The organism is Paenibacillus rhizolycopersici (assembly GCF_014947195.2).
Classification (GTDB): Bacteria; Bacillota; Bacilli; order Paenibacillales; family Paenibacillaceae; genus Fontibacillus; species Fontibacillus rhizolycopersici.
In genome coordinates this window covers 1-47085 of the sequence record NZ_JADCNN020000029.1, presented here as the reverse complement: position 1 = coordinate 47085, position 47085 = coordinate 1, and the positions used below count along the sequence as shown (strand labels likewise).

Below are 47085 nucleotides of genomic sequence, written 5' to 3'. Positions count from 1 at the left end.
AGGGAAAGAGCACTACCGTTCATTCGGTAGTGCTCTTTTTGAATATATAGAAGAGTTAAGGCGTCCATTTAGGGGCATGGCGGTGACGCGTACCTTGCTCAAAGCTATAAGCGTATTTGATTAGCGTGCCTTCGTCAAAGGCGCGGCCCAGAAATTCGATCCCAACGGGTAAGCCTTCCGCGGTAAAGCCAGCCGGGACCGTGATGGCCGGGAAGCCGGAAAACGGACTCAAGCGATTGTTGTTTCCAGATGATTGACTCTCGCCGATTAACGCCGGTGGTTGGGTGCTTGTCGGGTAGACGATGGCATCGAGATTGTAGTCCGCCATGACCTTCAGGAGGGATTCTCGGGTCAAGCTGGTGCGCTTTAACACGATATCCTTGTACTCTTGGGTATCCAGGGATTCACGGGCCTCACGGGCTTTCATGGAGGACTCCTGGGTTTTATCATACTCTCCCGAGGCGATGATTTCAGCCAGGCTGTGGTAAGGGGCGTCGTCCCCTAATTCTTTTAGGTAGTCGTTCAACTGAAATTTGAACTCGTAGCCGCTTAAGCTCGGGTACTTATTGATCTCTGCTAAATGGGGAATCTTGATATTAACGACCGTTGCACCAAGGGAACTTAGCTCATTTACGGCATTAGTTACTACGTTGGAGACGGCTTTTTCTTGATCGTTGCCTTCCAAGAACAGTTCTGTGGCTACACCGATACGAGCGCCTTTTAATCCATTCGCATCTAGGAAACGAGTATAGCTTTCCGGGATACGGCCAACGCTGTAGGCGGTAGCAACATCGTCAGGATCATAACCGGCCGTAGCGTCGAGCAGAATTGCTGCATCTTCAACCGTTCGGGCGATCGGACCGCCAACGTCCTGGGTCAGGGCCAGAGGAATGATACCATCCCGACTGGATAAGCCGATCGTTGGGCGAATACCTACGAGACTGTTGAAGCTAGACGGTATGCGGATGGAGCCCCCGGTATCCGTGCCCAGTCCGGCGACAGCTAAGTTAGCAGCAATAGCCGCTCCAGTACCACCGCTAGATCCACCGGGATAACGGTCCAGGGCATAGGGATTCTTGGTTTGGCCGCCTAACGAGCTGGAGGTCGTAATCCCAAAGGCGAACTCGTGCAGGTTGGTTTTGCCTAGGATGATCGCCCCCGCTTCTTTGAGCTTGGCAATTTGATCGGCATCCTGATCGGGTATAGAGTCTTTCAGACATTGGCAACCGGCAGTGGTAGGCATATCTGAGGTATCAAAGTTGTCTTTCACTAAGATCGGAATTCCGTGTAAAGGCCCTCGTGGACCTTTGGCCGCCCGTTCTTGATCCAACGCTTCCGCGATCCTGAGTGCCTCGGGGTTGATCGTTAAGACCGCCTGCAGGGAGATCCCTTGATCGTCGTATTTGGCAATGCGGTCAAGATACATCTGAACCAGTTGTTTTGAAGTAAGTTTGCCTTGTTCCATCGCCCGTTGAATCTCGGATATCGTGGCTTCAGGGAGCACAAAGGGTTTCAAATAACCGAGGACTCGGTCATGAAGGCGATTAAGATCATTTGCCGTGAGCGGCTCCGCGGGCAGAAATGAGGTGTCGGAATACCCCTTCATGAGCCCGGCCTTAACGACCGCCCCAACTGCCCCGGCGTAAGCTGCCTGGTCCGGAACGTCGCGGAAGGATTCAGCAGACTTCTCTAACCCCAGCCATTCTTGAAGCAAGACAGCGACCTGACTACGGAGCACGCGATTACCGGAGATCTCCGGCATTGTAAAGGAGCCTCCCGCTTCGGAAGCGGCTTGTTTCATCGACTGACGAAATTGTTCGCCGGTGACCAGCGATGGTTTAGCTACTGTAGCTGACAATGGGTCTGAAGCAGCTTGGGCTTGCGGGATCTGTCCGATCCATAATCCGGAGATGAGTACAGAAGCTAGCAAATACCTGCTTCCTTTTTTCCAACGTAGTCGATATCGGTTCATGTGCAATCCCCTCTCCCTTATGAAATGTTTGAAGTTTATGTGACCTATCATAATTTCATGTTAGATATGGTGACAAAGGTCGGGTTTCCTTAATAAAACGCATACATGCTAAGTTATTGAGGAGAATTGAGGTATTTCTCTGGATTGCTTTCATTAATAAAATTTCATATTTGATCTCCATGATGTTAAATAAAGTAACTTAAAACTGACATATATTTTTTAGTTTTCTGAATGAATACTGAGTTATTTTCAGTTTCTACCAAATGGAATGTAACCAAATTGTTACCGACATGGATACGACACCCGTTATAATAAAACTGGTATGTTAGCATCTAGGGCATTTAGCCTATCCGGAATCTATATCAGAATGACAACAAGGAAGTTTTTTCAGTATATAGGCAGGGTAAGGAGGAATGGATCATGCGGCGAAGAGGGATAAGAATATCCTTATGCTTCATGTGGGGAGTCTTGATGATGATCGTAGTCATCGCTGGCTGTGCATCTTCCGAGCCTTCGTGGACGGATTTTGTGGGATCAACGGTTGAGAAGAATTTTCCCGTCCCCAAAGAGGCCAATCAAACGGAAACGGCTCTTAATAACTCTAAGATGGACTATGTGCATTATAAGCTAACTGGACTCAAAGAGAGTAACGAAATTCCCGAAGCCTATCAGAAGGTAATCGCGGAATGGGGATGGAAAGAGAAAAAAGAAGAGAGCACCGGCACAACCCGAGTGTACGAGAAAGGGAAGCAAATTGTGCAGTTAACGCTTCACGACGACTCTTTTACGGTTCTGGTCCCCAAAAAGGAAGAGAAAACGGTCATTCAAGGTTTAGAAAGCAGTCCTTAAATTTCAGGATTCGGATAAGAAGGCAACGCCCGTTACCGGACAAGCCGGTACAAAACGCGATAACAAGCAAAAAAGCCTGAACTCTGCGATTGTTGCAGGGGGCAGGCCTTTTTGCTTGTGTCTATGCCTATCGTTAGCTTATTGCATGTAATAGGCAATTTCTAAACCGGTGATTTTGATCATTCCGTCTTTGCGTTGTCCTCTCAGGGTGGCCAGTACAATAAAACGCGGGATCATTAGCCAAAGGTGCCAGAAAAATAAAGAGAGAACAAAAGAAACTGGCGACCAAGGAATAAGAATGCCTATAATGCAACAACCAATCCAGGCTGAATGAAGATGGACCCGTCGATACACAGGGTAAGCGATGTATTGATCAGGCATATAACCGATCCATGGCATCTGACGGGAAAATTTCCAACGCTTGCGGTAGGAGTGACTAACGATCATTAACACGGAGCGGGAAATCACGTATTGAATCCACAATATGACTGGTATGGCCAGTAGGAAGAAAAAGAGGCTGGTCCAGGATATAAAAACCGTCTCGGCGGCCAGCCATATGACGGGGAGTATCACTAAGCTGTGGATGAGCGACTTTGGCAAAACCTTCTTTTTGAGCAGCGTATAATGATAAAACGTCGCATGGGTTTCGGTTTCGGCGGAATTCAAGCGTTCGATCCTCCTTCACATCGGTTCCCGCAAGAAGCGGGCAAGCTCTTCTTAATATATCGGACAAAACAAAGAATAATTAAGACGCCGCGTACAAACACCGGGTACTGGCCTGCGGCATAAGATAAAGTAGGAAACGGACTATGAAAAGGTTTAAAATAGTAGAATCTGTGTCATACTGATAGTAAAAACAGACAAGGTGGGATCGGGCATGGATGAGCTGGGCGTCAGAACTTGCATTATTTGCGGGGAGCCAAAAACCGAAGGCATTCATATCGTATCGGAATTTATCTGCGACGCTTGCGAATCAGAGATGGTGCACACCGACGTGCAGGAGGAGAAATACCATTTCTTCATTCATCAAATGAAGCAGATCTGGGTGCAAAAAAATGCATAACAACGCCGGATAAAAGGACCTGTTCATTTTGGGGAGCGGGTCCTTTTATATTGCTCTACCGGGTAGAATAGCGGTAAAATGAAGCAAAGGTTGCCATATCGATGGAAGAGCAATTCAAAAGATCAACCTTAAGTCGGAAGGATTAAGCAAAGTAATGGAAGAGGAATTAAACCAAGTAGCCCCATTGTATGAGGCTTTAAGGCGATATCGGGAGAAAAAGGACGCTTCGTTTCATGTGCCGGGTCATAAAAACGGACAAGCATTACGTGGCGACGAGCGTGCGATCCTTGATCTGGCGCGCGTGATGGAAATCGACGTTACGGAAATCACCGGGACGGATGATCTCCATCATCCGGAGGGTGTCATCCGTGAGGCGCAAGGGTTGGCCGCCGCCCAGTTTGGGGCGGAGGAGACGTTTTTTCTGGTTGGCGGCAGCACGGCCGGGAACCTGGCGTTGATCCTGAGCGTGTGCACCGCGCCAGGAGATATGCTGCTCGTGCAGCGAAACGTGCACAAATCCGTGATTCACGGATTGATGATGGCAGGCGCGCACGCGGTGTTTTTGGCGCCGCAGCAGGATGCCGGCAGCGGGCTGGCGACCATTCCGAGCGAAGCTGCGGTGCGAGAAGCCCTGCGCCGGTATCCCGGGGCAAAGGGGCTGCTACTCACGCACCCGAGCTACTACGGGATGGGCGCGCCGCTGCGGCCGCTGGCCGAGCTGTGCCATGCGCACGGCGTGCCGCTTCTCGTCGACGAGGCGCATGGCGCCCACTTCGGCCAGCACCCGGCGTTGCCGGAGAGTGCGCTGGCCGCAGGGGCCGATGGCGTCGTGCAGTCGACGCACAAGATGCTGACCGCGCTCACGATGGGCGCGATGCTGCACGTGCAGGGCGGGCTGCTCGACCGCGCGCTGCTGCGCCAGCGGCTGGCGATGCTGCAGAGCTCCAGCCCGTCCTACCCCATCATGGCTTCGCTCGACTTGAGCCGAAGCCTGCTGGGGACGCAGGGCCCGGCCTTCTTCGAGGGCGGGCTCGCCGCGGCCGCGCACCTGCGGCGCGGCCTGGCCAAGCTGCCGCGCTTCGGCGTTGTTGCACCGCCGGGCGCCAGCGGAAGGGCTGCTGCATATACTATCCAAGATCCTTTGAAACTTGTCATATTCGATGCATCTGCAGCCCTCACCGGGTATAAATTGCAGGAGCGGCTTGAAGCCGAGGGATGCGTACCGGAGATGAGCGATGACCGCCATGTAGTTCTGGCGCTTGGCCCTGGCTCAACGATGGAGGATGCCGATCGTTTGCTACAAGCGCTGGTACGCATCGCCGCCGATGCTGAACAAATGGGAAATGCGGCGGCGGACCTCAGTCCTGACCCGGTACTGGCCGATGAACTTTCCACGTGGAACATTACGGCTGACGAGGCCGATCTGTCGGAAGTGTCCGAGCCCGTGCCGTTTGGCCTTACACCGCTGCGTCCGACAGAGATTGAGGCGATCTCCACTCAGGAAAGTATCGGCCGGCAAGCGGCGGAAATGATCATTCCGTATCCTCCGGGCATTCCGCTGCTTTATCCCGGAGAAATCATCACCGAGGCGGTTGGGCAGCAGTTGATGAAGCTACGGGATTCCGGAGCCAAATGCCAGGGGCCGGCCGACCCGCAGCTGCGGACGATTCAAGTCAAGAAAAGGGAAAGCCAAGCATATACTTGTACATGATTTTTTGAGAAGAAAGCAGGGAACGAACTAGATGAACCATCAAGCCAAAGGATTATTTATTACGCTCGAAGGGGGGGATGGCTCCGGCAAAACGACGGTGATGCGGGAATTGGAACAGGCGTTAGAGGAGCATGGCGTGGCGTTTATTTCTACCCGGGAACCCGGAGGCATTGAGATCGCAGAAAAGATCCGCGAGGTGATTCTTAATCCGCAGCATACGGCGATGGATGCGCGGACAGAGGCGCTGTTATACGCAGCTTCCCGGCGGCAGCATTTGGCTGAGAAGGTGGAGCCCTCCTTGGAGCGGGGAATTACCGTTCTGTGCGACCGGTTTCTGGATAGCAGTCTGGCTTATCAGGGCTACGCACGTGGGCTTGGCATTGATGAGGTGTTGGAGATTAATCTTTTTGCCACCAAGGGGCGGTTTCCGGATCTCACCTTTTATCTCGATATCGAGCCGGAAGAGGGTTTGGCCCGTATCGCTGCTGGAGCGGGGCGCGAAGTGAATCGCTTGGATATGGAAAGTCTGCAATTTCACCAGAAGGTCCGGGAAGGATATCGGATTATCGGCGGGATGTATCCGGAGCGTATCAAGACGATCGATGCTTCGCGCAGCAAGGAAGAAGTCGCTGCGGAGATCCGAGGGTATCTTTCCGCGGCAATAAAGGAATTCATGGCCTAGCCGTCAAATAGGTTAGTATGGTACATTTTTTATAAAACAAGGAGGTACTGCATATGAAACTGATTGTTGCGATTATCCAAGATAAAGACAGCAACCGGCTATCCAGCGCGCTCGTGAAGGAAAACTATCGGGCCACCAAGCTGGCGAGTACCGGAGGGTTTCTTCGGGCGGGGAACACGACGTTTATGATCGGTGTTGACGACCATCAGGTGGATTCCGTTTTGAACGTCATTCGTACCAGCTGTAAAGTGCGGGAGCAGCTCGTTACCCCGGTTACGCCGATGAGCGGTACAACCGATTCGTATTTGCCGTTGCCCGTGGAAGTGCAGGTGGGTGGGGCGACGGTGTTTGTACTCCCAGTAGACCGTTTCGAACACTTCTAAATAGATGTTATCAAAAAAGTGATCTTCCCAACACGAAGAGAATCAATGAAGCTAACTCGACGTCGAATCTTGAATTCAGCCGGGCTTTCCGTTGCTCACGTAGGTTTGCCTACGCTGCGCTACTCAATCCCTGCTTCATCCAACCTTCTTGGTGCTGGAAACCTAACTTTTTTGATCTGTACTGAACTAGGTTATTAAAAAGCCAGCTTTTGATCACGAGGTGTCTCGAGAAGAGTATTCGACATCGAATCTTGAACTCAACCGGGACTTACGTTGCTCACGTAGGTTCGCCTACGCTGCGCTACTCAGTCCCTAGTTTCGTCCAACCTTCTCGGTGCTGAAAAGCCGACTTTTTAATCTTCATCTGAAGATGTTATCAAAAAAGTGATCTTCCCAACACGAAGAGAATCAATGAAGCTAACTCGATGTCGAATCTTGAATTCAGCCGGGCTTAAGCATATGCTTTCGAAGCATGTTTCCTACGGAAACATTTGAGTTGCTCACGTAGGTTTGCCTACGCTGCGCTACTCAATCCCTGTACTGAACTAGGTTTTAAATATTCAACTATCTAATCAACCATAGGCGGTGAACGCTTTGAAAATTGATCCGGGATACCGGCCGCTCAAAAGCGGTTTGGGAGTTAGCGACAGCCCTGCCAAGCCGGTGCAATCCAAAAGCTTCTCCGATGTGATGCAGCAGCATGGCCAGCAAGCAACTCAAGAGGAACTGAACCGGAGATTTAAAGAAATTCAAATGCAAGGGGACCGGCTCGCCCGGTCCATGACCGTTCGGGAGCTGAAGGCTTACCGAATGATGGTCAAGCGGTTTCTGGAAGATACGGTACGGCGGGGCGTTACCATCAAAGATGCGAAAGGATGGGACCGCCGGGGCCGAGGTAAACGCTACAAGCTGCTGGATGAAGTGGATGCCGCGCTGCTCGCGATGGCAGATGAACTGCTGGAGACGGAGCAGGGCAAAATCGACCTGCTGCAAAAAATCGGCGAAATCCGCGGTATGCTGATCAATCTGTGCTTCTAGCTTCGAAAGGACGAGGGCAAACGCGATGTCATTTCAAGAGATCATCGGGCAGGATACGGCCAAACAGTTGTTGCAGAGCAGCCTGAGACGCCAGGAAATATCCCATGCCTATATATTTAGCGGACCGCCTGGAAGCGGGCAGATGGAAATGGCCATGGCCTTCGTCCAGGCGTTGTTCTGCACCCGGGGCGGCGACGAGGCTTGCGGGGAATGTCTGGAGTGCCGCAAGGTGCTGCACGGCAATCATCCCGATTTGTTTACGATCAAGCCCGACGGGGCATCCATCAAAATTGAACAAATTCGTGATCTGCAACGGATTTTCTCTTATCGATCGGAGAGCGGAAATCCCAAAGCTTACATTATTGACGAGTCCGAAAAAATGACGGTACAAGCGGCGAACAGCCTGCTAAAGTTTCTGGAAGAGCCGCCATCTCCGGCCGTTGCGATCTTGCTGTCGGACAATGGACGGGCCTTGCTCCCCACGATTCAGTCGCGGGCACAATGGGTTCCTTTTTCAGCGGTGGATCCGGAGACGATGCTCCAAATATTGGCGAACGAGGGATTTCCGTCAATCTTGGCTCGAAGTGCCGTTCACCTCGCGGCGGGACTGGGTCCGTGCCGTGATTTAATCCAACAGAATTGGTTTGCAGAAATTAGAAACGTAGTGTTACAATTAGGGAAGGAAATCGCAGGCCGTGGCGGTTCTCCTTTAATAACGGCGCAGCAAACGTTGTTCAAATCCGGCTTGACCGATCATTTGGACATGTTGTTCAGCCTTTTCCATTTGTGGTTCAAAGATATGATCCATGCGCTCTATCATAAACATGATCAAATCGTTTTCATAGATGAGCTTCCGTTTATCAATCAGCATGCCGCCAGTCGCAGCGCCGAACAATGGATTGATGCCATGGCGCTGGCCGCGGAGAGCAAGAAGAAGCTGCGGCAGCATATGAATGCCAGCCTCTGCGTAGAGCAATTTCTGATCGCGGTGGATGGGCAACGATAGCACTAGCCGCAAGGGACAAGACAGACAAGATGTACTTTCGCATGAAACTTTCTCCCCTGAAAGAGCAGGGATTTCTAGTAGTTTCTTCTGAACGCGCGCTTCAATGGGAAAGCGGTTCACCAGTTTTTAGAGCTATACGAGGGGGTTAGTTTTTGTATACAGTAGTGGGTGTCCGCTTTAAGAAAGCGGGCAAAATCTATTATTTCGATCCGCTGGAGCTCCCTGTGGAGAAGGACCAGAGCGTGATTGTCGAAACCGCGCGGGGAATCGAATATGGGAAAGTGGTGGTCGGCAAGAAGAAGGTCGGAGAATCCGATGTCGTCCTTCCGCTGAAGAAGGTCATTCGGATCGCCGATGATTCCGATGCCCGTGTTGTCGAAGAGAACAAATTTGCGGCAAAGAATGCCTTTGCCACATGTTTAAATAAAATTAAAGATCATGATTTGAAAATGAAGCTGGTCGACGTCGAATTTACTTTTGACCGCAATAAAATCATTTTTTACTTCACGGCGGAAGGCCGCGTGGATTTTCGCGAATTGGTTAAGGATTTGGCCAGCATCTTCCGGACCCGGATCGAGCTAAGACAGATCGGTGTACGGGACGAAGCCAAGATGCTTGGCGGTATCGGTCCTTGCGGACGTGTTCTCTGCTGTTCTTCCTGGCTAGGCGACTTTGAACCGGTATCGATCAAGATGGCCAAGGATCAGAGCTTGTCGCTGAATCCAACCAAAATCTCCGGATTATGCGGTCGATTGATGTGTTGCCTGAAGTTTGAGCATGATAACTACGAAAGCACCAAAGAAGAGCTTCCATCCGTAGGTAAAATCGTCGTCACTTCGCTGGGAGACGGCAAGGTCGTCGGACTCAACGCCGGCACCCGCACCGTGCATGTACAGCTGTTTGAAATCGGGAAAGTGAAGGAGCTTCCGCTGGACGATGTCGTCCTGAAATAAGGAGTTTCTTTTACGATAGATTCTAGAGATGACTCTGGGGTGGGAACTTGGAGAACAAGGACATATTCACAAGTATGCAGGCGTTGGAAACGCAAATGGGAAAAGTTCACGGCGATTTGGGCAGCCTCAAGCTGGAGGTCAAGAAGCTGGTGGAAGAGAACCAGCGGCTACGCCTCGAAAATGAACAACTGCGCAAAATCTTAAAGCGAGAAAGCGCGGAAGGGCCATTGTCCATACCCGTGGCGGAGAGAGCCGATATTCCGGCTCTGACCGGCAAGGAAGCAATGGATGTCGTGGGCGAAGGCTACGACAATTTGGCGCGTCTTTATCATGAGGGCTTCCATATTTGCAATGTTTATTATGGGCATCTGCGCACGGAAGGCGATTGCCTGTTCTGCTTGTCGTTTTTGAATAAATAATGAACCGTGGGGGTGTCCCTACGGTTTTTTTAAATTTGTGTTGAAAAAGGATGGGTATCGAAGTCCATGAACCAAGTACCGATTTATGAGCAGGAACGTGTAGACGACTTGCTGACGCATGAGCTACATATCATTCAAAGCGATGAAGTGTTTAGCTTCTCCATGGATGCCGTATTGTTAGCCCGGTTTGCCCCGGTGCCGAAGGTTGGCAAAATTCTCGATCTGTGTACCGGCAACGGGGTCATCCCGCTGCTGCTCTCCACCCGGACAGAAGCGGAGATCGAAGGGATTGAGATTCAGCCGCGGCTTGCAGATATGGCTCGTCGCAGCGTGGAAATGAACGGGCTCTCGCAACGGATCCTCATTCGTGAAGGAGATTTGCGCGAGCTGGTAAAGGTGACGGGTCATGGAGTTTACGATGCTATTACCGTGAACCCGCCGTATATGCCAGTGACGACGGGCGAGGTAAAGCTCAATGCTCATCAAGCAATCGCCCGGCATGAGATTCACTGCAGTCTGGAAGAAGTGGCTGCGGCTGCGATGCGCTTGGTACGGCCCGGCGGCAAGGTGTCGATGGTGCACAAACCCCAGCGCTTGGGCGAAATTGTCACGGTGTTGCGCCAGTACCGACTAGAACCGAAGGTGATCCGTTTCGTACATCCAAGGGCCGGAGCGGAAGCGAATATGGTACTGATTGAAGCACTGCGGGACGGGAAACCGGACCTGCGGGTGCTGCCGCCGTTGATCGTTTATAATGAAAATGGGGCATACTGCGAAGAAATCATGAATATCTATTACGGGCCAAAAGAGGGTAGAGTATGAACGTTCAAGTACAGAAGAGCTTTGAAACATCACCGGGCGGAAGGGGCGAAGCGGGCAGCGGCAAGTTGTTCCTTGTAGGCACCCCGATCGGGAATTTAGAGGATATGACCTACCGAGCTGTCCGTACCCTGCAAGAGGCGGACATCATCGCAGCGGAGGATACAAGGCAGACGCGAAAGCTGTTAACTCATTTCGAAATCTCCCCGGGAAAATTGCTAAGCTATCATGAGCATAATAAGGTTGCTAGTGGCCCAGAACTGATACGCTTTATAATAGAAGGAAAAAATTTGGCGCTTGTGAGCGACGCCGGTTTGCCGGCCATTTCCGATCCCGGGAGCGATCTGGTGAAGCTTGCGTTGGCGGCGGGAATTTCCGTCGTACCGGTGCCGGGAGCCAATGCGGCTTTATCGGCACTCATCGTTTCCGGTCTGCCGACCGAACGATTTACGTTTCTCGGCTTTTTGCCTAGAGACCACAAGGAGCGAGATCTGTTACTGAAGTCGTTGGAAGATCAGGAAGGGACGATGCTGATGTACGAGTCGCCGCATCGGCTGATCAAAACAATGGAGTCCCTGCTCGAGGTTTGGGGGAATCGTCGAATCGTCTTAGCGAGAGAACTAACCAAGCGTTATGAGGAAATGGCACGGGGGACGATTCAGGATTGCCTGGTTTGGCTGCAGGAATATCCGCCGCTAGGCGAATATTGCCTTGTCGTCGAGGGGGCACATCCCGACCAGGTGAAGGAGAAACGTGACGCCTGGTGGCAACCGCTTACGGTGGAGGAGCATGTCCGGCATTACGAAACGGAAGGAGGGATGACGCGAAAGGATGCGATGAAGAAAACGGCCGCAGATCGGGGCGTGGCGAAGCGAGATATTTATAATCAACTGATCTAGATCTCCATATCTCTCCGAAAATAGACATTATTAACCAAAATGCCGAAAAAAAGGGGCCTTCGCTAGGCTGGGTTCAAGCCTAGGAAGGCGCCAAGGAGATATGAAAAAGGTTAGAATTAACAGTTTCAGTAAATCTATTATATACTATAATTCTTAATTTGTCACAGGGGTAGGAAGCTCAGTAATGCATTCGTGACAAACAATTTTGCCTTTGAAGTAGGTCACGTTCTCAGCATTACCGCAGAAGATGCAAGCTGGCTCATATTTCTTGAGCATGATCCGTTCACCGTCTACATAAATTTCGAGCGCGTCTTTTTCACCGATCCCCAGAGTGCGGCGCAATTCGATCGGGATTACGACACGACCCAATTCGTCTACTTTTCTTACGATACCTGTGGATTTCATCATATTGATGATTGCCCCTCTCACTATAAATTGGAATTGTCATTATTCGACATGATTCTATCTTTTATGATTTTTATAATACCAACCATTGCCAGATTAGTCAACCTATTTATGGTATAGTTCAATATTATTTCTAAATTACAGGGATACATAACTCCGAGAACCGTTATGAAGTCTAGCAAGTTACTAATACTTTATAATTCGACATTTTGGAAATCGTTAATTTGACAAACATCGACATCATTCGACATAACCCGTCGTCATCAGTCAGAATTCCGCTTTTGGTCTCGCATTTATGAAAAAAAAGGAGTGTTGACCCATGCATCGTCGGCTTAGCGAAGAGAAAGTGTTCAAAGATCCCGTACATAATTATATTCATGTACAGGACGAAGTGATCTGGTCGCTCATAAATACGCCGGAGTTTCAACGCCTTCGTCGGATCCGTCAGCTAGGCACGTCTTATTTGACGTTTCATGGCGCCGAGCACAGCCGATTCTCGCATTCGCTTGGCGTTTATGAGATTACCCGCCGAATCATTTCGCAGTTTGAACGGAGCGGGTACGCCGATTGGCCTCAAGGAGATAAATTGGTGGCATTGTGCGCGGCGTTGCTTCACGATTTGGGACACGGGCCGTTCTCCCATTCTATAGAAGAAGCATTCCAGATGCATCACGAAGATTGGACATGTAAAATTTTGCTGGGCGATACGGAAGTTAGTGCCATTTTGCGCGAGGTTGCCCCGGATTTTCCGGAGAAAGTGGCTGCCGTGATCCGCAAGGATTACGAGAATCCGATTGTGGTCAATTTAGTCTCGAGCCCCCTCGATGCGGATCGAATGGATTATTTGCTGAGGGATGCGTATTTTACCGGTGTGAACTACGGTACGATTGATATGGACCGGATTCTGCGGATGCTTCGACCTTTTCAGGGGCGGGTGGTCGTAAAGGAATCAGGCATGCACGCGGTGGAAGACTATTTGATGTCCAGGTATCAGATGTATTGGCAGATTTATTTTCACCCGGTAACGCGGAGCTCGGAGATTATTCTCCGGCAAATTTTGCGCCGAGCTAAGGAATTGTACCAGAACGGGTATTCCTTTGGTTTCCTGCCGCATCCGCTTCCGGATCTATTTGAAGGTAACATCGGGGTCGCTGACTATTTGCAGTTGGACGAAGCTTTGATGCAAACGGCGTTCATGCAGTGGACGAGGGAGTCAGATGAGTTATTACGCGATTTGTGCTCCCGGTTTTTGAATCGCAAATTGTATAAATATGTAGAATTGGACACACCAGAGCTGGAAATGCTGGAGGAGATTCGGGAGTCCTTTACGCGCGTCGGACTGCATCCCGAATATGACATGGAAATTGATTTTCCGACCGATCTGCCGTATGATGTGTTCCGTCCGGATGAGGGGTTCCGTCAGAAGCAAATCTTGCTCTTGGACCGTCAGGAACGGGTACGGGAAATTTCTGAAGTGTCGGATATCGTTCGGTCGATTAGCGGATTACATCGAGGCAAAACGCATTTGTACTATCCGGATAATAAATTGTGTGCTGTAATGGATCGGTTGCCCCAGAAGGTAGCCCGCATATTCGAGCAACGGAATTAGGAGGATGACGATTCGAGATGTTATTTGATACGCATACGCATTTGGATGCTCCCCAATTTGACGAGGATCGCGAGGAAGTGATTGCACGCGCCGTGGAGCAAGGGGTCACAAGGATGATCAACATCGGATTTAACCGGGAAACCATCCCGTCGACCATGAAATTGGCGGAGTCGTATGACTTCATTTATGCGGCTGTTGGCTGGCATCCGCAGGATGCCATTACGATGCAAGAAGGGGATTTGGACTGGATCGCTGAATTATGTAAACATGACAAAGTCGTAGCGATCGGTGAAATCGGGCTGGACTATTACTGGGACACGTCCCCAAAAGAAGTGCAGCATGACGTATTCCGCAAACAAATTGGACTAGCTCGCAGTCTGGGGATGCCGATTTCCATCCATAATCGCGATGCCCATGAGGATGTGGTCCGCATTCTCCGCGAGGAGAAAGCAAACGAGGTTGGGGGTGTCATGCACTCGTTCTCTGGTAGTTGGGAAATTGCCAAAATGTGTCTGGATTTGGGATTTCATTTGTCGTTTGGCGGACCGATTACGTTTAAAAATGCAAAACAGCCCAAAGAAGTGCTGACCAAGACGCCAATGGATCGTTTATTAATCGAAACGGATTCCCCTTATTTAACACCACACCCATATCGTGGAAAGAGAAATGAGTCTGCGCATGTCCGCCTGGTTGCGGAAATGGCTGCCGAGCTCAAAGGGGTTACTTTTGAGGAAATCGCCGAAATTACGACCCGAAATGCAATGGAACGATTTGGAATCTCGAGGATTTAAGAGTAAATCGGATGAAAAAAAGAGGATTTCGGAAAGATTAATGCTTTTTAACCGTTAAAACCGAGATCATTACATTTTTTTAACCATTTTTTTAAAAAAACGTGGTTGATTCGTCCTTTACAACATGCATCGAAACAGGATAGAATTTTTTCAGTATCGATTTAGTGCGTTCTGGATGGACAAATTGAACGATACTTGGTTCCATGAACCAGTCTCGCTGAATCTCCTTCACGGAGAACGGGGGAACCGATACAGGCAGCGGTTGGCGGCAAGCCTCTCGCGTCGGTATTTGATTTCTTTCCAGGGTCTATGGGGTGAATTCGAGGTCATTGCGCCATGAGCGAATGAACTGAGAAAGGGCGGCTCTCTTTCGCCCGAACCCGACAGCTAACCTCGTAAGCGTATAAGAGAGGTCACTCGTGCAGCTATTACACCAAGACATTCAGGAAGCCACGAAGGAGTTCCTCTAACTCTTTCTTTGGGCTTCTTTTGTTTTGAATAAAAGTAATAGGGTCATCATACTGTTGGTAAACAGGAGGTGACGTACGCAAGAAGACTGGATCAGGATGCAAAAGTAACTGTAGTCACGTCAATCGTTATCATGCATCGACCTAGACGGCGGGACTATGAAGGAGGACGGAAGAAATGGGCATTTTCCGCAAAGAGGAGACCCATGAATCACGCTCATCCAGCATGTCTTACGCAATGCGATGGAAGCATGAGAATTTACGTCAGATTGCGCTCGTCGGCGTTCTGACCATCGCGGTATTCATCATCATCCTAATCTGGCTGTTTGGCCAGGCACATAAAGAAGTGTCCCTGATTGTGGACGGCAGCGTCCAATCGGTGGAGACGAATAAATCCAGCGTAGCCCATCTGCTGGAGGAGCAATCGATTCAACTCAGCGCGAAGGATTCCGTATCACTTCCGCTGGACAGCTCGCTTAAGAACGGTGACCGCATTGTCATCGTACGCGCAAAGCCGGTAAACGTGAGCGTGGACGGCATGAAAAAGGTTCACTTCACAACACAAAGCAAAGTAGAAGGCGTATTGTCCGAGATCGGCGTCACATTGGACCAAGATGACAAGGTCTCACCGACAATGGACAGTAAAGTTACTGCGAACCTGGACGTCAAGATTGTTCGGGTGAGTAAGCAAACGGTGCAGACGAAGGAGACCGTGCCTTTTAGCGTGGTCAAAACGTCGGACGCCAATCTGCTGAAAGGCACGACGAAGGTCGTTCAGCAAGGCAATGCCGGATTGGTCATTCACAACATTGAGAAAACTTACGAGGACGGAAAGTTCGTGACAAAGCGATGGCTCGGCAAAGAGGTCACTAAAAAGGCCCAGCCGAAGGTTGTTGCCGTCGGCACGAAGAAGCCAACCGCCGTTCTGTCGGCCAGCATTAACCGTACCGCAAATGCGGTGAACATTAGCGGGTTGACGACCAAAGGCGGCGTCTCTTTTGAATATAAAAAGATACTTAAAAACGTCACGTTGACCGCCTATTCGGCGGAAGAAGACGGGATTGGCACCCGCACGGCCTCCGGTACCCGCGTGACCGAAGGCAGAACAATCGCGGTTGATAAGGACGTCGTTCCACTCGGTTGGTGGGTATACATCGAGGGGATCGGCTTCCGTAAGGCGGAGGATACCGGCGGGGCTATTGATGGGAACAAGATGGATGTTTATTACGATACCCTGAAGGATGCGAAGAACTTCGGCCGGAAGAAGGGGCGTACCGTTTACGTCATCGGCCCGACGAAGCCGGAATTGAATTAACTCTCGACTCTCTTTGTTTTACAATGCAGAGGGAATGAGATAGTATTAGGATGATGAATAAGACAGTGGATTAGAAGAGGATGTTATCCTCTTCTTTTTGTTATTCTTGCAAGGAAGTTCAAAAAGTCGACTTTTTGAACATCATTAATAACAAAAAAGATAAGCTAGAGCACGAAGGGAAGAATAGATACCATGATCAAAGAGGTCATCGTGGTGGAGGGCCGAGATGACACCGTGGCCATCAAGCGAGCCGTGGAGGCGGATACGATTGAGACCGGCGGTTCGGCCATCGGGGAAGTGACGCTCAAGAAGATCGCTTTGGCTCAGGAGCGCCGAGGGGTCATTATTTTTACTGATCCGGACCATGCCGGGGAGCGGATTCGCAAAATCGTGGCGGCACGGGTTCCGGGCTGCAAGCATGCGTTCCTTCCCGAGGCAGAGGCCACGAAGCGGGGCGACATCGGCGTGGAGAACGCCTCACCGGAGGCGATCCGCACGGCGCTGTCCCGAGTCCGCAGCGAAGCGCCGGGAGTAGAGGCTGCGATCGACTGGGAAGACTTGATGAGTGCGGGGTTAATCGTTCACCCGCAGGCTGCTGCGCGACGGAAAGCGCTAGGTGAGCTGCTAGGCATCGGGTATTGCAACGGGAAGCAATTGTACAAGCGGTTATCGGTGTTCCGTATCACCCGCGAGGAGTTTGCGGCCGCGCTGGCCGAGTTGGAGAGCAAAGGAGTTTAAGGAGCATGAGCATAAGGGAAGAGGTATCCACGCCGCGCCGAACGAAGGAGATCATTCAACGGCACGGTTTTTCGTTTAAAAAAAGCCTGGGACAGAATTTTCTGATCGACCAGAACATTCTCGGGAAGATCGTCGCGGCAGCCGGCCTGGACGATACCAAGGGCGCGCTGGAAATCGGACCGGGTATCGGCGCGTTAACGGAGAAACTGGCTCAGGAAGCAGGTAAGGTAACGGCGGTGGAGATCGATCAACGTCTACTTCCGATCCTGGAAGAGGTGCTGGAGCCTTATTCGCACGTGAACGTGATCCATGGGGACGTGCTGAAGCTGGATCTTCAAGCGCTGTTCGCTGCCGAATTCGGCGGGGTGAACGGCGTCAGTGTAGTGGCTAATCTGCCGTATTACGTGACGACGCCGATTCTGATGAAGCTCCTTGAGGAGAAGTTGCCTCTAGAGCATATTGTCGTGATGATCCAGAAGGAAGTGGCTGAGCGTATGGCTGCTGCTCCTGGCGGCAAGGATTACGGAAGCCTTAGCATCGCCGTTCAGTACTATAGCGTACCAGAGCTGATCTGCACGGTGCCGCACAGCGTATTTATTCCGCAGCCGAATGTGGAGTCCGCGGTGATCCGCTTGACCGTACGGAAGACGCCGGCTGTGGCCGTTAAGGACGAGGCGTTTTTCTTCGAGGTGGTGCAGGCTTCTTTTGCCCAGAGACGGAAGACGATATCCAACAATCTCAAGAGCCGCTTCTTCCCCAAAGAGGGGCGCGAGCGACTGGAGAACCTTCTGGAGGAAGCCGGTATCCAGTCTTCCCGGCGGGCCGAGACGTTAAGCCTGGATGAGTTTGCGAAGCTGAGCGATACGCTACTGGACGCCGGGTTGAAGGAACTCCGCGTGTAACCATTCCCTCTTGTCGCCCATACGATGGGGATAGAGGTGATTGACTTGACGAATTTGGGAGACTTGGTCGTCCGCAAATCATACGGTGGAGACGTCACGTTCCGGATCGAACGGATTGTACGGAGCGAAGCTATCATCAAAGGAACGGAATTTCGGCTGCTGGCGGATGCGCCCTTGACCGATCTGGTCAGGGTAGACCCGGCTTCCCCAGGAGAAACGACGCAGCGAGCCCGAATCAAGGCCACGGAGTCGCTGAAGTGGTTGACCCAGGACCGCAAGGACTTGGTAGAACGAAACCGGACGGCGATTGGACGGGAGTTTTATGCGCAAGGGGAACCGGCCTATTTCGAGGTGCCGGGTAAGGTGCTGCATTTGGACGGCGACGAACGATATTTGCAAAAAAGCTTAAGCCTGTATGAGAAGCTGCGCGTGCCGGCTCAAGGCTATTACGTCACGGAGTCGCAAATGTCCCATGCGCTGTATCGACTGCTTCCTGCCATCAAACCGGATATCGTTGTGCTGACCGGACATGACGGGGTTTTAAAATCGCGTCCCAACGGCGACCTTTACAATTTAACCAGCTATAAAAATTCTAAGCATTTTGTGGAGGCCATTCAAACGGCCCGGCAATATGAACGGAATTTCGATACGTTAACGATCGTGGCCGGCGCTTGCCAGTCGCATTTTGAGGCGCTGCTACAGGCGGGGGCTAATTTTGCCAGCTCGCCCGGTCGAGTGCTGATCCATGCCCTGGATCCGGTCTACATCGCAGCCAAGGCGTCGCTCACCTCCATCCGCGAGACCATCCAGATCACCGACGTGCTGAATCACACGATCAGCGGAGCGCAAGGCGTCGGTGGGATTGAGACCCGCGGCAGCTACCGTATCGGACTGCCCAAACTCAAGGATTTATCGACGCTGAAAGTTGTGCCGTCCATGTGAAAGACCAAAATAAAAATAAAGAGCATCCTTGTTATTTGTCCATGCCGGAAGGATCTGAGGCGAACGCCCCAGGACCTTCCGGTTATTTTATTAGGACTCCCATCGGGTTAAGAGAAAAAATGTCGAAAAATAATCGTTGACACATCATTTTTACTGCTGATATAATTATTTGTTTTGATTTGACAAGGTTGTGACTTTCCTGTATAATGGACAAAGAAAGAAGGTGGTCACAGGCAATGGCTAAAAATGCGCTGTCGGAAATTAAGCATAGTCTCGACGCCCACGTAGGACAGAAAATTATGCTCCGGGCAAACGGAGGTCGCCGGAAGACCGTCGAACGCACTGGAGTTTTGGAGGAGACTTATCCTTCGGTCTTCATTGTGAAGCTGGATCAAGAGCAGCAAACCTTTAAGCGTGTGTCTTACAGTTATGCCGATATACTGACCGAATCCGTTGAAGTTATGATTTGCGACGACAACGATGAGATGAGGATTTCGTATATTAAACCGTGAACATCATGAACCAAATGAATTAAGCAGCAAACGGTTATCGCCCTGTGGGTGAGGCCGTTTTTTTCTTGCCTGCATGAGGGGACTGGCTGCCTCGTGATTTGTTCGCCTTACGTGGACAGACTTTCCATCGTATGCTTGAGCCAGAGCCTGCGTATACTAATCATCGTTCCTATATCCATGACCCCAAAGGAGGAGCACTGACCATGTCGCGAAGAAGACGCAGCGTGATGTCGGAGAACTTGAAGGTCGAGTTGGCGAAGGATTTGGGATTTTATGATACCGTCCAGCAGGAAGGCTGGGGCGGCATCAAAGCCAAAGATGCGGGCAATATGGTGAAGCGGGCGATTGAGCTCGCCGAGAAGGCCGCAGCGAAACAGCAATAACCTCTGCCGCAGCGAAGCTTCCCGTCCGGGGAGCTTCGTTTTTTTCGCCGGATGAAGTAAGATAGAGGGAGAAAAATTTGTCTTTCGTACATAGACGTGGAGGCAATCATTTTTTACAATATAGGAATGTGCCAGATGACCGGATGGATGAGGATTCCACGGAATTGCTGAGGTGGGGGAGCGCCATGAAAATTTACGAAAAAGCACCGGCCAAAATTAATTTAATGCTCGATGTGTTGCATAAACGTCCGGACGGTTACCACGAGGTTGAGATGATCATGACCATGGTGGATCTAGCCGACCGTCTGGAAATGAGCGCCCTCCCGCGGGATACGATTATTATTTCGAGCCAGGCTGGATATATTCCGCTGGACGAGAAGAATTTAGCGTTCCAGGCGGCGAAGCTGATTAAGGAAAGATACAACGTACGGAGCGGGGTATACATTCACCTCGACAAGAAGATTCCGGTTGCCGCTGGCCTTGCCGGAGGCAGCAGCGATGCGGCAGCGACGTTGCGCGGATTAAACCGGCTGTGGGAGCTAGGCATTCCCGAAGAAGAGCTAAAGGAGCTGGGATCGGAACTTGGCTCGGATGTGCCGTTTTGCGTGACAGGGGGCACGGCGTTGGCGACAGGGCGGGGTGAAGTATTGTCGCCGCTTCCGAATCCACCGCAATGCTGGGTGGTGCTGGCGAAGCCCCCCATTAACGTCTCAACGGCGGAGGTATACGGGCGCCTTCATGCGGAGCAGATTGCGAATCATCCGTCGGCTTCCCGGATGCAGGAGGCGCTGGAGAAACGCTCGTTCAACGAGGTATGCCAGCAGCTGGGGAACGTGCTGGAGCAGGTGACGCTTACGCTTCACCCGGAAGTCGCGCACTTGAAAGAAGCGATGTTACGTCTCGGCGCGGATGGGGTACTGATGTCTGGCAGCGGACCGACGGTTTTCGGCCTCGTCTCAAAGGAATCGAAAGTGTCGCGCATTTACAACGGATTGCGGGGATTCTGCAAAGAAGTCTATGCCGTGAGGCTGTTGACTTGAGGTCGGCTAAGTGACCTTGATTTGCTGTACTCATTCGCTGATTTCCAAGGCTTGGACAAATCCGTACAAAAATGTTATAGTTTCATTAAAATATTCGGATTTAGCGAGGGGTACTTCGTGAAGAAATTAAAGAGAAGCGCTCGTTTGGTCGAGATGACCCACTATCTGTTGTCTAGACCCCATCATTTGATCCCATTGACCACCTTTGCGCAGCGGTACGGAGCGGCCAAGTCGTCGATCAGCGAGGATCTGGGCATCATCAAAGAAGTGTTTGAAGGCGAAGGCATGGGGGATTTGCTGACGCTTGCCGGAGCGGCCGGTGGCGTGAAGTATATTCCCCGGGTCGGCTGGGAGCAAGCCAAGGTTTTTATCCGGCAGCTTTGTGAGAAGCTGGCGCAGTCAGACCGTATTTTGCCGGGCGGGTACTTGTATATGTCCGATCTCTTGGGGCAACCGGCACTGATGAACGAGGCAGGCAAGCTGTTTGCTACGGCGTTCGGCGATTTGGAGATCGACTGCATCATGACCGTGGAAACGAAGGGGATCCCCCTTGCGTATGCGACCGGGGCAGAGTTGAATCTGCCGGTAGTCCTGGTCCGCCGCGACCATCAGGTCACCGAAGGATCGGCCGTTAGTATCAATTACGTGTCGGGCTCCCATAAGAGTCTGCACACCATGACGTTGTCCCGTCGGGCGCTTAAGGAACGTTCCCGCGTATTGATCGTCGATGACTTCATGAAGGCAGGAGGAACGATCCAGGGGATGGTAGACCTGCTGGCCGAATTTAATGCTGAGGTTGCCGGCGTTGGTGTCCTGGTGGAATCGGGCGAGGTCGCCAGCGAGCAGCGTCTATTGCATGATTACGTTTCCTTGGCGACGCTTCGAGCGGTCGATGCCAAGGAGAAGGAGATCTCGGTAGAACCAGGGAATTATTTTTCGAAATTTGGACAATAAGAACGATGTCGAGATCTTCTCAAATTGTAAGAATTCTCGACGAAACGTGTCGAAAAGCCCGTTTTATCAAAAAAAATCGTGATTTTCGGCCATTTTGTTGATCAAAAAAAAAGGATTTCCGTTTGCTATGTGGAATATTACACCAAGTCTCTGATGGAAAAAGGTGGTGAACACATATGCAAATTACGGATGTAAGACTCCGCCGAGTCAGCTCTGAAGGCAGAATGAAGGCAATCGCATCCATTACCATCGATAACGAATTTGTTGTTCATGACATTCGCGTCATCGACGGGAACAATGGGATGTTTGTAGCTATGCCTAGCAAGCGCACGCCGGACGGGGAGTTCCGGGATATCGCGCATCCGATTTCCTCTGGCACCCGCGAGAAGATTCAAGCTGCAGTCCTAGCTGAATACGAGCGTGCCGCCGACCAAGAGGAAGCGATCGAAGAAGGGGCGTAAGTCGCATTTATTTGAATTCTTGACCAATTGGGGTTCGAGGAAAAGGGAGCCATGCGTACATGGCTCCCTTTTCTTTTTGCCTTAAATGAGATATATTCAGTAATGAGTTTTAATGAGAGAGAACTACTTCTTTAAAAAAAGAGAAGGAGGCCGGGGACTTGAAAAGATTAGCGATCGTTCTTGCCGCGGGTCAAGGGAAACGGATGAAGTCCAAGCTTTATAAAGTGCTTCACCCCGTTTGCGGCAAACCGATGGTCGGGCATGTGTTGAACGCGGTTCAAGAGGTAGGTTGTGAACGCAGCATCGTGGTTGTTGGCCACGGAGCCGAAGCCGTGAAATCCTACTTAGGTTCATCGGCGGAATACGTGTTGCAGGAACAGCAGCTGGGAACCGGACATGCCGTCAAGCAAGCCGGGTCATTATTGGCGGGAGAAGAAGGAGTCACGCTGGTTATCTGTGGCGATACCCCATTGGTTACGGCAGAGACGCTAGAAGCGCTATTCGACCTTCATCATCGTAAGGGAGCGGCGGCGACCGTGCTCACGGCGAAGATGGAGCAGCCGTACGGATATGGTCGGGTGATCCGCGGTGCGAACGGAACGGTGGAACGGATTGTCGAGCAGAAGGATTGCTCGCCGGAAGAAGCCGCCGTGCAGGAAATTAATACAGGCACTTATTGTTTTGATAATGCAAAATTATTTGCCGCGCTGGAGAAAGTCACAAACAACAACGCTCAGCAGGAGTACTATCTTACCGATGTCATCGGCATTTTGGTACAGGCGAACGAAGTGGTGGAAGGATACGCGGTAACGGACGTTCGGGAATCGATCGGCGTCAATGACCGGGTGGCGTTAGCGGAGGCAGAAGCGGTTATGCGTGAGCGCATCGTGCGAGGCCATATGTTGAATGGCGTAACGGTGATCGATCCGGCGTCCACCTATATTGGAGCCGACGTAACGATCGGTGCGGACACCGTGGTTTATCCGGGAACGGTTCTGTCCGGGAAGACCGTGATTGGCGAAGATTGTGTGATTGGGCCGGCGGCAGAAATTGAAGATAGTGTGATACAAGACGGCGCGAAGGTGAAACAGTCGGTGCTCAGCCGGGCAGAGGTCGGTCGGGAAACGACGGTAGGGCCTTTCGCTTATTTGCGTCCGGGGGCGAAACTCGGAGCGCACGTAAAAGTCGGCGATTTCGTGGAAATCAAAAATGCGACGCTCGATGATGGCTCCAAAGTGTCGCACCTCAGCTACATCGGTGATGCGAAAGTCGGTAAGAACGTGAATATCGGCTGCGGCGCGATTACGGTGAACTATGATGGTTATAATAAGTCCATTACGGAGATCGAGGACGATGCCTTCGTTGGCAGCAACGTGAACTTGATCGCGCCGGTCAAGGTGGGTAAAGGCGCTTATGTCGTTGCCGGATCTACGATTACGCATTCCGTTCCGGAGAACGACCTGGCCATTGCTAGACCCCGGCAGGAGAACAAAACCGGTTATGCCGAGAAGATTCGTGCTCGGGCCAAAGCCAAGAAGCAAAGACAACAGGAATCTTAATCAAGGATGTAGTGACCATTTGAATAGACGGGGTAGCTGGGAAGGCGGGTTATTCACATTACGCCCAAACGCTATCTACACAGCACGGAGGGTTTACATTTTATGACTTATTGTGATTCTAAATTAAAGATATTCACCTGTAACTCCAACCCTAAATTGGCTCATCAGATCGCCGACTACATCGGCATCCCGATGGGGGATTCGGAGACGACGAGCTTTAGCGACGGCGAAATACAGGTCAAGCTGTCCGAAAGCGTTCGGGGCTGCCACGTCTATGTGGTGCAATCGACCTGCGCGCCCGTCAACGATAACTTGATGGAACTCCTCGTGATGGTGGATGCTTTGAAAAGAGCTTCGGCCAAGAGCATCAATGTGGTTATCCCGTATTACGGTTACGCCCGTCAGGACCGGAAGGCCCGTTCGCGCGATCCGATCACGGCGAAGTTGGTTGCCAATCTGATCGAGAAAGCCGGCGCGCACCGGGTCATTACGATGGACCTTCACGCCATGCAGATCCAGGGCTTCTTCGATATTCCTGTCGATCACATGCTGGGCGTGCCGATTTTGGCCCAGTATTTCCGTTCCAAGCATATTCCGAATCCGGTTGTCGTCTCGCCTGACCATGGCGGGGTGGTTCGTGCCCGTAAACTGGCCGATTTCCTGAATGCGCCGCTGGCGATCATCGACAAGCGCCGTCCAGAGCCAAACGTCAGTGAGGTCATGAATATCATCGGGAATATCGAAGGAAAAACCGCGATCCTCGTGGATGACATCATCGATACCGCTGGCACGATCGTTCTTGGCGCTAACGCGCTGAAGGAAGGCGGGGTTCAAGAGGTGTATGCCTGCTGTACGCACCCCGTGTTGTCCGGACCGGCGATGGAACGGCTGGAAAACTCTCCGCTGAAGGAAGTTATCGTTACGGATACGATTCCGATCACGCATCCAAATCCGACGAGCAAGCTTAAGGTGTTGTCTGTCGCTCCGCTGATGGGCGAAGCGATCATCCGCGTGCACGAGGAGCTGTCGATCAGCAAGCTGTTCGAAATCGAATAATAAGGTCACTGCCACAGCAGGGGTTGCGTCCTCCCAAACGGGGAACGTAACCCCTATCGGTGTATTGGCGTTGTAAATTGGTGAAAAAGGTGCTGCGCGTGCTCGTTTGATCCTACGATCGCTGTTGTTCGCGGATTTCTTGAATTGGACTAAATTCAGAAGTTGTAGAAATCCGCTCACAAAGGCGAACGCTCCGCTTCTTCGGATTCAAACGGCCCGCTCCGCAAATTTTCACCGTATAACCAACACCTGAGCGGCGGCTGCCCCTTTCTGGATGCTTTCCGCAAATACCTGCCATGGCAGTGGGGTAAGGCGGTAGGGGACGACGGGATCGATGACACTCCCCGTCGGGGAATACAAATTAAATGGAAATTCTACTGTTAATTTAGGCGGAATCGGGAGTGTTGGGCGATTTAACGGTAGGTTTTACCGTGCTCGAACAGCGGATCCACGTCGAAATTAACGGTACATTTTCCAGTTTATCCGATTGAGAGGTTAGTTAGTTTAACGAAGAATCAAGCACCAGCGGCGGTTTTGAGCTACACCAGAGCGGAGGAACGCCACAGTAACAAACATAACTTGGAGGTACATGTCCCATGAAGTGGATCGTAGGGCTCGGCAATCCGGGAGCCCAATATGAGAAAACCCGGCATAATATCGGCTTTATGGCCGTGGATGAATTGGCGCGTCGGCATGGCATCGAGATCAAGCAGAGCAAATGCAAGGCTTTGATCGGGGAGGGGATGCTGCCGGGCGGCAAAGTTGTGCTGATCAAGCCGATGACCTACATGAATCTATCCGGCGAAGCGGTGCGCGCTTATATGGATTACTATAAGGCGTCGATTGATGACATGATCGTGGTGTACGACGACTTGGATACCGATCTGGGGCGAAACCGGTTGAGATATCAAGGTAGCGCCGGCGGACATAACGGCATCAAGTCGATCATTCAACATACCGGGACGCAGACGTTTAACCGAATTCGGATGGGGATTTCCCGGCCGGAGCCAGGTTTTGCGGTGGTTGATTATGTACTGTCGGGTTTCGCCAAGAAAGATAAGCCGCTGCTCGATCAGTCCATTCAAGCGGCATGCGATGCATTGGAATACAGCATGGATCATACGTTTGAACAAACGATGGCTAAGTTTAACGGTTAAGGTTTATAGCAAGGCCGATAGGCTAAAAGCCAAACGCCCGGGGCATACTGGAGACATAAAGAATCTTCAGGAGGCATAAAGATGGCTATAAACTACGTTTGCAAGCACTGCCGAACGGTGATTGGTAGAATTGAATCGCCTCAAGTGACGGAAGCCCAGTTAGGCTTTCATTCCTTGACCCCCGATGAGCGGAGAGATATAATAGCGTATGATTCAAACGGCGAAATGACGGTCCGGGTGACCTGCGATTATTGCAGGGAAGCGCTCGACCATAACCCAGAGCTGATGTTGCTTGCGAATCCTTTGCAATAGCCCGCAAGCCTCCAGCAACAATGGACAAATTCACCGGAATGCACGGTTATAGAGCCTTGGCACGTTTGCTGAGGCTCCTTTTTGGTTCGGGTAAGGAGGACTTACCCTTTTCGTCTAGACATCCATCTTCTATCCATCAGCAGTAAGAGAGGTGCCTCATTTGCTACAAGCACTTATTCAAGCTTTTTCACGCGATACCGATTTTGCATCGACGGTAGCGGGCGTGAACTCGGGCATGAAGGAGCAGCTCATCTCCGGCTTGTCGGGTTCGTCCAGACAAGTGATGTTGGCCGCGTTGCATCAAGATACGGACCGGCCGCTGCTCGTCGTGACCCACAATATGTTTGCCGCACAGAAAATATATGAAGATTTACAGGAAGCGCTATCACCGGATCAAGTGCTGTTGTATCCGGCGAATGAATTGGTTGCCGCCGAATCGGCCGTATCCAGTCCGGAAACGCTGGCACAACGGATCGAGGTGCTGCTGCAATGTTCTCGGGGATTCCGGGGCGTCGTGGTGGTGCCTTATTCCGGCATTCGCCGCTTTATCCCAACGCCGGAGGCTATGGCCGGAGCGGGACTGACGGTGAAACTTGGGGGCACGCTAGAGCTGGAGCATTTCCTCACCCAAATGGTCGAGCTGGGTTACGAGCGGGTCGAGCGGGTGGAATCCCGCGGCGAGATGAGCCTGCGCGGAGGAATCATCGACTTTTATCCGCTGACCGCTTCCACGGCTTACCGGGTGGAGTTGTTTGACGACGAAGTCGATTCGATTCGGACCTTTGATCCAGCCGATCAGCGGTCCGTGGACCAGATCAAAGAAGTGTTCATCCCGCCTTGCAAGGAGCTGATCGCTTCCAAGGAACGGCTGGAGCAGGCAGCGCAGGCCGTGTCCGAGAAGCTGGAGATTCAGCTGGACAAGATGACCGATCGTCAGGCCAAAAACCGGCTGCGCGAAGAGCTGTTCAAAGAAATGGAAATGCTGCGCGAGCATGTTTATTTTTCAGAAATCTATAAATATATTTCCTTGATTTATCCGGAGAGAAAAACGCTATACGACTACATGCCGAAGGATACGTTGCTTCTGCTCGACGAACCGGCGAGGCTCTTGGAGACAGCCAAGCAACTCGAACGCGATGAAGCGGAGTGGAATTTGCACCTGTTCCAGAACGGGAAGAGTCTCCCCGATCTGCCGCTGGCGGTGGACGTGGATCATCTGATCTACCACCGTCCGTTCCAGACGTTGTTTATGTCGTTGTTCTTGCGCCAAGTGCCGCATTCTCAACCGCAGAACATCGTGAACTTCGTAACGCGGGCGATGCAGGATTTTCATGGGCAAATGAACGTCCTGAAGGCGGAGATGGAGCGTTGGAAAAAAAGCGGCGCCCACGTCATCATGCTGGCCAGCACGGAGGAACGCATGGATCGCATGCGGCGGGTGCTGCAGGATTACGGGATTGATGAGCCATCGTTGTTGCAGGGCAACCTGCAGTCCGGTTTTGAACTGCCGTCCGCACATCTTGTCGTCATTACGGAAGGCGAGATGTTCTCCCAGAAACAACGTAAAGCGCGCCGTGTCGGCAAGAGTATGGACAATGCCGAACGGATCAAGAGCTATACCGAGCTGAAGGTCGGCGATTACGTCGTCCACCAGAATCACGGGATCGGTAAATACATGGGGATCGGAACGCTGGAAGTTGGCGGGATCCACAAGGATTATATGCATATCCTATATGCCGGCGGGGATAAGCTGTCGGTACCGATCGAACAGATTGACATGATTCAGAAATACGTCGGTTCCGAGGATAAGGAGCCGAAGATTTACAAGCTGGGCGGCAACGAATGGACCCGCGTGAAAAACAAGGTCCGTTCCTCGGTACAAGACATTGCCGACGATTTGATCAAGCTGTACGCCGAACGGCAAGCCGCGCCGGGGTATGCCTTCGAGAAGGACACTCCCGAGCAGCAGGAATTCGAGGGGATGTTCCCGTACGAGGAAACCCCGGATCAGCTGCGGGCGATCGAGGAGATCAAGAAGGATATGGAGCAGAGCCGTCCGATGGACCGTCTGCTCTGCGGCGATGTAGGTTATGGCAAAACGGAAGTCGCGATCCGTGCGGCCTTCAAGTCGGCAATTGAGGGCAAGCAGGTTGCGGTGCTGGTGCCGACAACGATTTTGGCGCAGCAGCATTACGAGACATTCCGGGAGCGTTTTGCCGGATACCCGATTAACATTCAGACGTTAAGCCGTTTCCGCAGCCGCAAAGAGCAGAACGAAACGATCAAAGGCGTTCGCCAAGGGACAGTGGACGTCGTCATCGGGACCCACCGGATTCTGTCGCAGGATCTGGTCTTTAAGGATTTGGGCCTGTTGATCGTCGACGAAGAGCAGCGGTTCGGCGTGACGCATAAAGAGAAGCTGAAGAAGCTGAAAACGAACGTCGACGTGTTGACGTTAACAGCGACGCCAATTCCGCGGACCCTGCATATGTCGATGCTGGGCGTACGGGACCTGTCGGTCATTGAAACGCCGCCGGAAAATCGCTTCCCGGTGCAGACGTATGTCGTCGAACACAGCCAGTCGCTGGTGCGTGAAGCGATCGAACGGGAAATGGCGCGGGGAGGACAGATCTATTACCTGTATAATCGCGTTCAAGGCATTCAGGAAATGGCCTCGCAGATTTCCATGCTTGTACCTGATGCGAGGGTTGGGATCGGGCACGGCCAAATGTCGGAGCAGGAGCTGGAGAAGACCATTCTCGATTTCCTTGACGGCGAATACGACGTCTTGGTTAGCACCAGCATCATCGAGACCGGCGTGGACATTCCAAACGTCAACACGCTAATCGTTCACGATGCCGATAAAATGGGCTTGTCCCAGCTGTATCAGCTGCGCGGCCGTGTTGGTCGGTCCAACCGGATCGCCTACGCGTATTTCACGTATCAGCGCGACAAGTCCCTGACCGAGGTAGCCGAAAAGCGGCTGCAATCGATCAAGGAATTCACCGAGCTGGGCTCCGGCTTTAAGATCGCCATGCGTGACTTGGCCATCCGCGGCGCGGGGAATTTGCTTGGCGCGGAGCAACACGGCTTCATTGCTTCCGTCGGCTTCGATCTGTATTCGCAGATGTTGGCTGAGGAAATCCAGAAACGTAAAATCTCCATGCTTGGCGAGACAGTGCCAGCCGAAGCGACCTGGAATACGACGATCGATCTGGGTATCGACGCGTATTTGCCGTCGGATTACATTTACGACAGTATTCAGAAGATCGAAATTTACAAGAAAACCGCTTCCGCTTCCTCATTTGAGGACGTGTCCGAGCTGGAGGACGAGCTGCTGGACCGCTTCGGCGAACTGCCGGAGGCCGTGCAAAATCTCCTAGCCGTCGCCCGTGTCAAACTGTATGGTAAGCAATATGGCATCGAATCGATGACGCTGCGGGGGGAAGAAGTGACGATCAAGTTCTACGAAGGACGGGAAAAGGTCGTTGTTCCGAACAAGCTCGCGGAAGTTGGCAATCTATTCGGAAGACGTGTACAATTTAGTCAAGGATCCGTGATGCTTATCCGGATAAAAACCAAGGGAATGGACGACAAAGAGTTGATGGGCTTGCTGGAGCAGTTTCTCGGAGCCCTGAAGGATGCGTTCAAAGCGAAAGGGGAACTACAGGATGTTTCAAAGTAAAAGGCGCTCATGGAGAATGCTGCTGATTGCTCTCGTAGCGGTATTGGCTCTCTCCGTCATGGCAGGATGCGGTAAGAAAGAAGCAAGCTCGGGAGGGAAAGATACGAGTAAGGTTATCGCTACGTACGAAGGCGGCGAAATCACGGAGAACGAATTTGACCGCGAGCAGCGGATCGTGTTAGCGCTCCAGCCACAAATGGAACAATTCATGCAAATGGAGGATTTCCGTCAGTATTTGATCAAGCAGGAAATCGCCTATGAATACCTCGAAACCAAAGCCGACGACAAGACCAAGGAAGCCGGCAAGAAAAAGGCTGAAGAGCAGTTCGATCAGATGAAGAAATCGAACGGCGAAGACAGCTTCAAACAAATGCTGGACGCTCAGAAGATTACCGAAGCCGATTTCAAGAACTACATGGTACGGATCTATACCGTGATGGAAGGCGAACGGCAGAAGATCACCGAAGACGACGTGAAGAAGGAGTTTGAAGCGACGAAACAGGATTATACGACGGCATCGGTTCGTCATATCTTGATCAATTTCACCGATCCAGACGGCAAAGAGCGCACTTCCGAGGATACGCTGAAGCTGGCGAAGGAAGTCAAAGCGAAACTGGACAAGGGTGAGGACTTCGCGGCCTTGGCCAAACAGTATTCCGAAGACCCAGGCTCCAAGGACAACGGCGGTTTGTACGAAAATGTGGAGGTCAGCAATTGGGTTGAAGCCTTTAAGCAAGCGGCCTTGACTCAACCACTTAACCAAATCGGCGAACCGGTGGAGACCGAATACGGTTACCACATTATTCGCGTGGAAGCTCGGACCGAGAAGAAATACGAGGATTTGACCCAAGAACAGAAGGACATGATCCAAACGACACTCGCTTCGAATAAATTGGACGAGTTCATGTCGGGCGATCTGGAGAAGAAGATCATCAAGAAGATCGAATTGCCTAAAGTGGAAACCAGCACGGGTGAAAACGGCACGAATGCAGGAACCAATGCGGGCAATGGAACGAATGCAGGGACCGACGCCGGTAAAAATGCCGGTACCGAGGGTTCCGGCAACGCCGGAACGAGCGGCAATGGCGCTACCAACGACGCTGGCACCAACGGCGGCAATACGAGCAAATAAGCAAGACAAGGAAGCAACGCGGAGGAAATCGCGTTGCTTTTTTGTGCGGGCTTTTTTACCTATACACGGACCTTCGTTTAAAATCATGGTTCATTATGATGAATAAGGTGTTCGCCCGGGATGAATACTATGGTCATAATCACAGAACAAGCCATCCCTGTCCCCACCTTCGGCCGCTCGTTTTGGCGAAGCTTATGGCGCATACATCTGTGTAAGCTGCAGATTACGTATAAAGTCCGATTAGGTGAAGCTTAAAGTAATTCAGCCGTAGTTTAAAACTTCTAAGAAAGCGGGGCATCAAGTGAAATGAAAGCTACTGGTATTGTACGCCGTATCGATGATCTGGGCCGTGTTGTTATTCCTAAGGAAATTCGCCGCACCTTGCGGATTCGGGAGGGAGATCCCCTCGAAATTTTTGTGGACCGGGATGGAGAAGTGATTCTGAAGAAATACTCGCCGATCGGCGAATTGGGCGATTTTGCGAAGGAGTATGCGGAGTCGTTGTATGAGAGCACCGGTCATATTACCTTGATTTCGGATCGGGACACGATCATTGCCGTTGCAGGAGCTTCCAAGAAGGAATACCTGGAGAAGCAAATCAGCATGCTGCTGGAGGGCAGCATGGACGGGCGGAAGATCATCATGGAGACCGAATCGGGGTCTTATGAGATGATTAAGGATCATCCGGAAAACATCTCCTCGTTCGTGATCGCACCGATTATTGCCGGCGGGGACCCGATCGGGACGGTGGTTCTGGTCAACAAGGATGATGCGGTCAAAATGTCCGATTTGGAATCGAAAATGTCCGAGACCGCAGCTGGTTTTCTGGCGAAACAGATGGAGCAATAGAACCATAAATATCAATTATGGCGCATGGAGGAACTTACACACACCCGCTGTTTGGGGCGGACTTGATCCGTTCGAAGCTTACGAGGGATGTGTAAGTTTTTTGCGTTTCGCCCGGGGAGAAATGGCGGCAACCCCCCGTTTCGTCTTATAATGGAACCTGTTAGCTTATTGATGAAGCAAAGTAGGTTGCCATGATGGAAACGAAGGAAAATCTGCCCTCGAAGCTGCTGAGGGGAGCGGCCATATTGAGCGCGGCAGCTTTGATCACCAAGTTGCTGGGGATGCTGCAGAAGATCCCGCTGCAAAATATCGGGGGAGACGGCGTATTTGGCATTTATAATACGGTATATCCTTTTTATACACTATTGATTACGCTCACGACATCCGGCTTTCAGGCAGCGATTGCCAAGTTCGTCGCGGAACGACAAGCCCCGGGGTTGGAAAGGGAGCAAGGTGAGGTGCTGCGGATTGCGGCAATCATGATGGCGGTTTTGGGATTCGCTTCTGCGCTGCTGCTCTATTTCGGGGCGCCGATCCTGGCGCAGTCGATCGGCAGTCGCCTGCTTGTTCCGGCCTTTCGCGGGGCGGCGCCGGCGCTGCTGCTTGTCCCGGTGGCTGCGGCGTTGAGGGGGTATTTTCAAGGCCACCAGAATATGACGCCGACGGCGGCCTCCCAGGTGATCGAGCAGGCCGTCCGAGTAACGGTCATGATCGTGCTGCTGTCGGGGTTAAGCCGATGGGGAGCCGGAGAGCCGGAACTGGCCGGCGGGGCGCTTATCGGCTCCTCGGCCGGTGCGGCCGCCGGGTTGGCGGTCATGCTGCTGTATTGGCGGAGGGCTTCTACTCGCCCAGTAATGGGCTTGCGCAAAGACGCTCTATCGCCGAAACGGGACGGGGCGCTGTTAGTCGATGGGAGTCGGATGTCGTCGCGATTAGGGCATCGAAGAAAGCTTGTGTCCACGCTGTTAAAATATGCGCTTCCGATCAGCCTCGCTTCGCTGGCGGTTCCGCTGATTAGCCTGGTGGATACATTCACGTTGCCGCGGCTGCTCTCCGCCCACGGGGAGGAATTGCGAATCATGGCCCAGGTAGGCATCTACAACCGGGGTATCCCGTTGGTTCAGCTGGTCACGATGTTGGCGACATCGCTGTCGGTGTTGTTTATCCCGGCGATGGCTGAGCTGCAGATGAACGGGGACGCCGGGGCGATTCGGCGTCAGGTACAGGTGGCCTTGCGCTGGTTCTGGTTGATCGGCCTGGCGGCCTCACTGGGCTTGGCTCTGCTGGCTACGCCGATCAACGTGATGCTGTACGAGGATGCGGCGGGGTCGGCCACCTTGGCTTGGGTGGCCTGGACGGCTGCGCCCGGCGCGCTGGTCGCCGTTACGAGCGCCCTGTTGCAGGGCCTCGGCCACGTGCGCGCCCCGGCGCTGCACCTGCTCGCTGCGGCATTGCTCAAGACCGCGTTAAACGCGGTGCTCGTGCCGCAGCTTGGCATCACCGGCGCGGCGATCGCCGGCGTCGCCGCTTACGGCGCGGCAGCGGCGCTGAATACCGCGCTGCTGCTGCGCCGGGTCCAGCTGCGTCCGCGCCTGCGGGACGCGCTGCTGCGCCCGGCGGCGGCCGCCCTGGCGATGGCCGCCGCGGTGCTGGCGCTGCGCCTCGCCGCCGCCGAGCTGCCTGCAGGCCGCGGGGTAGCCGCGGCCGTGAGCCTGCTCGGCGTGCTGCTGGGCGCAGCCGTGTTCGCCGCAGCCGTGCTGCGCACGCGGCTGCTTAGCGCGGCAGAGCTGGGCGCCCTACCGCGGGTGGGCCCGAAGCTGCTGGCGCTGCTTCGGAAACTGCGGCTGCTGCCGTAGCATGGCTTGGCAGCCCGCCACGCTCGGCCCGGCCCGATGATTGGCTTCTTAATTTCTATTTCGACCCAGGCAGTGATATAGTAAGAGGTAGCTTTCAAAGGTCTTTCGGGTCCGCTAGCCTACAAGTGAGCGGATCGATCGGCAAGTAGAACGGACAGGGAGTGAGCAACACCATGAGCGCAACCATTACGGTGGTCGGCCTCGGCTCGGGGGATCCCGACCGGCTGACCTTGGGCAGCCTGAAGCGGCTGCAGGAGGCGGGAGAACGTTACGTCCGAACGAAGGATCATCCGGTCGTGGATTGGCTGGAGCAAACGGGCGTCGGCTTTGCTTCGTTCGATGAGGTTTATGAAGCGAAGGACGATTTTCCCTCCGTATACGAGGAGATTGTCACCCGGCTTTTAGCACGGGCCGAAGCAGGTGGAGTTGGGGAGAAGATTATATACGCCGTCCCCGGACATCCGCTGGTCGCCGAAGCGACGGTCAAGCTGCTGCGGGAGCGCTGCCCAGAGAGGGGCATCCCACTCGACATTATTGGCGGAGAGAGCTTCTTGGACGAGGCGTTCGTTCGCCTTGGCTTTGATCCGATCGAGGGCTTTCTGCTGCTGGATGCCTCGGAGGTGGGCGGGGCGGCGATTGATCCTAGACGGCATACGTTGATCGGGCAAGTTTATGACAAGTTGACCGCTTCGGAAGTGAAGTTGGGGCTGATGGAGCTGCTGCCCGACGATTATCCGGTGGTCGTGGGACATGCCCTTGGCGTCGCAGATCAGGAGCGAATTGAGCGGGTGCCGCTCTTTGAGTTAGACCGAATCGACGGCTACGGTAATCTGTCACTCGTTTACGTGCCTGCCAGCGAGGATGAATCCTTGCGCATCCGCAGCTTTCAGCGGCTTCATGAAATCGTGTCGATTCTTCGCAGCCCGGGGGGATGTCCGTGGGACCGCGAGCAGACGCATGAATCGATCCGCAAGAACCTCATTGAAGAAACCTACGAAGTGCTGGAGACGATCGACGACGACGATCCCGACCATATGCGTGAGGAGCTCGGCGATCTGCTGCTGCAAATCATGCTCCACTCCCAGATGGAGGAGGAGACCGGCGCTTTTACGGTGTATGACGTTATCCAGGAGCTGAATGAGAAGCTGATATACCGTCATCCGCACGTGTTCGGCAATTTGAGCGCGGAGGACGCCGAGGCGGCGCTGAACAACTGGGAAGCGATGAAAGCCGAGGAGAAGAAGCGCAAAGGTATCGAACCCGAACGCCAATCGGCGATCAGCGGGGTACCGCGGGATTTGCCGGCTTTGATGAAGGCGTACAAGCTCCAGAAAAAGGCGGCCAAGGCCGGTTTCGACTGGGAGGACATCGACGGCGTCTGGTCCAAGCTGGAGGAGGAAATCCGGGAGCTGAAAGAGGCCATTGCGCAAAAGCAAGATCCTGAGTCGCAAGAGCTGGAGCTGGGTGACGTGTTGTTTTCGGTCGTGAATGCCGCCCGTTACATCGGGGCCGACCCGGAGCAAGCCCTAACTCGAACAATTCGCAAATTCACATCGCGCTTCCATTACGTTGAGGAACGGCTTCGCGAACTGGGGAAAACCCCCGGCGACAGCACGTTAGCAGAAATGGACGTTTTATGGGATGAGGCTAAGTCGAAAGAACGGGAATGATGGGAGAAAAGGCCTAAATTTCGGTTTTTTTGCGAAAAAAACAAAAAAAAAGTTCCAAGCAGTGCAGGATTTTTAAAATCAAGCAAGAATACTCATACAAAGATAACCATCTGGCCCTGGACAGGCCTAGTGCCTGTAGTGCCAAGGTATCACCTATTTCTTTTATTATTGGGAGGCATTATTAATGAACAAGACAGATCTGATCAACAACATTTCCAGCAAAAGCGGTTTGACAAAAAAAGACGTTGAATCCGTATTGAACGGTTTCCTCGGCGAAATTACCGATGCCCTTGCTGGCGGCGACAAAGTACAATTGATCGGCTTCGGTACGTTCGAAACTCGTAAACGCTCCGGTCGTACGGGCCGCAACCCGCAAACCGGCAAAACGATCGAAATCCCGGCTTCCAATGTTCCAGCATTCAAAGCGGGTAACAAACTTAAAGAAGCTGTAAAATAATGCGTCTTGATAAATTCCTGAAGGTATCGCGGTTAATTAAGCGGCGCACGGTGGCCAAGGACGTCTCCGAACAAGGCAGAGTCCTCATTAATGGGCGCGAATCCAAGCCGAGCAGTACCGTTAAAGTTGGCGACGAAATCACGGTTCAATTCGGCCAGAAGCTGGTGACCGTGCGCGTTGAACGACTTGTCGAAACGACTCGTAAGGATGAAGCTGCGACCATGTATACCTTAATCAAGGAAGAGCCGATCGCGAAGGATACCGGTCTGGACTGGTCCTGAAATAGCGAAGCTCAGAGCATGTTCCGTTAACTCGGGACATGCTTTTTTTATCTCCGACTAGGTTGTAAAAAATATCCTAGCTAAACTGTGAAATCGTGGTAATATATTAAATACACATTTACTAACGTTTTCGATTAAGCACACCTGCTTCTTAGAAAACACCTCTGATCAACCTCATGTCGAAATTCAACGACGCTGCAACCGTAGCACGCATCTACGAACCGAAATCACACCCATCGATCAAACAACAGTCGAACTAACGATCCTATTCATTGTACGGAACAAAGTATGAAGCAACAAACGAACCCAACGACATGCCCATTTCTTCGCTCAGACTGCAGCTTTATCCTGAAACCGGGGTGATCTTATTCGCGAACATTAATTAAAACGCTTACAAAGTGAAAATATTCACAATTACTTCATTCATCATTTTTCATGACAGCCATAGGGTATACAAAGGTCCATAATCCAGTTTATCCAAAAGGGATGATCGACTGATGAAACAGCTTGTGCACAAGCTCTATGCCCGGAGAGAGCTCTCCAAGGATGAGCTCGTCTATTTGCTGGGGCATATGGATGTCGAAACCCGCGGGGAGCTCTTCCGATTTGCTCGTCTGAGACGGGAAGAGGCTTACGGGAACAAGGTGTACATGCGCGGCTTGATCGAATTTTCGAGCTACTGCCGGCAGAACTGCTTGTATTGCGGGTTGCGGGCCGGCAATCGCGACGCTGAGCGTTACCGGCTCAGTCCCGAGGAAATACTCGAATGCTGCCGGGAAGGGTATGGGCTGGGTTTCCGCACATTTGTGCTCCAAAGCGGCGAGGACCCCTGGTATACGGCCGATCTGCTGGCTGCCTTGATCCGGGAGATCAAATCGGAGTTTCCGGATGCGGCCATCACCTTATCGATTGGCGAGCGGGAGGAGGAAACCTACCGTTTGCTGTATGAAGCGGGGGCGGATCGCTTTTTGATGCGTCACGAAACCGCTTCCCGAAGGCTATATCAATTTCTGCATCCATCCATGTCTTTTGATCACCGGCGCAAGTGCCTAGAGACGCTACAGTCGATCGGTTATCAGGTGGGTGCAGGGTTCATGGTCGGGCTGCCCGGCCAAACCGCGGAGGATTTAGCGGAGGACATGAATTATCTGAAGACGTTAAATCCGGATATGATCGGCATCGGGCCGTTTATTCCTCATGATCGGACCCCGCTTGGTGAGGCGAAAGCTGGATCTTTGGAGGATACGCTGATCATGGTGGCCCTAACTCGCCTATACATTCCCGATGCTTTAATTCCCGCAACGACCGCACTCGGCACGTTAAACCCCGAAGGCAGAGAATTGGCGCTGAAGGTTGGGGCTAATGTGGTCATGCCTAACCTGTCCCCTGTCTTCGTTCGCCAGAAATATGCCCTGTACAACAACAAAATCTGTACGGGAGACGAATCTGCGCAATGCAGGCACTGCCTTGAGCTCCGGATTGGAGCCGCGGGATTCTCCGTAGATATGGGAAGGGGGGACAGCCTGAAGGCGGCAGGTACGCGCCGCCATGCATAATATGCGCATTTGTGGGTGGATTGACCGAACAAGAGATTTCTTTCGCTATTATTCGTGAAATATTTCACAATTAAACGTAGAGGAGACATGGCGAATGAGCATATTGACCAAAACGAACGAGCTTGGATTTTTTGAAATTCGGCTGGAATCCATCGGTGGGCTCGGAGCTAACCTCGCTGGGAAGATGCTGGCGGAATCCGGGGTACTGGGACTCGGCTTAAACGGGGCAAACTTCTCGTCTTATGGTTCGGAGAAGAAAGGTTCTCCCGTGAAGAGCTTCGTCCGTTTATGTGAACCGGATGTAGAGATTCACGATCACAGCCCGATTGAGGAGCCGGACGTAATCGGTGTCTTCCACGAAGCGTTGCATAAGACAGTGAATGTCTTAAGCGGCCTGAAACCGGACGGGATTGTGTTGGTAAACTCGACCCGTGATTTCGAGGAGATTCGGCGTGACCTGAAGTTCCCATATGGGACGTTGGCTGTTGTCGACGCAATGGGCATCGCTATCGACGAGCATACGAAGGTGAACACCTCGATGCTGGGGGCGTTGTTCCGGATTTGCGATTTTCTCGACCCGGATTCCATGCGCGAAGTGATCCGACATACGTTCCAGAAAAAATATCCGCACCTGGTGGAGCCCAATCTGCGTACGTTCGACCGGGGCTATCAAGAGGTGCGTTTCCAGACGATCGCGCCGCCCGAAGGCGCGACGGGAATGCGCTTCGAGCGGCCGCAGCCGTTGCTCGGCTACGAGACGCAAGCGCCTGGCGGCGTGATTCGCGCGCAGGGTAACAGCCTATTGAAGGATTTGAGCGGTTCTCGACAGGGCTTCCTGCCGGAACTGAACCTGGAGAGCTGCATTCATTGCGCCAACTGTGACACGGTTTGCCCGGATCTGTGCTTCGTATGGGAATCCGGGGAGGACAAGAAGGGGCGGCCGCAGATGTTTTTGCGCGGGATTGATTATCAGTACTGCAAAGGCTGTTTGAAATGCGTGGAGATCTGTCCGACGGGTTCGCTTAGCGTGCGCCGTGAGGAAGCCGGGTATGCCGAAGACCACCGCGTGCCGCATGTATTCCAATAGAGGTAGTTGAAACCTTTATTTAAAGAACTCGCAGAAGAGCCTAAAGGAGGACTTTATCGATGTCTATAACCGAAGAGAAAGTCACAAAAATAACGCTGGCAGAACAAACGACAGCCTTCGAATCGGGCAATGAGGCGGCGGCGATGGCGGCGGCTCAGATCAATTACCATGTGATGGGGTATTTTCCGATTACGCCGTCCACGGAGATCGCGCAGATTCTGGATCAGAAGAAGGCGCAAGGCTTGCATGACATCAAACTGATTGCGGCGGACGGGGAGCATGGGTCGGCGGGGATCTGTTACGGGGCGGCGCTCAGCGGAGCCCGGGTTGTCAATGCTACCAGTGCCAACGGGTTCATGTACATGATCGAACAGCTGCCGGTGCAGTCCGGGACACGGTTCCCGATGGTGTTGAACTTGGTCACGCGCGCGATCAGCGGTCCGCTCGATATTCGCGGTGACCACTCCGATTTGTATTACGCGCTGAATACCGGTTGGCTGATTCTGACGGCGAGTACGCCGCAAGCCGCGTACGACATGAACATTATGGCGCTGAAATGGTCAGAGCATCCGGAGGTGCGGCTGCCCGTGATCGTTGCCTATGACGGGTTCTTTACGTCCCATCAGAAACGGAGACTGAGTTATTTCAAAGACGCTAAAGCGGTCCGGGCCTTTGTGGGCGAAACGCCGCCGACCGGCTTCGATACCGTGGCTGACCCGTCGCAGCCGATAACGGTCGGCGCGCATATGAATGGCGATGACCTGCTGAATAATCACTACCAGTTGCACCTGGCACATGAGCGAGCCGGCGAAGTGTATCAACAAATCGCCGCTGAATATAAGGCCCTTTCGGGGCGCGAATACAACGTGCTCGATTTGTATCGGATGGAGGATGCGGAGGTCGCCTTGTTCCTGTTGAATTCCGCGGCGGAAACGGCCAAAACGATCGTTGATAAGCTGCGGGCGCAGGGAGTTAAGGCGGGGATCATCCGGCCGAACGTCATCCGACCCTTCCCGGCGGAGGAAATCCGGAATGCATTGCGCGGTGTAAAAGCGCTGTTAGTAGGAGAACGCGCCGATTCCTACGGTGGCAAAGGCGGCAATATGACGCATGAGATCCGCTCCGCGCTGAAGCTGGATCCGGCGAACCCAACGATCGTCTTATCCCGCGTGTTTGGGCTGGGGGGCAAAGACTTCTATCCAGACGAAGCCGAAGCGTTCTTTGATTTGGCTATCGAGGCGATGAACCAAGGCAAGGCTGCAATGCCTTTCGATTACTTCGGACAGGTGCCCGGCGATCCGATCCACGAGCTTAGACCGCTGTTGACCCCGCAGCACGGGGATGCCTTTAACAGCGGGTTGATTCAGGTGACGCCGGATGAGGCGACCGGCAAGCTGAAGGTGAAGCTGCCGCCGCTTCGCAGCCTGACGGCGAAGCCGAAGCGTCTGGCTCCAGGCCACGGTGCTTGTCCGGGCTGCAGCGCGATTTCTTCGCTGGAGCTATTTTACAAAGGCATTGAAGGGGATGTCGTCACGTTATTCCAAACCGGATGCTCGTACGTCGTTACGGCCGGGTACCCTTACACCTCGCATAAGCAAACGTTCATCCACAACCTATTCCAGAACGGAGCCGCGACCGTAGCTGGAGTCGTCGAGGCGTTCTGGGAGCGGAAGCGGCGCGGCGAGATCGACGTCTCGGACAACGTCACCTTCATCATGGTGACCGGAGACGGCGGGATGGACATCGGGATGGGGCCGGCGATCGGTTCGGCGCTGCGGAACCATAAGATGATCATTTTGGAATACGACAATGAAGGGTATATGAATACCGGCTCCCAGCTTTCCTACTCCACGCCGTTGGGCCATCAGACCAGCACGTCCGGCGTAGGCAAGACGCAGAAAGGGAAAGCGTTCCACCACAAGGATACGCCGCAGATCATGGCAGCGACGAACATTCCTTACGTGTTCACCGGGGCGGAAGCCTTCCCGCAGGACTTGATCACGAAGGCAGCCAAGGCACAGTGGTATGCGCAACATGAAGGCTTAGTGTACGGGAAGGTGCTTAGCACTTGTCCGTTGAACTGGCGATCTGAGGATCAACTCGGCACGAAAATCCTCAAGACGGCGGTAGATTCCTGTTTTTTCCCGCTCTATGAAATTGAGCATGGCGTCACGAATATCACCTACAATCCGGAAGCGAAGAACAATCGGATTTCGCCGCAGGAATGGCTGAAGCTGATGGGCAAGACGAAGCACATGCTGAAGGAAGAGGAACTGCTGGAAGCGTTCGAGGAGGAAGTCAATCGGCGCTGGGATCGGCTGAAACTGAAGCACGAAAGTCCGCTGCTCTAGGAAGAACTGCCGGATGATGAAGGGAGAGGATGCAAATATGGAAGAGACTTGCCATTGCGAGGGAGAGCAGGAGCGGCTGCGCCGGGTCGGGGAAATCGTCGATCAGTTCCGCTTGCTGCCAGGCGCGTTGATCCCGGTGCTGCACGAAATTCAAGATTTGTACGGCTACCTGCCGGAAGAGGCGCTGCAAATCGTTTCCCGGGAGCTGGGAATGCCGATGGCTGAAATCTACGGGGTAGCGACGTTTTATTCGTTTTTCTCGCTGGAGCCGAAGGGGGAGCATGTGATCCGGGTCTGCATGGGGACGGCTTGTTACATTAAGGGTGCCCAAGGTGTGCTGGATCGCCTCAGCCAGGAGCTGAACGTTCCTGTGCAGGGGACGACGGCGGACGGGAAATTTACGCTAGATGCCACCCGCTGCCTGGGGGCTTGCGGTTTGGCGCCGGTGATGACGATCGGCGAGAAAGTACATGGCCGGCTGACGCCAAACGAAATACCGAAGATTCTGAAGCCGATGCGCACGCCTGCGGAGACGCATTAGAAGGGAGGGTGGAACGATGAAAACGTTGTTGGATCTCGAGAGTATCCGTACGGCGCAGTTAAGTCGGCTGGTCCGCCGAAAACTGGGTAAGAGCGGGGCCGGGGATGGGGGCGTTGCGGAGCGGTCCGTCATGATCTGCGGCGGCACGGGATGCACCTCTTCGGACTCCATGCTGATCGCGGACGCGTTTGAGCAAGCCGTGACCAGCCAAGGAATTCAGGACAAGATCGATATCGTAAGAACCGGCTGCTTTGGGTTATGCGAGCTGGGGCCGGTCGTGATCATTTACCCGGAGGAGGTGTTCTACAGCCGGGTGAAGGTGAAGGACGTGGCGGAGATCGTCGATGAGCACCTGCTTCAGGGCAAAATTGTCGAACACCTCGTCTATCAGCAGTCGCTGGAGGATGGGCGAATCAAGCCGCTGCATGAAGTCGACTTCTTCCGCAAGCAGCAGCGGATCGCTTTGCGCAACTGCGGCACGATTGATCCGGAGGATATCGACGAATATATCGCCATGAATGGGTACAAGGCGCTTCATAAAGTTCTGACGACCATGGATCCGGCGGAGGTCGTGGCCGAGGTGAAGGAAGCAGGCCTCCGCGGGCGCGGCGGCGGCGGGTTCCCGACCGGGGTCAAGTGGGAGACGGCGGCGAAGCAGCGGACGGGGCAAAAATATATGATTTGCAACGCCGACGAAGGCGATCCAGGCGCGTTCATGGACCGCTCGATCTTGGAGGGCGACCCGCACTCCGTGCTGGAAGGCATGGCGATCGCCGGCTATGCGATCGGGGCAAACCACGGCTTCATCTACTTGCGGGCGGAATATCCGATCGCGGTGAAACGGGTGCAGGCGGCGATTAAACAGGCCCGCGATTACGGGCTGCTGGGCGAGGACCTGTTCGGCAGCGGTTTCTCCTTTGACATCAGCGTCCGCCTGGGAGCGGGGGCGTTCGTCTGCGGCGAAGAGACGGCGCTGATGAACTCCGTCGAAGGCAAGCGCGGCATGCCGAATCCGAAACCGCCGTTCCCGGCCGTCAGCGGGTTATGGGGCCAGCCGACGGTGATCAATAACGTGGAGACGCTCGCCAATGTGCCGATCATTTTGCTGGAAGGCGCTTCGTGGTATGGGAGCATCGGGACGGAAAAAAGCAAAGGCACCAAGGTTTTCGCCTTGGGCGGCAAGGTGGTCAACACCGGGCTGGTGGAGGTGCCGATGGGCATTACGCTGCGCGAGGTCATTTACGAAATCGGCGGCGGGATTCCCGGGGGCAAGGCGTTCAAAGCAGTGCAGACCGGCGGCCCTTCGGGCGGCTGCCTGACGAGCGAGCACCTCGACCGTCCGATCGATTACGATACGCTGCTGAGTTTGGGTTCGATGATGGGCTCGGGCGGTATGCTGGTGATGGACGAAGAGACGTGCATGGTCGACGTGGCCCGCTATTACCTCGACTTTACGCGCGATGAATCATGCGGCAAATGCGCGCCGTGCCGAATTGGTACCAAGCGCCTGCTGGAGATTTTGGAGAAAATCACGGAAGGTAAGGGCACGATGGAGGACCTGGATGTGCTGGAGGAGTTGTCCGAGCAGATCAAGGCGGCTTCGCTCTGCGGACTCGGCCAAACGGCGCCGAATCCGGTGTTGTCCACGCTGAAATATTTTCGCGACGAGTATATCGCCCATGTGGTCGACAAGAAATGCCCGTCCGGCGTTTGCCGCTCGCTGATTACGTATACGATCGATGCGGAGAAATGCAAAGGCTGCAGCCTCTGCGCACGGAAATGCCCGACGGGAGCGATTACCGGCAAGGTGAAGGAACCGCACACGATCGATCCGCTCGTCTGCATCAAGTGCGGAATCTGCTTTGACAGCTGCAAATTCGCTGCGATTTACAAGAGCTAAAGGGGGGAGAACTCTATGTTGGATACCGTGAAACTATGGATAGATGAGATGGAAACGGAAGTACCGAAGGGAACGACGGTGCTTCAGGCGGCTCGTGGATTAGGCATTCACATTCCTACCCTTTGCCATCTGCAGGGCATGAACCACCCGTCCAGCTGCCGCGTATGCCTGGTGGAGTCGGGCCCCCGCCTGATCGCTTCGTGTACGCTGGTGGCCGAAGACGGGATGCGGATTCGGACGAATTCGCCGCGGGTGCGCAAAGCCCGCAAAACAACGGTCGAGCTGATCCTGTCGGACCATAATCGGGAATGCACTTCCTGCTTGCGCAGCGGAACCTGCGAACTTCAGGAGGTGGCGAATCAGATTGGCGTGCGCGACGTGCGTTATTCAGGGAGTAAAGCGCGGTCGACGGTCGACCTCTCGTCACCGTCTATCGTGCGCGACACCTCGAAATGTCTGTTGTGCGGCCGCTGCGTCGCCGTCTGCAGCGAGGTACAGACCGTGGGGGCTATTGGGTTCATGAACCGTGGATTCGACACGGTCATTGGGCCAGCCTTGGGTCGTCCGATTGGCGAATCGGTCTGTGTCAATTGCGGGCAATGCATCATGGCTTGCCCGGTTGGCGCGCTGCAGGAACGGGAAAATGTGAGCGACGTCTGGCAAGCGATTGCCGATCCGCATAAATTCGTCGTTGTCCAAACCGCACCGGCGGTGCGCGTCGCCTTGGGCGAGGAATTCGGGATGCCGATCGGCACGCGCGTGACGGGGAAGATGGTTGCCGCGCTGCGACGGCTTGGCTTCAATAAGGTGTTTGATACTGATTTTGCCGCCGACTTAACGATCATGGAGGAAGGTACCGAGCTGATTCATCGCTTGGCGACGGGGGAGAACCTGCCGCTGATGACGTCTTGCTGTCCAGGTTGGGTGAAGTTTGTGGAGCATAACTTCCCGGATATGCTGGAGAATTTATCGAGCTGCAAGTCGCCGCACGAGATGGAGGGGGCGATGATTAAGAGCTACTTCGCCCAAACGATGGGGATCAATCCGGGGAACATCGTCGTCGTGTCGATCATGCCGTGTACGGCGAAGAAGTTCGAGGGGCAGCGAGAGGAGCTGGCCAGCGAATCGTTGCAAGACGTCGATTACGTGCTGACGACGCGGGAGATCGCCCGGATGATCAAGGAAGCGGGGATTGACTTCGCCGGTTTGCGCGGCGAGACGTTCGACAATCCGTTTGGGGAAGCGTCGGGGGCCGGAGTGATCTTCGGCGCGACCGGCGGTGTGGCCGAGGCCGCGCTGCGAACGGTGTTCGAGCTGGTGGCCGGGGAAGAGCTGGATACGGTGAAATATACCTCCGTGCGGGGGATGGACGGCATCAAGGAGACGGTAGTTGAGCTGCCGGACGGACGCATGATCCGAACCGCCGTCGTGCACGGGCTCGGCAACGCCCGGAAGCTGATGGCGATGATCCAGTCCGGCCAGCGCCAATACGAGTTTATCGAGGTCATGGCTTGCCCGGGCGGCTGCATTTGCGGCGGCGGGCAGCCGATTGTAAGTGCCAGTCTGCGGGATACGCTTGATGTGAAGGCGGAACGAGCCAAGGCGATTTACGACGAGGACGAGGCTTCTACGATTCGCAAATCGCATAAGAACCCTTATATCCAGCAGATCTATCGCGAGTTTTTGGAGGAGCCGAACAGCCACAAGAGCCATCAATACTTGCATACGCACTATTTGGTGCGCTCCCGCTATTAATTGTTAGTCGTTGGTTGTTAGCGTTGGGTGTTGTGTGCGGGGTTGTCCAAACAGTCCCGAAGGGGTTTATGAGTGGATTAGGGCGCATCTTACAGGGAGGGATTAGGATGAGCAGGTCAGATCAATGGGAGCCGGCGGATTTCATCCGGGATGAAACGATCGTATCGGCGCTCGCTTACGGGTCGCAGCTGGCCCGCGACCGTAAGAAGGTGCTGGCTATTCTGGAACGTGCCCGGACCGCCAAAGGCATCACCGCGGCGGAAGCCGCCGTCCTGTTGAACGTGGAGGACGATGTGTTGCTGGAGGAGATTTACCATGCGGCACGCGAGGTGAAGGAACGGATTTACGGGAATCGGATCGTGTTGTTTGCCCCTTTATACGTTAGCAACTTCTGCGTGAACAACTGCGAGTACTGCGGTTATAAACAATCCAACGAGAGCATGGTGCGACGGCGCTTGAACCGGGAGGAGCTGATCCAGGAGGTCGAGGTGCTGCAGCAAATGGGGCACAAGCGGCTGGCGCTGGAGGCCGGGGAGGATCCGGAGCATTGCCCGATCGACTACATTCTCGAATGCATCGAAACCATCTATTCGGTGAAGGTCGATAACGGGAGCATCCGCCGCATTAACGTCAACATCGCCGCTACGACGGTGGAGAACTATCGCAAGTTGGCGAACGTGGGGATCGGCACGTACATCCTGTTCCAGGAGACGTACCACCGTCCCACTTATAGCCGCATGCACCAAAAAGGGCCAAAACGCGATTACGACTGGCATACGACGGCGATGGACCGGGCGATGCGGGCCGGCATTGACGACGTCGGCGTTGGGGTATTGTACGGATTATATGATCACAAATACGAAACGATTGCGATGCTGATGCATGCCGAGCACCTGGAGGCAACGTTTGGCTGCGGGCCGCACACGGTTTCCGTCCCACGCCTGCGGGCGGCGGACGGCGTCGACCTGAACAGCTTCCCGTATCTAGTGAGCGATCACGAGTTCAAGAAAATCGTGGCCGTGCTGCGGTTGGCGGTGCCTTATGCGGGCATGATCCTGTCCACCCGCGAAGACTCGGAATTCCGCGACGAGGTGATCAAGCTGGGCGTCTCCCAGATCAGCGCGGGCTCGTGCACCGGCGTCGGCGGGTACATGGATGCGTACGGAGATAGCGGAGCTCAGAGTCATGCCGATACCGCGCAGTTCGAGGTTGGCGATCACCGCTCACCGCTCGAGATGATCAAGTCGCTGTGCCGGGACGGCTATATTCCGAGCTATTGTACCGCTTGTTACCGCGAGGGCCGAACGGGCGACCGCTTTATGCGCCTGGCCAAATCGGGCCAGATCCACAACGTCTGCCACCCGAACGCCTTGCTCACCCTGCAGGAGTATTTGTTGGACTACGGAGATGACGAAGCCCGGGAAATGGGGGCAACGCTGATCAAAAACAACCTCCGCCGCATCCCCAAAGCCTCCGCGCGCGAAGTGACGATCGACCGCCTTCAGCGGATCCAGAACGGCGAGCGGGACTTGCGGTTCTAAGTCGAGCGGCAGAATGGAATAACAAAA

Annotated in this window: 43 protein-coding genes and 1 riboswitch; of the genes, 40 read left to right on the top strand and 3 right to left on the bottom strand. The window is 53.4% G+C overall.

All coding sequences use genetic code 11. The annotated features are described in order from the left end of the window. Positions 1-55: 55 nt before the first annotated feature. Positions 56-1972 (bottom strand): amidase family protein, encoded by a 1917-nt coding sequence (locus IM700_RS21085; protein WP_193418830.1) that lies wholly within the window; start codon positions 1970-1972, stop codon positions 56-58. A 474-nt stretch (positions 1973-2446) separates the two neighbouring features. Here IM700_RS21085 and IM700_RS21080 point away from each other — a divergent pair, with 474 nt between their 5' ends. After that, complete coding sequence (locus tag IM700_RS21080) at positions 2447-2821, top strand: hypothetical protein (protein ID WP_239484106.1); 375 nt, start codon at positions 2447-2449, stop codon at positions 2819-2821. 138 nt (positions 2822-2959) lie between these two features. On the opposite strand, the gene IM700_RS21075 is transcribed toward IM700_RS21080, so the two are convergent. Next, on the bottom strand, positions 2960-3487 hold the full coding sequence (locus IM700_RS21075) for a hypothetical protein (RefSeq protein WP_155608049.1): 528 nt from the start codon (positions 3485-3487) through the stop codon (positions 2960-2962). Between the two features lie 211 nt (positions 3488-3698). On the opposite strand from IM700_RS21075, the gene IM700_RS21070 reads away from it, so the two are divergent. The 10 genes from IM700_RS21070 to rsmI all read left to right on the top strand — a co-directional run bounded on the left by IM700_RS21070 (position 3699) and on the right by rsmI (position 11794). Beyond that, positions 3699-3884, top strand: coding sequence for a sigma factor G inhibitor Gin (locus tag IM700_RS21070; protein ID WP_155608050.1), 186 nt, complete (start codon positions 3699-3701; stop codon positions 3882-3884). A gap of 154 nt (positions 3885-4038) precedes the next feature. Continuing rightward, the gene (locus IM700_RS21065) at positions 4039-5595 is read left to right on the top strand and encodes an aminotransferase class I/II-fold pyridoxal phosphate-dependent enzyme (RefSeq protein WP_193418832.1); all 1557 of its coding nucleotides are present in this window, start codon (positions 4039-4041) and stop codon (positions 5593-5595) included. A 31-nt stretch (positions 5596-5626) separates the two neighbouring features. After that, on the top strand, positions 5627-6277 hold the full coding sequence (gene tmk / locus IM700_RS21060) for a dTMP kinase (RefSeq protein WP_193418834.1): 651 nt from the start codon (positions 5627-5629) through the stop codon (positions 6275-6277). Between the two features lie 53 nt (positions 6278-6330). Next, complete coding sequence (locus IM700_RS21055) at positions 6331-6660, top strand: cyclic-di-AMP receptor (protein WP_059048766.1); 330 nt, start codon at positions 6331-6333, stop codon at positions 6658-6660. 594 nt (positions 6661-7254) lie between these two features. Beyond that, a complete protein-coding gene (locus IM700_RS21050) occupies positions 7255-7698 on the top strand; it encodes a YaaR family protein (protein ID WP_155608053.1) in 444 nt (147 codons plus the stop codon). Between the two features lie 25 nt (positions 7699-7723). Beyond that, the gene (holB, locus tag IM700_RS21045) at positions 7724-8704 is read left to right on the top strand and encodes a DNA polymerase III subunit delta' (RefSeq protein ID WP_193418837.1); all 981 of its coding nucleotides are present in this window, start codon (positions 7724-7726) and stop codon (positions 8702-8704) included. Between the two features lie 152 nt (positions 8705-8856). Continuing rightward, positions 8857-9657: a PSP1 domain-containing protein gene (locus tag IM700_RS21040; protein WP_155608055.1), complete on the top strand. Its 801-nt coding sequence runs from the start codon at positions 8857-8859 to the stop codon at positions 9655-9657. Positions 9658-9704: 47 nt separating this feature from the next. Next, positions 9705-10076, top strand: coding sequence for a DNA replication initiation control protein YabA (gene yabA, locus IM700_RS21035; protein ID WP_155608056.1), 372 nt, complete (start codon positions 9705-9707; stop codon positions 10074-10076). Positions 10077-10142: 66 nt separating this feature from the next. Further along, positions 10143-10898, top strand: coding sequence for a tRNA1(Val) (adenine(37)-N6)-methyltransferase (locus IM700_RS21030; RefSeq protein WP_193418839.1), 756 nt, complete (start codon positions 10143-10145; stop codon positions 10896-10898). Next, positions 10895-11794, top strand: coding sequence for a 16S rRNA (cytidine(1402)-2'-O)-methyltransferase (rsmI, locus tag IM700_RS21025; protein WP_155608058.1), 900 nt, complete (start codon positions 10895-10897; stop codon positions 11792-11794). The genes IM700_RS21030 and rsmI overlap by 4 nt, the downstream gene beginning before the upstream one ends. 153 nt (positions 11795-11947) lie before the next feature. Here the strand turns inward: rsmI and IM700_RS21020 are convergent, their stop codons facing one another. Further along, positions 11948-12202 carry an AbrB/MazE/SpoVT family DNA-binding domain-containing protein gene (locus tag IM700_RS21020; protein ID WP_009226360.1) on the bottom strand — a complete coding sequence of 85 codons (255 nt, stop codon included), beginning with the start codon at positions 12200-12202 and terminating at the stop codon, positions 11948-11950. A gap of 316 nt (positions 12203-12518) precedes the next feature. On the opposite strand from IM700_RS21020, the gene IM700_RS21015 reads away from it, so the two are divergent. The 29 genes from IM700_RS21015 to hydG all read left to right on the top strand — a co-directional run bounded on the left by IM700_RS21015 (position 12519) and on the right by hydG (position 47058). Next, the gene (locus IM700_RS21015; protein WP_155608059.1) at positions 12519-13808 is read left to right on the top strand and encodes an HD domain-containing protein; all 1290 of its coding nucleotides are present in this window, start codon (positions 12519-12521) and stop codon (positions 13806-13808) included. Between the two features lie 17 nt (positions 13809-13825). Further along, entirely contained in the window at positions 13826-14599 is a 774-nt protein-coding gene (locus IM700_RS21010) for a TatD family hydrolase (protein WP_155608060.1), read from the top strand. 205 nt (positions 14600-14804) lie between these two features. After that, positions 14805-15016: riboswitch (cyclic di-AMP (ydaO/yuaA leader) on the top strand. A gap of 228 nt (positions 15017-15244) precedes the next feature. Beyond that, positions 15245-16381 carry a 3D domain-containing protein gene (locus tag IM700_RS21005; protein ID WP_193418841.1) on the top strand — a complete coding sequence of 379 codons (1137 nt, stop codon included), beginning with the start codon at positions 15245-15247 and terminating at the stop codon, positions 16379-16381. Between the two features lie 192 nt (positions 16382-16573). Beyond that, a complete protein-coding gene (gene rnmV, locus IM700_RS21000) occupies positions 16574-17119 on the top strand; it encodes a ribonuclease M5 (protein WP_155608062.1) in 546 nt (181 codons plus the stop codon). Between the two features lie 5 nt (positions 17120-17124). Beyond that, positions 17125-18021 carry a 16S rRNA (adenine(1518)-N(6)/adenine(1519)-N(6))-dimethyltransferase RsmA gene (rsmA, locus tag IM700_RS20995; RefSeq protein ID WP_193418843.1) on the top strand — a complete coding sequence of 299 codons (897 nt, stop codon included), beginning with the start codon at positions 17125-17127 and terminating at the stop codon, positions 18019-18021. A gap of 24 nt (positions 18022-18045) precedes the next feature. Further along, positions 18046-18963: a sporulation peptidase YabG gene (gene yabG / locus IM700_RS20990; protein WP_155608064.1), complete on the top strand. Its 918-nt coding sequence runs from the start codon at positions 18046-18048 to the stop codon at positions 18961-18963. Between the two features lie 236 nt (positions 18964-19199). Further along, the gene (gene veg, locus IM700_RS20985; RefSeq protein WP_155608065.1) at positions 19200-19475 is read left to right on the top strand and encodes a biofilm formation stimulator Veg; all 276 of its coding nucleotides are present in this window, start codon (positions 19200-19202) and stop codon (positions 19473-19475) included. 203 nt (positions 19476-19678) lie between these two features. After that, a complete protein-coding gene (locus IM700_RS20980) occupies positions 19679-19858 on the top strand; it encodes a small, acid-soluble spore protein, alpha/beta type (protein ID WP_016314706.1) in 180 nt (59 codons plus the stop codon). A 185-nt stretch (positions 19859-20043) separates the two neighbouring features. After that, on the top strand, positions 20044-20898 hold the full coding sequence (ispE, locus tag IM700_RS20975; protein ID WP_155608066.1) for a 4-(cytidine 5'-diphospho)-2-C-methyl-D-erythritol kinase: 855 nt from the start codon (positions 20044-20046) through the stop codon (positions 20896-20898). 117 nt (positions 20899-21015) lie between these two features. Next, positions 21016-21852 carry a pur operon repressor gene (purR, locus tag IM700_RS20970; protein WP_193418845.1) on the top strand — a complete coding sequence of 279 codons (837 nt, stop codon included), beginning with the start codon at positions 21016-21018 and terminating at the stop codon, positions 21850-21852. A gap of 176 nt (positions 21853-22028) precedes the next feature. After that, on the top strand, positions 22029-22313 hold the full coding sequence (spoVG, locus tag IM700_RS20965; protein WP_036618134.1) for a septation regulator SpoVG: 285 nt from the start codon (positions 22029-22031) through the stop codon (positions 22311-22313). A 158-nt stretch (positions 22314-22471) separates the two neighbouring features. Further along, entirely contained in the window at positions 22472-23872 is a 1401-nt protein-coding gene (glmU, locus tag IM700_RS20960; protein WP_155608067.1) for a bifunctional UDP-N-acetylglucosamine diphosphorylase/glucosamine-1-phosphate N-acetyltransferase GlmU, read from the top strand. 102 nt (positions 23873-23974) lie between these two features. Beyond that, positions 23975-24928 (top strand): ribose-phosphate diphosphokinase, encoded by a 954-nt coding sequence (locus IM700_RS20955; protein ID WP_155608068.1) that lies wholly within the window; start codon positions 23975-23977, stop codon positions 24926-24928. 596 nt (positions 24929-25524) lie between these two features. Next, a complete protein-coding gene (pth, locus tag IM700_RS20950) occupies positions 25525-26085 on the top strand; it encodes an aminoacyl-tRNA hydrolase (protein WP_155608069.1) in 561 nt (186 codons plus the stop codon). Positions 26086-26166: 81 nt separating this feature from the next. Further along, entirely contained in the window at positions 26167-26397 is a 231-nt protein-coding gene (locus IM700_RS20945; protein WP_155608070.1) for an anti-sigma-F factor Fin family protein, read from the top strand. Between the two features lie 160 nt (positions 26398-26557). Then, positions 26558-30082: a transcription-repair coupling factor gene (mfd, locus tag IM700_RS20940; protein WP_193418848.1), complete on the top strand. Its 3525-nt coding sequence runs from the start codon at positions 26558-26560 to the stop codon at positions 30080-30082. After that, the gene (locus IM700_RS20935; protein WP_155608072.1) at positions 30069-31214 is read left to right on the top strand and encodes a peptidylprolyl isomerase; all 1146 of its coding nucleotides are present in this window, start codon (positions 30069-30071) and stop codon (positions 31212-31214) included. The genes mfd and IM700_RS20935 overlap by 14 nt, the downstream gene beginning before the upstream one ends. A 306-nt stretch (positions 31215-31520) precedes the next feature. Beyond that, a complete protein-coding gene (spoVT, locus tag IM700_RS20930; RefSeq protein ID WP_155608073.1) occupies positions 31521-32063 on the top strand; it encodes a stage V sporulation protein T in 543 nt (180 codons plus the stop codon). Between the two features lie 191 nt (positions 32064-32254). Beyond that, positions 32255-33919: a putative polysaccharide biosynthesis protein gene (locus IM700_RS20925; RefSeq protein ID WP_193418850.1), complete on the top strand. Its 1665-nt coding sequence runs from the start codon at positions 32255-32257 to the stop codon at positions 33917-33919. Between the two features lie 173 nt (positions 33920-34092). After that, complete coding sequence (gene yabN, locus IM700_RS20920) at positions 34093-35589, top strand: bifunctional methyltransferase/pyrophosphohydrolase YabN (RefSeq protein ID WP_193418852.1); 1497 nt, start codon at positions 34093-34095, stop codon at positions 35587-35589. A gap of 184 nt (positions 35590-35773) precedes the next feature. Continuing rightward, positions 35774-36046, top strand: coding sequence for an HU family DNA-binding protein (locus tag IM700_RS20915; RefSeq protein WP_068784357.1), 273 nt, complete (start codon positions 35774-35776; stop codon positions 36044-36046). After that, complete coding sequence (locus IM700_RS20910; RefSeq protein ID WP_059040394.1) at positions 36046-36327, top strand: RNA-binding S4 domain-containing protein; 282 nt, start codon at positions 36046-36048, stop codon at positions 36325-36327. Before IM700_RS20915 ends, IM700_RS20910 begins: the two co-directional genes overlap by 1 nt. Positions 36328-36824: 497 nt before the next feature. After that, on the top strand, positions 36825-37883 hold the full coding sequence (gene hydE, locus IM700_RS20905) for a [FeFe] hydrogenase H-cluster radical SAM maturase HydE (protein WP_193418854.1): 1059 nt from the start codon (positions 36825-36827) through the stop codon (positions 37881-37883). Between the two features lie 94 nt (positions 37884-37977). After that, positions 37978-38970 carry a 2-oxoacid:acceptor oxidoreductase family protein gene (locus IM700_RS20900; RefSeq protein WP_155608077.1) on the top strand — a complete coding sequence of 331 codons (993 nt, stop codon included), beginning with the start codon at positions 37978-37980 and terminating at the stop codon, positions 38968-38970. A 59-nt stretch (positions 38971-39029) separates the two neighbouring features. Beyond that, positions 39030-41321 (top strand): thiamine pyrophosphate-dependent enzyme, encoded by a 2292-nt coding sequence (locus tag IM700_RS20895; protein WP_193418856.1) that lies wholly within the window; start codon positions 39030-39032, stop codon positions 41319-41321. Positions 41322-41334: 13 nt separating this feature from the next. After that, on the top strand, positions 41335-41862 hold the full coding sequence (nuoE, locus tag IM700_RS20890) for an NADH-quinone oxidoreductase subunit NuoE (protein ID WP_239484104.1): 528 nt from the start codon (positions 41335-41337) through the stop codon (positions 41860-41862). Positions 41863-41878: 16 nt separating this feature from the next. Then, positions 41879-43762: an NADH-quinone oxidoreductase subunit NuoF gene (gene nuoF, locus IM700_RS20885; protein ID WP_204801189.1), complete on the top strand. Its 1884-nt coding sequence runs from the start codon at positions 41879-41881 to the stop codon at positions 43760-43762. Positions 43763-43777: 15 nt separating this feature from the next. After that, entirely contained in the window at positions 43778-45517 is a 1740-nt protein-coding gene (locus tag IM700_RS20880) for an NADH-dependent [FeFe] hydrogenase, group A6 (protein WP_239484102.1), read from the top strand. Positions 45518-45624: 107 nt separating this feature from the next. Continuing rightward, positions 45625-47058, top strand: a complete 1434-nt coding sequence (gene hydG / locus IM700_RS20875; protein ID WP_193418858.1) for a [FeFe] hydrogenase H-cluster radical SAM maturase HydG — start codon at positions 45625-45627, stop codon at positions 47056-47058. Positions 47059-47085: the final 27 nt, after the last annotated feature.

What these genes read in the sequence shown, in the direction of transcription:
- IM700_RS20935 (WP_155608072.1), top strand. Translation starts at nt 30,069, where the DNA reads ATGTTTCAAAGTAAAAGGCGCTCATGGAGAATGCTGCTGATTGCTCTC.
- IM700_RS20980 (WP_016314706.1), top strand. Translation starts at nt 19,679, where the DNA reads ATGTCGCGAAGAAGACGCAGCGTGATGTCGGAGAACTTGAAGGTCGAG.
- ispE (WP_155608066.1), top strand. Translation starts at nt 20,044, where the DNA reads ATGAAAATTTACGAAAAAGCACCGGCCAAAATTAATTTAATGCTCGAT.
- IM700_RS20910 (WP_059040394.1), top strand. Translation starts at nt 36,046, where the DNA reads ATGCGTCTTGATAAATTCCTGAAGGTATCGCGGTTAATTAAGCGGCGC.
- IM700_RS21015 (WP_155608059.1), top strand. Translation starts at nt 12,519, where the DNA reads ATGCATCGTCGGCTTAGCGAAGAGAAAGTGTTCAAAGATCCCGTACAT.
- IM700_RS21020 (WP_009226360.1), bottom strand. Translation starts at nt 12,202, where the DNA reads ATGATGAAATCCACAGGTATCGTAAGAAAAGTAGACGAATTGGGTCGT.
- holB (WP_193418837.1), top strand. Translation starts at nt 7,724, where the DNA reads ATGTCATTTCAAGAGATCATCGGGCAGGATACGGCCAAACAGTTGTTG.
- rnmV (WP_155608062.1), top strand. Translation starts at nt 16,574, where the DNA reads ATGATCAAAGAGGTCATCGTGGTGGAGGGCCGAGATGACACCGTGGCC.
- IM700_RS21070 (WP_155608050.1), top strand. Translation starts at nt 3,699, where the DNA reads ATGGATGAGCTGGGCGTCAGAACTTGCATTATTTGCGGGGAGCCAAAA.
- IM700_RS21085 (WP_193418830.1), bottom strand. Translation starts at nt 1,972, where the DNA reads ATGAACCGATATCGACTACGTTGGAAAAAAGGAAGCAGGTATTTGCTA.
- pth (WP_155608069.1), top strand. Translation starts at nt 25,525, where the DNA reads ATGAAGTGGATCGTAGGGCTCGGCAATCCGGGAGCCCAATATGAGAAA.
- IM700_RS21065 (WP_193418832.1), top strand. Translation starts at nt 4,039, where the DNA reads ATGGAAGAGGAATTAAACCAAGTAGCCCCATTGTATGAGGCTTTAAGG.
- veg (WP_155608065.1), top strand. Translation starts at nt 19,200, where the DNA reads ATGGCTAAAAATGCGCTGTCGGAAATTAAGCATAGTCTCGACGCCCAC.
- hydE (WP_193418854.1), top strand. Translation starts at nt 36,825, where the DNA reads ATGAAACAGCTTGTGCACAAGCTCTATGCCCGGAGAGAGCTCTCCAAG.
- IM700_RS20880 (WP_239484102.1), top strand. Translation starts at nt 43,778, where the DNA reads ATGTTGGATACCGTGAAACTATGGATAGATGAGATGGAAACGGAAGTA.
- IM700_RS20955 (WP_155608068.1), top strand. Translation starts at nt 23,975, where the DNA reads ATGACTTATTGTGATTCTAAATTAAAGATATTCACCTGTAACTCCAAC.
- IM700_RS20915 (WP_068784357.1), top strand. Translation starts at nt 35,774, where the DNA reads ATGAACAAGACAGATCTGATCAACAACATTTCCAGCAAAAGCGGTTTG.
- nuoF (WP_204801189.1), top strand. Translation starts at nt 41,879, where the DNA reads ATGAAAACGTTGTTGGATCTCGAGAGTATCCGTACGGCGCAGTTAAGT.
- IM700_RS20895 (WP_193418856.1), top strand. Translation starts at nt 39,030, where the DNA reads ATGTCTATAACCGAAGAGAAAGTCACAAAAATAACGCTGGCAGAACAA.
- IM700_RS20945 (WP_155608070.1), top strand. Translation starts at nt 26,167, where the DNA reads ATGGCTATAAACTACGTTTGCAAGCACTGCCGAACGGTGATTGGTAGA.
- IM700_RS21055 (WP_059048766.1), top strand. Translation starts at nt 6,331, where the DNA reads ATGAAACTGATTGTTGCGATTATCCAAGATAAAGACAGCAACCGGCTA.
- spoVG (WP_036618134.1), top strand. Translation starts at nt 22,029, where the DNA reads ATGCAAATTACGGATGTAAGACTCCGCCGAGTCAGCTCTGAAGGCAGA.
- IM700_RS20900 (WP_155608077.1), top strand. Translation starts at nt 37,978, where the DNA reads ATGAGCATATTGACCAAAACGAACGAGCTTGGATTTTTTGAAATTCGG.
- spoVT (WP_155608073.1), top strand. Translation starts at nt 31,521, where the DNA reads ATGAAAGCTACTGGTATTGTACGCCGTATCGATGATCTGGGCCGTGTT.
- nuoE (WP_239484104.1), top strand. Translation starts at nt 41,335, where the DNA reads ATGATGAAGGGAGAGGATGCAAATATGGAAGAGACTTGCCATTGCGAG.
- yabG (WP_155608064.1), top strand. Translation starts at nt 18,046, where the DNA reads ATGGGGATAGAGGTGATTGACTTGACGAATTTGGGAGACTTGGTCGTC.
- tmk (WP_193418834.1), top strand. Translation starts at nt 5,627, where the DNA reads ATGAACCATCAAGCCAAAGGATTATTTATTACGCTCGAAGGGGGGGAT.
- rsmA (WP_193418843.1), top strand. Translation starts at nt 17,125, where the DNA reads ATGAGCATAAGGGAAGAGGTATCCACGCCGCGCCGAACGAAGGAGATC.
- yabN (WP_193418852.1), top strand. Translation starts at nt 34,093, where the DNA reads ATGAGCGCAACCATTACGGTGGTCGGCCTCGGCTCGGGGGATCCCGAC.
- IM700_RS21010 (WP_155608060.1), top strand. Translation starts at nt 13,826, where the DNA reads ATGTTATTTGATACGCATACGCATTTGGATGCTCCCCAATTTGACGAG.
- IM700_RS21080 (WP_239484106.1), top strand. Translation starts at nt 2,447, where the DNA reads ATGATCGTAGTCATCGCTGGCTGTGCATCTTCCGAGCCTTCGTGGACG.
- IM700_RS21030 (WP_193418839.1), top strand. Translation starts at nt 10,143, where the DNA reads ATGAACCAAGTACCGATTTATGAGCAGGAACGTGTAGACGACTTGCTG.
- hydG (WP_193418858.1), top strand. Translation starts at nt 45,625, where the DNA reads ATGAGCAGGTCAGATCAATGGGAGCCGGCGGATTTCATCCGGGATGAA.
- IM700_RS20925 (WP_193418850.1), top strand. Translation starts at nt 32,255, where the DNA reads ATGATGGAAACGAAGGAAAATCTGCCCTCGAAGCTGCTGAGGGGAGCG.
- rsmI (WP_155608058.1), top strand. Translation starts at nt 10,895, where the DNA reads ATGAACGTTCAAGTACAGAAGAGCTTTGAAACATCACCGGGCGGAAGG.
- IM700_RS21005 (WP_193418841.1), top strand. Translation starts at nt 15,245, where the DNA reads ATGGGCATTTTCCGCAAAGAGGAGACCCATGAATCACGCTCATCCAGC.